This window comes from Gemmatimonadales bacterium, assembly GCA_036500345.1.
Lineage (GTDB): Bacteria > Gemmatimonadota > Gemmatimonadetes > Gemmatimonadales > GWC2-71-9 > Palsa-1233.
In genome coordinates, this window is the sequence record DASYCE010000004.1 from 57,333 (window position 1) to 115,003 (window position 57,671).

Consider the following 57,671-nt stretch of genomic DNA (forward strand, 5'->3'; position numbering starts at 1 on the left):
CGCCAATCGCCCGGGCGAACGGCTGCAGGAGCAACTCCGGCGCTGGGACTATGCCTTCGCGCACTTCCGCGACCTGACGCCGTGGCGACGCACCCAGTTCAAGAATCGCGTCGAATATCTCTTCGAAGGGATGGACCGGTGTGTCGCCGGGAACGGCGAGTTCTACGATCTGCTTCAGCGTGAACAACCGTCGCATCCAGGCGATCCGCGGCGTCACGAGGCGCTCCTCGATCATCGCGGCCTGATCTATCTCCGGCATGGAACACCATTCCGCCAAGCATACAGCCCCGGAATCGCGACGCTTGCGGATACGATCCAGGTGACCGGGATCACAGCGGGCGTTCCGACGCCCGGTTCCGGTCCGACGGGCACGCAAACGCCGCCGTCCAACCCCGATTACTGCATCAAGAACGGCGCCGACAGCGATTCCGGCTGGTCGATCGGCCCGAACGAAGGGTGGCTCTACTGGATCGACGGAGAATGGCGTCTCCTGAATTTTCGCGGCTCGTGCTATCTCGGCCGGTACGGCGCGACGACACTGACGAGTTATCTCCCGCCGTCGAAATTCACTCTTGGCGACTATATGGCTCGGGGCGCGCTCCTCGCGACATATGCAGCTGCGGCCCGCCGACTCGAACAACCCCCCGGAGCGACGCCGGTAACGTGCACCGATGAGTTGCAGGCGGTGATTGCCGAAGCGCGCGCCGACGCCGACAAGGGGATCCACACCGACAGTGACACGCCGCTGATCACGCGCCCATGGGATGCGGTGATTGCCGCGTATGCGCTGGGAAGCGGCGCCGACCAGAGCGGCGAAGCGCTGGTGAACTTTTCGATTCCGCTCGACTCGCTACATCTCACCACCGATTCGATCGGGCGGCGCTACCCGCTCACCGCGCGGATCACCGGCTACGATCGCGTGACGCACGCAACCTTCGCCATCGATACCGTACGCCGCTTCATCGCACCGCCCGCTGGTCCGCACGGGCGTTCGCTCGGCGGCTGGTTCGAACTCGCGCTCGATCCCGGCGACTGGGAGATCGGCGTGCGACTCAATCAGGGGGTCGATTCGATCGGAGCGTACGCGCTCGCCGGGCACCTGGTGATTCCAGGCCGGGACACGCTCTCGCTCAGCGACATCGTCGTCGGTGCCGACAACGGCGGCGACTGGACCGCTCCGGACGGCGCGCTCTTCCCTGTCAGCACGCTGCGAGCGTGGCCTGCCGGGAGCAAGGCTGAGCTCTACGTCGAACTTCGCGGAGTGCCGCCGGGAGCCGGCTACGCGATGACCATCGGCGTTCGGAGCGTCGATGCTCCTGGCAAGGACCTGGTGCAGCTCGCCGAGAGCGATCGCGGGGCGCCGAACGGGATCAATGTGGTGCGCCGCACCCTCGGGCTCGACCGGCTCAAACCGGGCGTGTATCAGCTCACGGTGTCGATCGACGCCGGTGCAAAGCATGTCGCGCGGGAACAGCGCATCGTGGTGGTCAAGGCTCCATCGCCGAAGTGACGCCGCATCGCGGCGGGAGTGTCTGGCGACGTGACGGTCGGATCGATAAGTTGCGTTGTCGCACCCACCATTCGAGCCGCACGCTCCGCCAATGAGGCGTTCCATGGTCCGCATCCCGCGCGCTCTCGCCGCCACCGCATTCCTTTCCCTCACCGGCGCCGCACTGCCGCGGCCGATCAACGGCCCCGGCGGCGATCCGGAGATGATCGCGCGGATCCGCGAAGAAGGACTGCAGCATTCACAGGTGATGGATGTCGAGAGCTACATGACCGATGTCCTCGGCGCCCGGCTCACCATGTCCGACGACATGCAGCGTGCACAGAAGTGGGCGCTCGGAAAGATGACGTCCCTCGGCCTCAGCAACGTCGTCGCCGAACCGTACGGCGACTGGGGCGTGACATGGGACAACGAGTACGTCTCGGTCCAGATGCTCGAGCCTGACTATTCACCGATGGTGGCGTACCCGATCGCGTACACGTCGAGCACCGACGGGAAGCAGGTCGCCCCGGTGATGATCGCCGAACTGCAGACAAAGGCCGATCTCGACAGGTATCGCGGCAAGCTCAAGGGGATGATCGTGCTGTCGACGCCGCCGGTGAAGATCGACCTCGCGCCGCTCACCAATGGCGTGCAGCGCTGGAGCGATTCCGCGCTGCAGCGGATCCAGGAGACGGTGGTGGTAACGCCGCGGGCGACGCCGGTCCGCGGGCCACGCAATCCCGATCTCCTGAGTGCCACCGAAAAACTCGCCTTCTACAAATCCGAAGGCGTGGTCGCGGTGCTGCAATGTGAAAGCGGGTGGCTCGGCGCAGTGCGCGGCTATGCGCGCCCAGGTGCCGCGCAGGACCATTGGTCGAAGGCGGGAACACTGGCGTCGCCGGTGCTCGTCGCGGTGACGCCGGAGCACTACAACCGGATGTACCGGATCCTGCAGCGCGGTATTCCGGTCAAGGTGGCGATTGAGGTGCGCAACAAGGTCGGCGATACGGTCCAGCCGGCGGTGAACATCACCGGCGAGATTCCCGGTTCGGATCTCAAGGACCAGATCGTGATGATCGGCGCGCACTTCGACACATGGCAGGCGAGCCCGAATGCCAGCGACAACACCTCGGGTACCGCCGTGGTGCTCGAGGCGGCGAGAATCCTCCGCGCTGTCGGCGCACATCCGCGGCGCACCATCCGCTTTGCCCTCTGGAGTGGCGAGGAGGAGGGCTTGATCGGCTCGAAGGCGTACGTCCTCAAGCATTTCGGCACCGCGTCCCACAAGGGCCCCGAATTCGACAAGCTCTCGGCGTACTTCAACCAGGATTATGGCGCCGGCCAGTATCGCGGGATCTACCTGCAGGGGAATGAAGCGGCGCGGACGATGCTGACCGCGTGGATGGCGCCGTTCAGGGATTTCGGCTTGACCGTCGTAGCGAACCAGTATCTGTACCAGACCGATCACGTTTCATTCGACGAGGCGGGGCTTCCCGGCTTCCAGTTCCTGCAGGATCACCTGCCGGCGGAAGGGGGCCATACCAATCTCGATTTCTTCGACACGATCCAGGGCGACGACCTGATCAAGAACGCCGTGGTGATGGCGTCGTTCGCCTACGATGCCGCGATGAGTGATTCGATGGTCCCGCGAAAGGCGCCGCACTAGGGCGGCGCCCGTCGCGGTCGACGCTACTTCCCCTGGACGAAATCCGAATAGGCGAAGTTGTAGCTGGACGTCGCGGGATCGAAGGTGGCGTGGAATGTCTTCGGATGCGTGCTGGTCAGCCCCGGGACATCGGGGATGGCGAGGTCGAACGACTTCTTCTCGTCAAGCATCGCGCGCGAGATCATCGGTTCGATGAAGATCGGCTTTCCCTGGTAGTACCCAACCAGCATGCTGCCGCGGAACGTGGATGTCGACGACATGTCGCCGTTCGGCATCGCATGCATCCCCATCATCGGCACGCAGGTCCCGATCAGCTTCGAGGTTCCCATCGCCTTGACCATCGGAGGCGGAATGTCCTCGTCGGGCAGCATGTAGCCGGTCGGCAGCGCCGCAGGTTTGGTCGAGTCGGCGCAGGTGATCGCCGTGATGTCGGCGACGGCATTGGTGTAGAAGTGGAAGTCGAAGTGCGGCGTCATGAAGGTCATCGGCGGGTGACCGGTCGGCTCCCAGTAGAAGGTGAGCTTGGTGAGGCCGGTCTTCGCGACGACCGACGCCGGCATGTCGAGCATCGCGTCGGGCTTCGGCGGCCAATCCATCGAGGCATTGGCAGCCGGCATCGGCGCACTGTCGATGGCGGAAAGCGGGATGGTCGCGCCGGCGTCGATCAGCGAATCACCCTTGGTGTGCGCCCAGGTGCAGATCTGGCCGGTGAACGCGGTGCCGCAGCTCCCGGCGACGTTGACAACCTGCGCCTCCTTGGCGCACGCGGCGGTGCCAGCAACAAGGAGAACTCCGAACAGACGTGTACGGGGCATTGAGGCTCCTGTGGAGGGTCGGTTCTGTCAGGGGAATGGCTGCGAGAATCTACGCTGAAAATCGGCGCCGTGGTTGGCCGGGTCGATCGGATCGCGGCCGAGCGGGGATCCGGTTACAGCTGAGGCTTTGCCCACCGCGCTGACGGCGTGCCGAACAACGACACGACCTCCTGCTCGACCGACTCCCGGACATACGTCCCACCCACTGCCGCCACGATCAGCCGCGGTCCATCCGGGCCGAGCCGTTCGGTCCGGATCGCCGCCGCACGCGCCACCGGCGGCGTCACGGCCTCGTCGATCGCGATCAACATCGATTCATATCGAATCCCGCTCAACAGCACCACCGCACCGGCAATCATCCGCTGGCCAATCGCGAGGAAGACGAGGCCGCCGATGATCGACCCCGCGTCGCGAATGATCGACGTCGCCATGTTCGGGAATCCGACGTACGAGAGGTTCCACCAGAAGAGCAACAGGCATTGCACGATCACGCCGATGATGCCGAGCGTCAGCCCGACCGCGGCAGGTTCGCGCGGCAGCAGTCTTGGTTCGCGTTCGATGATCGTTGGCGTTGAGGCGAGTCGCTCATCAGCGGCAATCGGCAATTCCACCGACTCGGCTCGAGGATGGATCGATGTGAGGAGGAGCAGTCCGATCGCGGCCCAGATCCCGGTCACCACCGGCAATGTGAAGACGAAGCCCCCGGGGAACGGGCCAAGCAGGTCGCCGGCGATTGCGAGGCGGACAGCGAGCGATACACCGGCGACCACGACGGCGACGATACACGCAGATGCAAAGGCGCGGAGAGCGCGGCTCATCACGTCGCGCCGCCACCAGGTCACATTGGCCAGCTCGTCCGCGACGAGGGCCGGCAGCGGCCACGGCGGCGTGACGCCTCCGTCGCCGAAGGCGGGCAGCTCGCGGCGGGTGAGCGCGGCAATCACTTCGTCCCGGTCGAGCGGCGGAGGTCCCTCGGCCGACATCGGGATGCGGCACACCCATGCGAACCCGCGTGCGATCAGCAACAGCCCGATCATGACGAGCAGCGGCGAGAGGATCAGCATCAGCAACGATCGGATCGGCGCATCGGTCGCACCGACGTCGGCGCCGAAGAGTCGTGCAGCCTGGGGGATCAGGTCGTTGTATTGGCGGAGCGTTGACGCCCCGTTGGCGACGAAGGCGATCCCGGCGAGGATCCTGGCGATGCCGAGTGCGCGGAGCGGATTGCGCCCAGCTATCAAGCGGATCTCCCGGCGATCGCGGTCACGGCAGCCACCTCGTGAGCTCCGCCGCCCCTTTCCGTGGCTTTGCCTCGGGGACGCTCGCGGCGTACCCCACCCAGATCATCACGACGACCCGCTCACCATCCGGAATGGCAAGCGCTGCTCGCGTCCGCGGATCGTCCATGACCGCACCGCTGCGCAGATGGGTGCCGAGTCCGAGATCGTGCGCTGCAAGGAGGATGTTCTGCACCGCCATCATCGTGGCGGCGTAATCCTCCTCGCGGACCTCGGGATTGGCGTCAACGACGACCGACACTGCGATCGTCACCGGAATCGCCGCTTCCGCGGCCGCAACCTTTTCGATCGTGGCCTGCGCCGCTGCAGGATCTTCGATCTTCTTCGCCTTCCGCGCGCCGAGCACTTCACCGAACGCGCGCCGCGCAGCCGGGCCAAGGACCAGGAATCGCCACGGCTGTGTCAGCCGATGGTTCGGCGCGTGGACGGCGGCGGCGAGGAGTTGTTCAATCGCCTCGCGGTCGACCGGTCGATCGGCGAAGGCCTTGATCGAGCGGCGGGCGGTGATGGCGCTCCAGATATCCATCAGGCGTTCCGCAGCGCGTCGATATCAAGCTTCTTCATTCGCAACAGCGCCTGCATCACCCGCTCCGACTTCCCCGGCTCGGGGTCCGACATCAGATGCCCCATCATCGACGGCACCACCTGCCAGGACAGGCCGAAGCGGTCCTTGAGCCAGCCGCATTGCTGCGCCGCCGGGTCGCCACCGGCGGTGAGCCGCTCCCAGTAGGTGTCGATCTCGTCCTGGGTATCGCAGGCAACCTGGAACGAAACCGCCTCGGTGAAGCGGAATCCCGGGCCGCCATTGAGGGCACGAAACCCCTGGCCGCAAAGCGAGAACTCCACCACCATCGCCATCCCCGCTGGCCGGCCGTGGACCTCCTTCCCCGCCTCGCTGTACCGCGTCACCTGCCCGACCCGGGAATCAGGGAAGATCCCCGCATAAAAAGTCGCCGCTTCCTCGGCCTGCGAGTCGAACCAGAGGAACGGGGTAATCCGCTGAATCGTGGCCATAATGCCTCGCCTGTTGATTGGTCCATGCTACACCGTCGCGGTGGCGCCACTCTTGGAGCGCCCGGGACCGCCCGATAACCTAGTCGTAGGGCGCGAAGGTCCTTGCGCAATCAGCGACCGGCGATGGATTCTTCAGCCGACTCCAGCACAACCGATCCATCTTACTCCAAGGGGCATCAGCATGTCACCAGGGCGTCGTGTAGTTGTATCGATTGCTGTACTCGTCGGAGCTGCTGCGTGCGCTCCCGATTCGTTACCAACGACCGCGACTGTCTCCGAAGCGAAGGGCGGCAACGGCGTCGGTGCGGAGATGCGCTTCAAGCACAAGCAGGTCTGCCCCTCGGCCGACATCGGCGGGGCGCGCTGCCACGCCTGGGTGCGTGTCGACGACAACAACGATCCGCTCGCAACCGCGGGCACCCCGTCCGGGTACGGTCCGACGGACCTCCGCACGGCGTACAATCTCGCGGCGGCGAGCGCGTCGAACGGCGTCGGCCAGACGATCGCGATCGTCGATGCGATGGATGATCCCAACGCGGCAAGCGACCTCGCCGCCTATCGCAGCAAGTTCGGCCTCACGGCGTGCACCACGGCGAACGGCTGCTTCCGGAAGGTGAGCCAGACCGGCGGCACGAACTATCCGCGCGCCGATGCCGGCTGGTCCGAAGAGATTTCGCTCGACCTCGACATGGCGAGCGCCATCTGCCCCAACTGCAAGATCCTCCTTGTCGAAGCGACGTCGGCGTCGTTCGCCAATCTCGCCGCCGCAGTCGATCGCGCAGCGCTGATGGGCGCCAATGTGATCTCCAATTCGTACGGCGGCTCCGAGTACTCCACCGAGACGACTGACGAGACCCATTTCAATCATCCCGGGATCGCCATCACGGTGAGTTCGGGCGACGCGGGCTACGGCGTCGAATTCCCGGCGTCGTCGCGGTACGTCACCGCAGTGGGCGGCACCTCTCTCAAGCGCTCCACCGGCGGCCGGGGCTTCACCGAGACCGCGTGGGTCGACGCCGGCAGCGGCTGCAGCAAGTACATCACCAAGCCGTCGTGGCAGCACGACGCGGGCTGCGCCAAGCGGACCGTCGCCGACGTCTCGGCCGACGCCGATCCCAACACCGGCGTCGCCGTGTATGACACGTACGGAATCCGCCGTGGCGGCGGATGGCTGGTCTTCGGCGGTACCAGCGTTGCCGCGCCGCTCGTCGGCGCGATCTACGCGCTTGCCGGCAATGAGGGATCGATCAACTACGGGTCGTTCTCGTACAGCAACCTCGGATCGATCTTCGACGTGACATCGGGGAGCAACGGCAAGTGCGGCGGGTCGTATCTCTGCACCGCCCTCTCCGGATACGACGGACCGACCGGCAACGGGACGCCGAACGGGATCGCGCCGTTCTGATCCACTGATCCTTCGGACCGCAAACGTCGAGCGCGGCAGCGATTGATTCGCTGCCGCGCTCTCGTTTTGTCGGGTACCCCCGCTCCGCTTCCTACGTCTTCGGGGCCGGGTCACGCTGCCGCGTCTTGGTGACGCCGTGCAGGATTGCGATGCCGACAAGACAGATGTCCATCACCACGATCCACTTCTGCTCAATGTGGATGTACGTCGCGCCGAGGGTCAGTCCGACGATCAGGATGATATAGCCGGCCAGGTAGATACCGAATGACATAGCTCCCTCCCGGGTTTTGACCGGAAGAGACGTCGGTACCTGCACGGACCCACACGCCGCCATCCACCGCCGTGATCCTGTCCCGCCCCGCCGTCAGTGCCGGATCACGGTGCCAGGATGGCAACGATCGTCTTCGCCGTCGCCCGCGAGGTGCCGTTGCTATAGAAGACGTAGACCTTGTGCGTCTTCTCATCGACGGTGCAGGTCCGCGCCGCGCCGCCGGTCGGCACCTTCGCCACCACCGTGAACTTGCTGGGCGAATCCTCGTGCACCACTGTGAGCGTGCTGTCGGCGCGATTGGGATTGAACGCCAGCTTGGTCGACGGGTCGAAGCAGTTCTGGTCGGCGCGGCTCGGCACCCGGATCCGCTGCACCACGTTTCCGTTGTCGGCGTTCACCACGACCATTTCAGTGTCGCACGCCATGAAGAGGCGGCGGCTGGCGTTGTCCATCGACAGCCCCTGCGCCCGGCCGCACGCGGGGATCCGATAGGTCGCCTCGGTCTTCATCGTCGCCGCGTCGTCGCGGACGACGTACCCGGAATCCTCGACGTTGAGGAACAGCTTTCCCTTCCCGTCTGCCGCGCCCGACTCGAGCCCGTCGCCCAGCGTCCCCTTGGTGATCAGCGTCCCCGTCTTCATGTCGACGGCCCATGCGTCCTTGTCGACCCAGGTGAAGGCGTGGTGGGTGAATGGATCGTAGCGGATGCCGTCACCCTTGGTGTCGACGTGGCCGGTGACCGCCAGCGTCTTGAGATCGAAGATGACGCCGTTGCGGACCAGGCCGCGGTTTTCGTCGGAGGCAATGGCGTAGCCGCCGCCGCCACCGGCGACGGTGCCGATCACGCTGTCGTGGTCGACGTCGATCACCTTGTCGCCCATGCCATAGAGCCTGCGGCCCACGGGGTCGACGATGATGTAATCGGCGCGGGCCGAGCCGAGGTCGAGCGTCTTGACGACGTGGTATTTCGAGCCCTGCGCGGCGAGCGACGCCGGCTGCATCGGCCCGAGGGCGGCCGCCGCGAGCGCGGCGACAACGAGAGGAGAAAGTCGAACCATGCGAACTCCTGGCAGAAGAGAAGCGAGACGACCGGCCCTGAAGCTATGTCGGGAAGCTGTCGGCAACGTGAATCCTCGCGGGGGGCGATCTGGTCCTCCGGTGCGGGCCACGCGTCCCCGGGTCGTCACCGGGTGAGACCGCGCCAATGAGAATGACCGCGCGCTCCACTGTAGCCCGGGGGACGGAATGCATCGAAGACTGTGCGGCCTTGTTGGAGCAGCGATCATCCTGGCGCCGGCGCCCGCGCTGGCGCAGCAGACTGTGTCGGTGGTCGTCAGCAATGACTTTGACATCTCGCACGGCTGGTATCCCTTCGTCGGCGGCAACTGGCGCGATGTCTGGAGCTCCAGGATTGTCGTACCGGTCCTGGATCCGGGCAGGTTTGCCGGCGGACTGACCCCGTTCAGGACCGGGGGTAACCAGACCCATACGCTCTGGTTTCATGGAGCCGATGGACGGACCTACATCTTCCGTTCGACCGCCAAGGCGCCCAGCAGCGGTCTCGATCCCGATCTTCGGCACGGCCTCGCCGGCGCCATCGTCCGCGATGAACTGAGCGGATACCATCCGGGCGCCTCGTTCATTGCCGAGCCGCTCGAGCGCGCCGTCGGTGTCCGCACCACGACCTCGTACCTTGGCATCCTGCCCAGCGAACTCGGCGCAGATTCGCTCAACAAGACGTACGGCGGCAAGGTCGGAGAGATCGAAGACCGCCCCGAAGCTGGTCACGACACCGTCCCGACACCGTTCGGCGCCGACGACATCAAGAGCACCGAAGCTGTCGCGAATGCTCTCGACGCGACCCTTCGCGATCGAATCGACACACGGGCGTATCTCGCCGCCAGGCTCGTCGACGCGCTGATCGGTGATCCCGATCGCGGCTGCGACCAGTGGCGGTGGGCCGAATTCAACCGCGATGGCGGCAAGCTCTTCGTCCCGATCGCGCGTGACCGCGACCACGCCTTCGCCCGCACTGGCGGGATGATCTATACGCTCCTTCGCGATCTCTATTCCAAGGAAACGAATTTCGACGCCAAGCCGCCGTCGCTCGGCGGGATGACGTTCATGACCACAGCCTTCGACCGGAGCGAGCTCGTCGATCTCGACTGGACGACGTGGGATTCTGTGGCCAAGGCGATCCAGCATGCGTGGACCGACGCCGCGATCGACTCGGCGGTCCACATGATGCCCCAGGGGTGGGTTGCCTCGAGCGGCGACTTCATCGCCGCGTCACTCAAGGCGCGTCGTGACAAACTCCCCGACTATGTGCGGAAGTACTTCGAGATGGTGAATGGCAGCGCCGTGGTCTTCGGCAGCGACGAATCCGATCGCGCAACCGTCGACCGCCTCGCCGATGGAAGCATCACCGTCACGATGGAGGCAGCGCCCGCGAAGGGGAGCGGTGACCGGCCGGTCGCAATGGTGAGGCACTTTAGCGCCGACCAGACGAGCGAGATCCGGCTCTATGTGGAAGACGGCGCGGATACCGTTCTCGTCCGCGGTGGCTCGAAGAACGGCAACATCGTCGTGCGGGTGATCGGCGGGAACGGCGACGACGTCCTGGCCGATTCGTCGACCTCAGGCCATACGATCTTCTATGACAGCAAGGGCCACAATCATTTTACCGTGACCGGCCATGCGGAGGTCGATCGCTCGTCGTTCACCCTCCCGCACCCGGATACGGCGACGACGGCGGATTCATCCGGCGATCATGATGCGCACGCCCCGGGTACCGTCCATCTCGACCAGCGCCGCGGCCGGTTCCTCGATCTCGTCGGCGGATCGTGCGTCGTCCTCAAGGATGAAACGGCGAAGCGCGACCGCGACTGGGGAACCAAGTCCGGCTACATGCCGCTGGTGAACTTCCCCAGTGGGTACGGGGTTGCGTTGGGACTGCAGTGGACGGCGACCAATTACTCGTTCCGCCGCTTTCCCTATCAGAGCCGCTTCACGCTCGCCGCCCTCGGCACGCCACTCGGTGGCGGCGCGGGCGCGGCAAAGATGACCCTGGACCTTCGTCCGGAAAATTCGGACATGGCATTCGTCGTGACCGCCGAAGCGACCCAGTTTCATACCTCGCGCTTCTTCGGTTTCGGCAATGAATCCCCGACAATCACTGTGACGGAAGCGTGGCTCAAGCGCAACGAGCTCACCTTCGAGCCGGCGGTTCGCTGGTACCTCGGTTCCAAGTCGTGGTTTTCCCTCGGCGGAGTCGCGGCGTATCGCTCGATCGCTGCGCAGCCGGGCAGTCCCGGCGACTCGCTCGGGCCGAGCATTCTCAATGGCTCGAGCGCCGGCGCACGCTTCCGGTTGGCAATCGACCGCCGGGACAACATCGTCGATCCGCGCTACGGCTTTACCCTCGGCGGTACCGCGACGTGGTATCCCAAGCTCTGGGACGTTCCGGAATACGGTCGCGCGGAAGGCTATGCCACCGCGTACGTGAGCCTCGGTCCGCCAACACTGGCGTTGCGGGTCACCGGTGCCAAGATCTACGGCGATCAATTTCCACTTTACGATGCCGCGATGATCGGCGGCCGGACCTCACTCCGCGGGTTGACCTGGGATCGATATGCCGGGGACGCCGACGTCGTGGGGAGTGCCGAACTCAGGATTCCGCTCTTCCACATGACGATCCTTGATCGAGGGAAGCTCGGGCTGATCGCGTTCGAGGATGCTGGGCGGGTCTGGTATCGCGGGGCGTCGGACGGCGGCTGGCATCGCGGCACCGGCGGCGGATTCTCGTTCACGACGGTCGGAATGGTCGGCACGCTGGTGTACGCGCATAGCGATGGATCGCACGTGTATGTCAGCGTCGGCTTTCCGTTCTGACCGTCAGATTCCGATCAGTGATGTCGAGTCGGCAGCGCCGGAAAAGGCGATCGGTCCGTCGGGAATTCCGGTAAACCACTGCTTGAGGGCGTCGACCGCGACGCCGCAGAGGCGGCCGGACGCGGCGCCGGCATCGAGTTCGTGCATCACCACGTCAATCGGGAGACCGGCGCGATAGGGGCGCGCTGCCGACAGCGCCTCGCAGACATCCGCCGCAGCCAGGACCCGCATCGACATCGTCAACGCATCGCCGGTGAGACCGACGTGGTAGCCACTGCCGTCGAGCCGCTCGTGATGCGAGGACGCGAGCATCGCGAACCGGGCAAACCGCGGAACGCCACGCAGAATTTCGAGCGTGTATCGCGTGTGATGCTGCATCGCCCGCGATTCCGCGTGGGTGAGCGTCGTCGCCTTGTCGAGGATCGTGTTGGCGACGCCGAGCTTGCCGATGTCGTGCAGCAGGCCGGCGCGGCGCACCGCGCGGATCTCGCGGCTCGTCATGCCGAGTTCCGTGGCAGTCCGGGTCGCGAGGAATGAGACGTTCTGCGAATGCCGCGCGGTGAACGGACTCTTGGCGTCAATCACCCGCGCGAACGCCTCGGCGATGGTATCGAGACGCAGTTCGTCGGCGTAGACCACTCGTTCCGGCAGCTCCGCCACCGGCAATGCATCGAACGAGTTGGCCGCGCGGAGCGCGCCCCAGAACGCCGCGTCATCGGCGAACGAATCGAGCGCGTCGACGACCGCCGGATCGAACCAGCGACCGCGGCGGCGATGCGCAACGTCGTACGCCGCGGCGACGCCGAACGCCTGCTCGAATACTTCCACCGTCTGCGCCAGGCCAACGATGCGTGACAGGAACGGAATCCGGTCGCCGGCCAGCCCGCGCGGCACACCGTTGCCATCCCAGTGTTCCTCGGTCGACGCGATCGCGTCGCAGGTCGCCTTCGGCATCGCCAGCATCGCCGCGGTGACCACCCCGCGCGTCGCACGCGTCTCGGCCATCTGCTGATGCACCGCGGGGGAATCGTGGAAGCGGGTGAAGGCGTGCCATCCCCGTGCGAGCCAGCCGTCGCCCGCACCATGGCGCAGGACATATCGGGCGACTTCGCGGCGGTCGGTCCAGTCGATGAGGCGTCGCGCCGCCTTGAGCGCGCGATCGTCGGCGCCGAAGAACGAGGCGAGGTGCGCGGAGTTGCTGGTGCTGCCGAGGTCCTTGAGCAGCAGCGCGTAGAAGAGGGCGTTCCGGTCACCGTCGCCGAGCTGGAGGACACGACCGAGCCGCATCCCGATGATGGCGGTGCGGATCGAATGCCCCACCGGCTGTCCTTCGGCCATGTCGAGCGCGTGCGACAGCGCCCCGATGACCTCAGTCAGGCGAATTCCGGCATAGTGCGACTCGACCGGCTGTGCCTGGGGCGGCGTCCAGTCGTTCCGCGTCGACATCAGGATGATCCGCGCTGGGGTGCTGCCGACGCGATCTCGCTTGGGATGCGGCCCGGCGGCGCGCCGCAATCCAGCAGCGGAGCGCTCAGTTCCCGGGAGAAGTCCGCGCGCTGTTGCAGTCAGCGCCATCAGGTGGTTCGGCACGACGTACCGGAGGGGCAAAATCGGTGCCCTGCGTGACGGTCCGCCGTATCTCAAAAGGGATACGCGGAACGGATTGCCGGGGACAGGCCTGTGAAGCGGCGTGACAGTTGGGTGTAAGGTGACCGGCGCGGGTCGCGAGTGGCGAGATTGGAAAAGCGCAGTGGTAATCAACAATACAGTGTGATGTGAGCAACGTCGTCCGGCAATCGTCATCACCACAGACATTCATTTTCGAGGTGATACCGATGCGCATCAGATTCCTTGCCGCCCTGCCGCTTCTCGGCGCGATCGCCCTCATGCCGAGCCCGAGCTCTGCGCAGGTGACCACGCCAACGACGACAACCCGGCGAACGACGACCACGACCACGACGCAGCTGGGGTCGCCGCTCACGATCACGACCTATTCGACCGGGACCCAGGGTGACTGGCACAGCAACTACATGAAGTGGCGCCCCACCACCGTGTACTGGTACAACAATCAGTACTACCCGCGGTCAGTACGGGGTGGCCGGGCAGTCGAGGTGTATCACTCGGGAACCAGCTACTTCCTCCCGCCGCAGGATCAGGCGTGGACCAACCACGGTGACACCCGATTCAACTACAAGCAGGTTCCGACCAGTGATGACTATACCCACATCACCACATGGGGACACCCGCCCGCAGGCGATGGGCATCCACCGATCTGATCTGTGAAGTATCGGTGGGTGGAATAGCCGCTCGTGTGCACGCGCCGGACGATCCTCCCCCGGGAGGTCGTCCGGCGTCGTCCTGGCCGGCGAAAGGCGCTACCTATCACAGGAACCTCGCCGTAGCTTGAGGAAGTCTCCTCTTCGGCGATGACGATGCCCTCGACACGACGTGATTTCCTGCAGCAGACGGCCGGCGCGATGGCGGCCTTCACCGTTCCGCGACCGGTCGGCGCGCACGCTGTACCTGCCGACCACGTGCGATCAACACCGTCGCGCGTCGTCGCGCAACCGGTGCCGCTCTCTCGCGTCCGACTGACCGGCGGCCCCCTGCGCGACGCGCAACAAGCGGATATGACGTATCTGCTCTCCCTCGAACCCGACCGGATGCTCGCCTTCTACCGCCTGCGCACCGGCCTCCCGGAAAAGGCGCAGCCGTACAGCGGCTGGGACGGCCCGGGGCACAACCTCACCGGTCACGTCGCCGGTCACTATCTCTCGGCGGTTTCCCTGATGTATGCGGCGACCGGCGACGGGCGGTTCAAGCAACGCGCCGACGACGTGGTGAATGGACTCAAGGAGGTGCAGGACAAGAACGGCGACGGCTATCTCTCCGCGCTGGAAAAGGGGCGCGATGCATTCGCGGCGTTGTCGCGGGGCGACATCAAGGCGGCGCCGTTCGACCTCAACGGACTCTGGTCGCCGTGGTACACGCTGCACAAGACCTTCGCCGGACTGCGCGACGCGTGGCGCTACACCGGCAACAAGACAGCACTCACTGTCGAAACGAAATTCGCAGTGTGGGCCGAACGGACGCTGGCGCCGCTCAACGACGCCCAGATTCAGCAGATGCTGAATACCGAGCACGGTGGAATGAACGAGGTCCTCGCGGATCTGTCGGCTGACACCGGCGACGCACGCTGGATGCGCCTGTCGCGCGTCTTCGAGCACCGCGTGGTGGTGGACCCGCTCAAGCGCGGCCACGACGATCTCGCCGGCCTTCACGCCAATTGCACCATCCCCAAGCTGATCGGTTCGGCGGCGCGATACGTCCACACCGGTTCCACCGCCGACATCCTCGCCGCAGGAACGTTCTGGTCCGCCGTTGCCGAGCACCACAGCTTCGTCACCGGCGGGATGGGGAACAACGAATACTTCTTTGCCGCCGATCAGGATGCGGCGCATCTCGCCGGCCGCAGCTGCGAATCGTGCAACGTCTACAACATGTCGAAGCTGAGTCGCACGATGTTCTCGCTCTCTCCTGATCCGGCGTACATCGACTTCCTCGAACGGTCGGTCTTCAATCATGCGCTGGCGTCGTTCAACCTCGACGACGGGCGGATGTCGTACATGGTGCCGGTCGGCCGCGGGGTCGAACAGGAGTACCAGGACATGCACCAGGACTTCACCTGTTGCGTCGGCACCGGCATGGAGAATCATGCGCTGCACGGCGACGGGATCTACTACGAATCGCCCGATGCGGTGTGGGTCAACCTCTTTGCGCCGTCGACAGCGGACTTCGCTCACGGACTCCGGCTCGCGATGGAGACGGACTTTCCCGAAGGCGAGCGCGCCACGATCCGGGTCACGCCGGGTGCGCAGCGCGAATTCACCCTGATGGTGCGCCGCCCGGTGTGGGCCGGTGACCAGTTCGCCATGCGGATCAACGGACAGGAGTTCGCAGTCCCGTCGATCGCGAAGCCGGCGAGCGGTGGCACCGGCCGGCAGGGTGCAGTCGATCCGCACCCGAGCGTGGTGAGCACCTTCGTCGAGTTGCGTCGCGTCTGGCGGAACGGTGATGTCGTGGAAGTGGCACTCCCCAAGTCGTTGCGGCTGGTGCCAACGCCCGATGATCCGAAGGTCGCGGCGATCATGTGGGGACCGCTCGTTCTTGCCGCCGATTGGGGCCCCAGGCTTGAGGGCCGCGCGGCGCGCACTGCCGCGCCACCGGTACCGAAGCTGATGACCAACGGCGCGCCGGTCGCCGAGTGGGTGGTGCCGGGTGCGCGTCCCGGAGACTTTCACGCCGTGCACGTCGCACGCGTGACCGGAGACTCGGCGCCGCCAGGCGACGTGCCGCTGGTGCCGTTCTATCGCAGTCGCGGACGGCGGTACAGCATCTACTTCGACGTCCTCACGCAGGCGGAGTTCGACGCGAAGACGGGGTGATTACTGTCGCTTTCCCTCAAACCGCGCCGGGTCGAGGTTGTATCGCCGCAGCACCGCCTCGACGCGCGGCAATTTCGGGAAGGTGCCGACCAGCCGCGCGGCATAGGTCGGGAAGTCGTCGCCGTCGCCGGCCGTGGCATGTTCCATCGCGTCGATCATCGCTGTCGTATCGTTCAGCCCGGAATACGCGACCACCAGTCCGGTCCATCGCGTCCACGCCCCTTCCGGCATCGCGACCAGACGCTTCACCAGCGCTTGCGCTTCGGCGACATTCCCCGACCGGGCCAGCGCAGATGCCGCGACGCCGATTCGCACCGGGCCCGAGGAGACTGCCAGGATCCGGCGTGAATAGAATGCGGCGGAATCGGGGAACCCTGCCTCCACGAAGGCGAACGCGAGGATCGAGAGTGCAGTCACGCTTGACGGCTCCATCTGCGTGCCGCGCCGCGCCTCTTCCAGTCCTTCGGCTGGGCGCCCCGACTCCGCTTCGGCCCAACCGAGATAGACGGCAGTCATGAAGTAGAGGGGATCGCACGAAACAGCGCGTTGGAGCACTGGAATCGCCTCTGCCGGCCGCCCCTGGTTCATCAGCGTGTAGCCGAGACGGTAGCGCGGCTCGGCGGCATTGGGGTCGAGCGCGATGGCGCGCTTGAGTTCGGCTTCCGCCTCTGGCCAGTCGAACGCCTCTGCATCGACATATCCCAGCGCGAGGTGAGCATCGGACAGCGTCGGATCGAGCCGGACCGCACGCTCCGCAGCTGCTCGCCCGCGTGGCAGCACGTCACCGGTACGCGTCGGCGTGTACGACGGTGAGACCATCAATGCGTTCGACAGCGCAGCCCACGCCCTCGCGAACATGCTGTCGCGAACCGTCGCCTGTTCAAAATCGGCGATCGCCGCAGTGATCCCCGGCCCGCGACGACGATAGAGATACATCCCCTTGAGGTAGAGATCGTATGCTTCGGGATCGCTCGTTCCGCGCGCGGCGCTTCCGGTATTCGCCAACGTGACCTGCAATTGCCCGGCGATGGCGCGCGCGAGCTCGTCCTGCACTGCGCGCACGTCATTGGCCGCGTGCTGATAGTTCTCGCGCCAGACGACCTGGCCATCGCTGGTGTTCGACAATTCAACCGACACGCGAACCTGGTCGCCGTCGCGGCGAACCGTTCCCTCGAGGACCTGACTGACCTGGAGCGCCCGGCCGATCTCCTGCGTCGTTGCTCCCTTTCCGGCGTAGCTCGCCGCCGAACGCTCGCCCGCGAGCCGCAACCCCGGAATCTGCGACAGCGTGTTGGTCACATCGTCGCCGATGCCCTCGGCGAGATAGGCGTTCGCCGTGTCATTTCCCGATGACGCGAATGGAATGATCGCCAGCGACTTCCCTGCACCGGTCGTTGCTTTCGCGCCGGCATGACCACGAAGGACCCACACGCCGGCTGCCACGATCGCGATCACTGCGATCGCGAGAATTCCGCCGACCCTTCGGGAATTGTTGCGCGAACCCTTCGGAACTGATGCAGCGCTCGATCCGGTGCTGACCGCCTGGTCGAGTGCAGCGAGAATCTCTCCCGCCGACGCCGGACGCCGTGCAGGATCCTTTTCCAGCGCGCGAGCGACCACGTCGCAGAGTGCCGCGGGCGCATCGGGGCGTGCTGATGCGAGCGGCGCTGGCTTCTCCGTCATTTGCGCCACCACCATCGCTTGCAGCGATCCCTTCCCCGCAAACGGATGCCGCCCCGCCAGCAACTCCCACGCGATCAATCCCCAGGCATAGATATCGGCGCGATGGTCAGCGTCGGGATCGCCCGCCGCCTGCTCCGGCGCCATATATGCCGGCGTGCCGAGGGTGCTCCCCGCCTGCGTCAGCGTGATGCTGGTGTCGCCGCGGGGATCACCGTCCTGCGTGCGCGAGAGGTCGATCGCCTTGGCGATGCCGAAATCGGCGACAACCGCGGCGCCACCCGAGATCAGCACATTCTCCGGCTTGATGTCGCGATGGACGATTCCTTCGCCATGCGCATATGCCAGGGCGCGGGCGATGTCGCGCAGGATGTGGATCGCATCGGCGATCGGCACCGGTTCGCCGGTTGCCATCCGTGCCCGCAGCGACTCGCCGCGCACAAACGGCATGGTGTAGTACGGCAGGCCGTCGGCGTCGCCCGCCGCCAGCACCGGGACGATGTTCGCCTGCTGCAGGCGCGCCGCGAGCTTCACCTCGCGCGCGAATCGCTCGACACTCATCCCCTCGGCCTGCCCCGGCGTGATCACCTTGATCACCACGCTGCGATTGAGCGCCGTTTCGGTGGCGACGAAGACGCGCGACATCCCGCCGCCGCCGAGTTCGCGCTCGATGAGATACGCACGGCCGAGCGCCGACTGGAGTCGGCCGCGAAGGTCGCCCGACGGCTGGCCCGTACTCACCGCCTCCGCGCCGGAATCGGCCACTTGAGCGTCCCGGGACAGATCGTCTGCCCCAGCTGCTTCACGATGGCGATCAGTCGCAGCTCCGTTCGCAACGAGGCGAAGGTCGGATCACAGCCGATGGTGCTGTTTGCAAGGATGAATTTGTTGAGCCGGACACTTCGCTCCAGCGCGTCAAGCGCCGCTGAGTTGTTGCCTAGTGCGACATTGGCGATCACCAGATCGTAGTCGCGCGACCCGCCCGCCTCGATCCGCTCGATGGCGGCGAGTTGCTGATCCGCCTCTGCCCATCGTCCGGCGAGCGCGAACCGCCAGACGTAATAGCCTCGCACACCAGGTGACATCGAGTCAGCCCGAAACAGCCGCTCGAAGACGGCTTCGGCGCTGTCCGGCTTCTGCGTGAATGCAAACGCCAGTCCGAGATACTCGTTGATGTTCTCGTATGCCGGATCGAGCTCGATCGCGCGATGGGCCGCAACGATCGCCTCGTCGAATCGACCAGCCGAGATGAGTTCGTAGGCGAGATCGTTGAGCGCAACGGGGGAAAGCGGATCGAGATCGACAGCCATGCGCCCTTCGCGGATCGCATCGTCCATGCGCCCCAGTTCCGCGAGATTGTCGGCGTGCCACTGACGTGCCGTGACGTTGCGTGGATCCCGCGCCAGTACACTGGTGAACTCGGGCTCGGCGTCGGCCGGGCGCGCCCCGCCGGTCAAGGCATAGGCGAGCGCGAGCTGTCCGTCGACCAGCGTGGAGTCGATCGCCAGCGCCCGGCGGGACAACCGCACCGCCTCACTGATCGCTGAGTCGGCGGAGACCTGCGTATACCCCGGAATCACCGTGAGGGTCATCGCCAGACCGGCATACGCCTTGGCGAAGTTGCCGTCGAGCGCGATGGCCCGCTGGTAATAGTCAATCGAGTGGCGGAGGTTCTCTCCGCCACGCTTGGCGAAGAAGTACTGCCCTTTGAGATAGAGATCGTACGCGTCCACGTTGTTCGTCCCGCGCTGGGTCTGCGCGGTCGAGGCCCCCGGCGTCGTTTGCAGATGCAGCGCCGCGCTGACCCCGGCGGTGATCGAATCCTGCGCCGCCGAAAAGTTGCCATCTGCCGGCAGCGTGTAGTTGTGCGACCACAACGCCGATTCGTCCGCCACATTCACCAGGTCGACCGTCACGGTGACGTGATCGGCGGTGCGGCGATATTCACCCTGAAGCACCACGGGTACCCGCAGTTGCGTCCCCACGTCATGAATCGGCTTCCCCTTCGCCGCCTCGGACGAAGTGCGCGCCTTGACGGTGAGCCCCGGAAGCGCCATCAGCGCGCTGCGCACATCGTTGGCGATCCCGTCGGCGAGATAATCGTACGCCGTATCGTGCCCGACGTTCTCGAACGGGAGGACAGCGATGGCCCGTGCAGCCGACGAACCACTGTGACCGGCGGCAAGGCGCCAGGCAGCAATTCCTGCGACGACAACAACGCCCGCGGCAATCGCCATCCACGGAATGCGCCGTGCAGCGGGGCGCACCGCCGGGGTCGGTCGCGTCTGCGTCGGCGTGATTCCGCTCGATGGCGTCCCGAACGGCTCGAGAGCGGCGTGCAGGTCGGCCGCGGTCTGCCACCGATCGGCGGGGCGCTTGGCGAGCGCTCGCATCACCACCGCTTCGAGCGGCGCCGGCACACCTGGCCGCCGCTTCCCAACTGGATCGGGCTCCTGCGTGACGTGCGCCGCCAGGACCTGCTGCGGCGTGGCGCCGACGAACGGTGGTTGGCCGGTGAGGAGCTCGTACGCCATCGCTCCAACGGCGTAGATGTCGCTGCGATGATCGATGTGCGGATCGGCCGCGGCCTGCTCCGGCGACATGTACGCCGGCGTTCCCACCGCGACGCCGAGGGTCGTGACGGTGTTCCGACCGGTTGCTTCGCTGATCGCCTTCGCCACGCCAAAATCGGCGACCAGCGCATGACGCCCGGAAAGCATCACGTTGTCCGGCTTGATGTCGCGATGCACCACACCGTGCTCGTGCGCGTGGCTCAGCGCGTCGACCACTTCGGTGATCAGCCGCACTGCTTCGTGCACCGGCAATTCGCCCTCGCGACCGATTCGCTCGCGCAGCGATTGGCCGGTGACGTAGGGCATGACGTAGTAGAGGAAGCCCTCGGCTTCGCCCGAATCGAGGAGCGGCAGGATGTTGGGGTGCTGCAGCTGGGCGGCGATCTCGATTTCGCGGAGGAAGCGCGCCGCGCCCATCGACGCCGCGAGATCCTCGCGGAGCACCTTGATCGCGACCTTGCGGCGGTGCTTGACGTCCTCGGCGAGGTACACGGTTGCCATCCCGCCCTGGCCGAGTTCCCGCTCGATCCGGTAGCGGTCGCCCAACGCGGCCTGGAGCCGGTCGAAGCTCACCCCGTCCACCCGATTGTCTCGCTAGCCGAAGCGGCCGTTTGGAGCGGGTCGAAACTCACAGATTTACACTGCTCACCACTGGGCGTCCTGACGGGCAAGTACGACACATCCGGCGCCCCCGGCGAGTGGGAGGAATGATCAGGCATTCGATGGAGTGCTGAGAGAGGCTTGAATCTGGTCCCGGCGGCGCCTCGGTGGAAGCCTGACGCTGGTCCTGATGCAAGACTTCCTCCGGTCGCCGGAGCGCTACTGTACCCGCCAGATGTCAAGGAAACCGGTGGTTTGGTGGCCGTTGGCGTTCCCTTCCGGGAGCGCGATCCGCCCGTCGACGATGATCGGCGAGTTCCAGTGACCGGGGCCACAGTCGAGCGTGGTCACCTCCCTCCCGGTGGCCGCGTCATAGACGCGGAGCCCGCCGTGCGGGTCGTAGATGAACGCCATTCCGTCAACGATCACGGGGCTCGTCCCGCCGTGCACGTTGTGCCATTCCGGGTGCAGTTGCGTTCCACGGACCGTCCACGCCGAGGTCGCGCCGTTGTCGGCGGCAAAGATCCACTCGGTGCCACCGCTCCTCCAGAGTGCCGGAGCGGTAAAAAGCCTGGTGTTGGACGGTGTCGCGACGCTGGATGCTTCGCCTCCCTTGTGCGGCACGGTGCCGCTCATCGTCGACCAGTCGAGGATCCGGATCAGCGCATCCTTTCCACCCTGCAGGACGAGACCGCCATCGAGGAGGAGCGGCGACGTCGAACCGAGATCGGCGTCGTCGTCGTTGAGCTGCGCCGTATTGATCGGGGTGTAGTTGCCGAGCATGCGGGTGGCGTCGGCGTTGAGCTCGACCACCGCGTCGCCCCAGCTGGTGCGGCCGTCCCACGTCGCGTTGCCGGTCGCGATGAAGATGTTGCCGGTGGCCGAGTCGATCACCGCGCCCGCCCGACCCCAGATCGCCGAATCGCTCTCCTTGCATGATGCCGGGTCGATCAACTCAGCGCGATCGCTGCAGAGCGTATTCCAGACGTGCAACAATCGCCCCGTCGCTGCGTCGAGCACGGCGACGTGTCCCTGATAAGGCGGCGCGTCGCCGATGTATCCGCCAGTCACGGCGATCACCTGCCCGCGAAAGATCGTCAGCGGGGACGCGATCTTCTCGCGCGTCGGAAGACGCGTGATCGATGTGGTCCAGCGCACGCTGCCATCGGCAACGGAGAGTCGTCGAATCGAGCCATCCGGCGCCGCCGCGTAAATCGACTGCCGATCGGGATCGGCGACCGGCGTCGACGTCGTGATCTGTCGCGACCCGGCAAGCGTCGAGTACGACGGCGGCGTGAACTCCCAGAGGACCGTACCGCGATCGGCGTCGATCGCGAGCGTCTTGCCGTACGTCGTAGTGACGAAGAAGACGTCGTGCGCCGATCCGTTCACCGCCACCCCGTGCAGATAGATCGCCGATGCATCGACCGTCCCGTCGATCGCCACCTGCTGTCGCTGCATCAATGCGACGTTGGCGGCGGTCACACCCATCGAAGCCGCGGGCGCACTGCTGCGTGCCACATTCGACCCGAACGTCGGCCAATCGTCGTGGGGCGGCGGGCGACGCCCGCTTGTATTCGAGCCGGGTGTCGGTTCCAAGGCGAGGAGTGTCAGAGCGAAGAGGACAACGGTGGAATGAGACCATGCATGGGTCAGCATCTGGACTCCAACCGTGGAGGTTCTGGCCTGATCGGCGAAGGCGACCGTGGAGTATACTCGCTAGTGTACTGGAGTTTGTAGCAACCATTGATTGATCGCTTCAAATGACGCGCCGGCGCTCAGGTGCAACGCGAGATCATGACCAGTATTGGGAACGATCACGACGGTGAGGCTCGCCGCGTGAGTGTAGAACGGCTGCTCGTTGGCCTTCACGGCGAGCGCATCGGTGCAGTCGAGTGCCAGACCGCACGATAGACGATCTTCCTCTCCCGACATCAGCAGCACGGGCCGCGTGATGCGGTTGCTGATGTTCGAGTCCGCCGGCACGCGGCCGATCGCAATCCCCTGCTGGAATTCCGTCGACGAAACGATCGACTTGTGGGCGTCGTCGTACGCGATCTCCCTCGGGTCGGCACCCGCGACGTCATAGAACGGCGCGCGTCCGGCAGGTGACGCGGTCGTTGTCCAACCGCTGTCCAGCGCGCTACCGGCGAATTGCGGATCGCGGCTCGCCTGACGCAGGACAAGTTCGCCCGTGGTCAGCGCGGGACCGACAGCATGGAGACTGCCGGTGAGCACCAGCCGCGCGGCATCATTGAATTCCGCACTTTCCAACTGGGCGATACGCGATCCGTAGGAGTGGCCTAGGAGATTGACTTCGTGGAACTGCGCGTGAAAGTGCTGCAGAATCTGGTGCAGGACATAAGCGTCAGCGTACATCGTGACGCTCGTGCTGGAAAGCGGGCTGCTCTTGCCGATACCGAGACGGTCGTAAGCGAATGTCGCTCGACCGGCGGCGAGCGCGCGCTGCACGTATGAATATCGCGAACCGTCAAAGCCGGAGTCCCAGTACGAACGGTCGTACGTCGCGCCGTGCACGAGGATATCGATGACGTCGTGCACGTCGGGTCGTGATGGCGAGCAGAACGTCCCGGAAATTGTCGCTGAGATTCCTTCGCCCGGCGCCAGCGCGACATCGAGGGTCGCGGGGATACAACGTCCCGCGGATGATCGCTGCTGTGCCGCAGCGGGGAACAGCGTCGCGGTGGCCGAGATGACCACACACCAGAGCGCAGCAATCCGAGTTGCAATCGGTTGTTTCATTCGAGCGGGCCTCCATCGGCGGCTTGACCGCCGGCGCGAATAGCGGCGGCGCTCCAGGTGAGCCGTCCCGCATCGATGTCGCTGATGACGCGGCGCACCCATGCGAGCTCGATGTCGACGATCGCCGTGAGATACTCCGATTCGAGCAGGAAAAGTCGCGGGACCGCGTCGGCGTGCTCGCGCAACAGGTCGGCCAGCGGCTGGCGTCGGGCATCGAGCGCGGCCGCCCGCTGCGCCAGGACCTCGCGCGCCTGGGGCGGCTCGAAGAGGTAGATGAAGGACAGCGCTGCCGGGAATTCGGGGAATTCGGACGCCGGCGTGGAGAGCATCGTCCGCAGCCAATCGTGAATTGCCTTCCGGCCCGGAGCGGTGAGTTGGTAGACCGTCCGCTCGGGACGATTCTCTGATCTATTGGTGCCCTGAACGGCAATCAGTCCATCCCGCTTCAACCGGGCGATCGTCTGATAGAGGCTGGTGCGGTGGCGGACGTTGACCACATGATGGGTCCCCCGATCGCGCATCAGTTGCTGCATTCGATAGGGATACATCGGTGCTTCGTCGAGAAGGGCGAGGATGACGAGAGCGAGGGGGGAAAGCGCATGCCTGCGCGGTCTTGTCATAGTCATAATATGACTAGTTGTTGAAATACCGTCAAGCAGGTGGGAGGGGATGGCCGGGACGGTCTGTCCGATCCCGTAAGGCAGGTCCCAGGAACCACACGCCGTCACGGCCCCGAAAGATCGAATCCGAATTGGAATCGTGGCGTCGTCTGATTCGAAAGCCGCCACGTGAACTGCGTTCCCAGCTTCAAGGGCGAAAGAAACGGCAACAGGTTCCCCAACCCGAACCCCGCCTCGACGTAACCGTTCGGCGCGGTATGAAATGCACTATCGGTCGGAAGTGGTATGTGATTGTGAAAATCGATCACGAATGCCGAGCTGTAGACCCGGAGGGTGAACGGAAGCAGCCGAATCAACGGTATCCCGCTGCGCTTGAAGATCAGTCCGTTGAAGTCGTGCCGGATCGACAATGACGCCACCTCCGTCCCGCCGAACGCCGTGTCGCCCAACGTCTTGAGGCCCGCTCCCTGAAACCCCAGCGCGTGGACAGAGAAGTCGAGCGTGAAGTACCGCTGCGGGGGCACGGTGCCAGTCGTGGTGCCGAGCAACGCCAGGATCGTCGTGACCCCGGAATTGTGAAGACGCTGATGGCGCTCCAGAAAGAGCGTGTAGCGGGCAAACCGGAAATCCGACGCAATCAGCGACGGGTCCGACACCTCCGCGCCCAAGGTGACCTGCGTCCACACGAGCCCCGGGAGCGGCGTCTCGACGCCGCGCTTTCGCACGAGTGATCGGGAATCATAGGTCAACGTCGCCGAGAGCGACCGCATCCGTCCGCCGGTGATGAACCCATTGGCTCGCTGAGGTTCGGTCGGCGTGAACAGCGAAAAGTCGGTCACCACCGGCAGCGGGCTCTGCAACTGGTCATCGTACTGCAGCCGCAATCGGGTAAAGGTGACCGGCCGGATTCCCACCCAGAACGTGGACCCCTGTTCGCGGTAATAGTCGAGCGGATCTCGCTGGTAGAGGAGTGCTTCAAGCGTGCGGTCGCTGTTGTGTGGCACGATGCTCGGTCGTGTGATCGTTTCATCGTGATAACCGGCACCGACCCACAATCGCTGCGGCTGGGACAGCTGCAACGCACCTCCTGCGCGGTATTGCCACCGCGAGCTTCCAAATGCGTAACCAATTTTTCCGTCCGCGATCACATTCTCCGACGCGCGCCAGAGCGCACCGGCGCCGGCATAGGCGCCATCCACGCGGTTGAAGTGGAAGAAGTCCCGGGAGACCACTTCGATCTGACTGGTCGAGACACTGCGCCGCACGCCCGAGACGCGTCCTGACAGTCGATGCGCACTCGAATCCCGATGCATCCAGACCCGTTGTTCTCCGGCCGTCTGGGCAATGACCGGAGGCTCCAGCCAGAGCGGGTTGTCGTAGCTGTCGGCGTCGGGAGCAACATCAATCCGGATTTCGTTATCCTCGACCGCCGGGGCGGCAGGTTCGACCTGATAGTGGTCGAGATGCGCTTCCTGGCTGACGTGCATGTATCGCGACAGCTTCGGGATCTTGATCGGCAGATGCGCATCGGCCGTGAGCGTCAGGTCGTGCGGCATCCAGTGCCCGTCCCCGACGTCGGCGTAATGCTGCCGATAGCGCACGTTGTGCCACATTCCGAAATCCGCTGCTTCGGTGACGCCAAGATCCATCCCCACGACGTCGTGCGTCGACTCGGAAATGTCGATCGTCCCGGTGAAGCCGAGGGTCGTCGGCGTCCGGGGCAGTATGGCGAGATGATACACTCGCACCCCATCGACCGTGCCCAAGCCGAGCAATTGATACCGGTAGAAGGTGATGGCGTCATCGGCGATCGGCGACACAAAGTCGTACGGTGGGATGTTGATCCGCTGACGCTGAAAGTCGGCAATGTCGACGACTGCAAGCGTCTTCCAGACAAAGGTGAACCTGCTCGCGCGGCGCCGCGCCAGGATCGTTTCGTGGTAGTGCTGCGGCGCACGCCAGTCGACCGCACTGCGGCTCTCACTCACCGTGGCAACCGCGGCGATGGAGTCGGCGGGGACCTCCGTATCGTAGACGGCGAGCTTGACGGCGGCCTGATAGCTCTGGCGCGTTCCATCGGGGAGTTGCGCGTGCCGGCGCGCAACCGCCGCCGCAATGATGGTCCGCCCCGCGTGGAGTGTCGTATCGCGCTGGGCGGCCAACGGTGTGACGCCGAACAGGATTGCTGCACAGCAGTAGTAGATGCGAATCGTGGTACCCTCAGCGGCAGATCGCGGCCCACTCGCCGCGGATGGTGTCAGGCCGGTGTCAGCATTGGTGACGGTACCTTCATTGAGGAGACGCCGCGCAGTTGGGTTCGGCGCACTCGCCCTACAAACTGATTCGGCACCAGCCGTAAATCGTAATCTGGCTGCAAGGTTGGGCGGCTATGCTGGGAAATGACAGTGCGTCGCGCGACGATGGAATCCGTCGAAGCATGGAGGAGTCGACCTGCCGAACCTCGCTGACTGGTATCAAACGTTCGTCCGGTGCTTCATCGCCTGCACACTGTTCGTCCCCGTCGCCGTGTCGGCACAGACAGCGGCCGCGCACTCCGCGGCGGCGATCGATTCGCTTCCCAATGCGGGCTGGCGCGACCTGGCGATCGGCGGCGGCATCATCACCGGGGCGTTCCTGTTCGACGCACCGATCGGTCACTACTTCGACGGACCTCATTCATCCACCGCAACCAGCGCGGCGCGCAACTTCCAGAAATTCGGCGAGATCACCGGCATCGGAGCCGTAATTGGTGGACTCGGCGTGGCAGCCATTGTCACCCGCAACCATCACCTCGCCCAAGCGACGTTGCGCACTGCCGCTGGACTGGCGCTCGCGTCGGGTGTCACACAAGGGTTGAAGTACGCGGTTGGGCGCCAACGTCCCTATCTCGACCCCGACCGGGATGCGACTGATTTTCATTGGTTCGCCGGCACGCCGTCCGGAAGCCCTTCGTTTCCCTCGGGCCACACCGAGACCGCGTTCGCTCTCGCCACCTCTCTCGGCGATGCGATCGATCGGACCTGGGCACGCGTTGCACTGTACGGCCTCGCTACCGGCACCGGCTGGGCGCGGATGCAACAGGAACAGCATTGGCTCTCCGACATCGTCGCGGGCGCTGGTGTGGGAATTCTCGCCGCCAAATTCGCCGACGGCCGGCTCCGGCTGTTCGGGATGCGCGCGCCGCGAGTGCTGCTCTCGGCCCACAGCGCTGGCGTGCGGTGGATGGTGCCGATTCGGTAGACCCTGGCTCGGTGATGAGACGATCGAGCTGTCCGCCTCATGCCAACAGCTATTGCTCCGCTCGCTCAGCAACGATTCCGTCCGTCAGTTCATTGATCTGAACGGCGACATGAAACGGCTCGTTGCGCAGGCTGAGCTCGACCGTCCAGATCCATTGCCCAGGTGAGCCGTCGAGCGACGCGAATCGCATCTCCGATGCGGACGACCGGAATACCTGATCGGAATCCTCTGGGAGAACACCAGCAGCGCGCAGATGGCCCAAGGCGATCTCATGTATCGCCAACCGCGTCAGCGAACACTTCCGAGCGGCAAGGTCAGGCTCGGCGGTGACCGGAATGGCCAGCGAATCAATGCACGGGAATGCTTGCTGAATTGAAGCGAAGCGTTTCGCGGAACGATCGACCGCCGATTTGTCGATCGACGTTTTGACACAGGCCACCGCAACAGCGACACATACAACTGCTATTGCCGAAGCTCTCATCCTCATGGGTCCTCAGTTGGGCGACGCGGCCGTTCGAGAAGTCTTCGGCTTCTGGTTTCGGCACGATGCCAGTCAAGAATCGCGAGCGGCACGATTAGGCTTCGAACGAGCAGCGATCTCGCGAGCTCGGTCAGCGAACCCGATATTCGCTCTGGCGACCAGGCGGCGACAAGCTATTGCCGGCGCTGCGCGGCGCGCCGACGCAAGTGCAGGTATTGGCTACTGGTGGTTGAGGTACCTGTCCGGGATGGGCACTCCGGGCTGCTCGGCCGCCCAGTACACCGTCACCAACCACCAGCGCCTGCCATCGTACAACATCTGGATGCTGTTGATGCCGCGCGCGAACGGCGCCGCGTCCCCTGCCGCTCGACGCGACTCGTATGTGCTGAAGCGATGCACGACGCCGTTGAACGACTCGCCGGTGTGCCACACTTCCTTCTCGAAGAAACCGAGGTGCTCCATGCTCGGTCCGGCGAGATCCGCGAACTCCTCCGGCGTCTCCGCGTGGATGCCGAACCTCGCGGGATCAAGCTCCTCCTTCGGAATGAGCTGCCCGCCCGGCGCGAACAGCCCGCGAAAGCGATCCCAGTCACGATCCTGGCACGCCGGACCTGAAATCACATCGTAGAGCGCGGCGACGATCGCGTCCTCGGACGCGACGTCCGCTGGGGACACGCCATGGGTGCTCGGCGCCGCGCGGGTGGCGCAGTTCGCGAACGTCGGGCCCGGCGACGTTGCCAGCAACGCGAAGCGCTTGATCCTCGACGGATCGCCATCTGCGAGCTGGATGTTCCCACGTACGCTGACAGCGGCCGAGCGCGAACGCGCCGCAAAGATGATTCCCGACGAATCCTCGCTGACGACACTCACCTGGCCGAGCGAGCCGAATTCCCGATGCCGTCCCAGCCACATCGGCGCCTTGCATGTGGGGCAGTGCGCCGCTGCGAATGCCTCGAGCCCGGCGCTATCCTCCGCGTTGAATCTATCGAGCCACTGCGTCAGAAGCCGGCCGGCAGGTGAGTCGAGCGTAGTGACCGCAATCTGCGCGCACATCGTCGTCGGGACGCCGAGTGCGGCGCAAGTGAAGAGCATGCGCGCGAAACGGATGGCGATCATCATTCCTCCCGCAACGCAGTCATCGGATCCATCCGCGCAGCGCGCCAGGCCGGGGCCGCAGCGGCCGGCATCGCAACGCCGAGCAGGACGCCGGCGCAACTGATCCAGGTCCCCGGATCGGATGCCGTTAGGCCGAAGAGAAATGGTGCGATGAGCCGCGTCGCGGCCACTGCGAGCAGCATGCCGATGCCGAGCCCGGCGACGACCACCACGCCCACCTCGCCGACGGCCATCCGGAGCACCCCCCCTCGCGCTGCGCCAAGGGCGATGCGAATGCCGATCTCGTTCTTTCGGCGGGCGATGGTGTACGACACCGTGCCGTACAGGCCGATCAGCGCGAGCAGGAGTGCCAGGCCGCCGAAGAAAGTCGCAAGTGTGGTGAGCAGGCGATCCAGGTTCAGCGATCGCGCCACCTGCTCGCTCAACGTCGTGAATTGCAGCGACGCCGTCGGCGAAAGCTCGGCCATGACACTCTTGACGCCGCTGACGAGGGAACCCGGCGCGACATCGCTGCGGAGTTCGACCGTGAAGCTGCCAAGCGGACGGTCGACCTGCGCGGCCGGGAGGTAGATCACCATGCCGGCAGTATCGCGGAGTGAGGCAAATCTCGAATCCTCGACGACGCCGATCACTTCGAACGGCGCGCTTTCGTGATCGCGAATCGCTCTTCGGAATTCCTTCCCGATCGGGTCGGCCGAGCCGAAGAGCTGGCGCGCCACGCTTCGGGTGACCAGCGCGACCTGCGGCGAGCCTGCGTGGTCGGCCGCGCCGATGTCTCGCCCACGAAGCAAGCGCGTGCCCAGCGTGCTGAAATAACCCGGACTGACGTAGTTGACCCACGAACGCGCGTCCTGCTTGCGCAGGGGATGATAGCCGTCGGCGACAAGGAACGTGTTCTCGCCGTGGTTAGCCAGCGGAGTCATCGACGAGAACGCGGCGGAACGAACCCCGGCCACCGCGCGCAACCGTTCGAGGACGGTGGTGCGAAACGCGGCATTCGTGTCAGTGAGCTCCACGTCTGCGAGGAGCACTCCCTCGCGGCGGAAACCGCCGCTGGTGCTCGTGAGGTTCCGGAACGAATTGAGGAGCAGACCGGCGGACGTCAACAACACAAACGACAGCGCGACCTGCCCTGCGACGAGCGCCCACGCAACATGGCGACGCCCGCGGCCAACCATACCGCGACCTTGTCCCTTGAGTGCCGACTGCGGGTTGGCGTGTGCCGAGCGCCACGCAGGTGCCAACCCGAGGAAGAGGCCGCTGATCAGTGCCGCCAGCGTCGTGAACGCGAGCACCCGTCGATCGATGGCCAGATCGAGCCACGCAGCGCGGCCACCGACGGAAAGGAAGTTCGTCAGCAACTGCGCGCCCCATCGCGCGAAGAGCACGCCAAGAGCTGCGCCAAGCATCGAAAGGAGCATCGCCTCGGTGAGCATTAGGCGAATGAGGCGTCCGCGACTTGCACCCAGCGCGAGCCGTGTCGCCAGTTCGTGCTGCCGCACGGTAGCGCGAGCCAGAAGGAGGTTCGCGACATTCGTGCAGGCGATGAGCAGCACCAGTGCCACGACGACCATCAGGAGGCGAAGCGCACCGGCGTATTGCAGGCGCAGCTCGGAGAAACCGTTGGCAGCGGGTTCGACTTCGAGCCGGCGCTTGAGATATCTCGCCTGGCCGTCGGGCTGCATGTGCTGCGGCACCGTCGCCTGGAAGACCCCGGTTGCGAATCCGGCGAGGAGCGCATCGGTCTGCGCGACTGTGGCACCTGCCCTCGGCCGGGCCATGATGTTCAGCCACCAGACGCTGCGATCGTCGAGGGCGTTCTGCGGTGCATCGACGGCCGGTTCACTGCAGATCGGCACGTAGAGTTCCGATTGCCGCCCGACGTCCAGGCCGAAAAAGGCGCGATTGACCACGCCGACGACGGTGAACGCGTGGGAGTTGATCATCAGGCGCTTCCCGATCGCGTCCTGTGCGCCTCCGAACTCGGTTTGCCAGAGTCCGTAGCCGAGCACGGCGATGGCGGGACAGCCGGGGACGTCGTCGGCGTGCACGATAGTGCGTCCCACTATCGCCGCCACGCCGAGCGAGGCGAAGTAGTCGCCGCTGATCCACTCACCCGCGACCGGGCGCGCTTCACCGCCCTGCGCAAGGTTGAACCGGTCCGGTCCGTACGCGAACGCGCTGGCGTAGAGTTCGGGATGACCGCGCAGCTGTTCCCAGACCGGGTTGGTGAAGACGTCGCCCCCGTCCTTCCCCATCGTCACCTTGAGCAGCGTCTCGGGATGGTTCACCGGTAACGACCTGAGAATCACCGCGTTGATCAGCGTGAAAATCGCGGTGTTGGCGCCGATGCCGAGCCCGAGGGAAAGGACCGCGACGATGGCGAAGCCGCGATTGGAGCGAAGCGCGCGCGCGGCCTGACGCAGGTCGGCGAGGAGCGCATCGAGCCAGATCAGGATGTCGGCGTCGCGTGTCCGATCCTTTATCACGCCGCGATTGCCGAAGCGCCGGCGAGCCTTTCGCCGCGCCTCTGCCTCCGGCATGCCGGAGGCGACCAGCTCGTCCACGCGTTCAGCAAGATGAAATCCGATTTCGCGATCGAGATCACGCGAGTGGCGATCGGACCGGAGCAGATTGGTGAGTCGTCGATACCACGCCATGCGCGCCTCCGGTTGTGCCAGTCGGTGTCAGGCGTAACGCAGGACGCGTTGCACGCCGTCGGTCAGCCGGGCCCAGCTTTCCTGCTCGCGAGCGAGCTGGCGCTTCCCGGCGGCGGTGAGCGTGTAGTAGCGCGCCTGGCGATTCTTTTCGGTGGTGCCCCATTCGGCTCGCACCCAGCCGTCCTGCTCCATCCGATGGAGTGCCGGATAGAGCGACCCTTCCTCGACGCGGAGGAGATCGGACGACGCGGCCTGTATGTGCGCGGTGATGGCGTACCCATGCATCTCGCCGCACGCAGCGAGTGTCTTGAGCACGAGCAGGGCGAGGGTGCCCTGGAGAATGTCGTTCTTCTGTCGTCGCGTCACCGGGCTCTCCTCTAACTAGCTATGGAAGAGAGTTATGGACGGCGGGGCGGGATGTCAAGTCGAAATCACGTCACCCGATGTTCACCTGATGTTCACCTCCGTGCACGGTAGGACACTCCAGGACACTCCACGCGCCCGCAGACCCGCACGATAGTACGCGCTAATCCCCCTACGCCCCATACGGCACCCAGATATTCTTCACTTGGGTCGCCTGCCGCAGGAACTCCGGCCCCTCTCCCTCCTCCGGATCCCGCCACTCCCGCACCGTCCACTCAGTCCATGTCCGCTTCATGTTTCCGGCACTGAGCTTCTCCGCTTCCGTCGCATCGGCGCGCGTCCCGAAGACCCAGATCGCGTCGACATCGTCGTGCCCGGCCAGCGGCGTCAGCAGTTCCTTCCGGAGCCCGGTGACAATGTTCACCACACCACCCGGCAGATCGCTCGTGTCGAATACCTGATAGAGATCGGTCGCCAGCAGCGGCCCCGTCTCCGACGGCACCACCACCACCCGATTCCCCATCGCAATCGCCGGGAGAATCATCGACAGCAGCGCCAGCAGCGGTCCCTCGTCCGGCGCCACGATCCCGATCACACCGATCGGCTCCGGCATCGCCAGCGTCACGTTGCGCATTGGCGTGTGGTGTACCGCCCCGTCGTACTTGTCGGCCCACGCCGCATACGAGAAGCACCGGCGCACCGCGAGGTCGACGATCTTCGCGCCCGCGATTCCCGTCATCGCCTTGGTCCGCGCCGCAAATTCGTCGCGGCGCGCGGCGAGGTTTTCTCCGATGTAGTAGAGCACTTGCGCGCGGAGATGCGCCGTCGCGCGCGACCACCCCGACGCCGCATGCGCCGCCTCGACCGCGTTCCGGACGTCCTTGCGATTCCCGCGCCCGACTTCCGCGATCACTTTCCCACTGGTGTCGTGCACCGGCAGCGAATATCCCGAGTCGGGGCGTACCTGCTTGCCGCCGATGTAGAGCTTCGGCGTGCGATCGATTTCTGTCATCCCGAGCGCAGCGAGGGACCGCTCCGTCGCGGGCCGATCCCTCCCCTTCGCGTCGCCCGGGGTCGGGATGACAGTACTGATACGTTCCGCACGATCCTTGTGCGCCATTCTCAGATACTCGTACATCCCCTCGCGCCCGCCTTCACGCCCGTACCCGCTCTCGCGGTACCCACCAAACCCGCTCGCGGCATCAAACATGTTGGTGCAGTTCACCCACACCGTCCCCGCCTTGAGTCTCGGCGCCACGTCGAGCGCAGTGTTGAGATTGTCACTCCAGACACTCGCGGCGAGCCCGTAGCGTGTGTTGTTGGCGATCTCCACCGCTTCATCAGGCGTGCGGAACGTCATCAGCACCACAACCGGCCCGAAGATCTCGATCTGCGCCACCGTCGCCGCCGGCGAGACGTTGGTGAAGAGCGTCGGCGGGTAGAACAATCCCTCCTTCGGCACGCTCCACGACGGCTGCCAGCACTTGGCGCCCTCCTCAACGCCCTGCTTCACCAGCGCATCGATCCGCTCCAGCTGCACTGGTGCCACGATCGCGCCGATGTCGACCGACTTGTCGAGCGGCGAACCGGCGCGCAGCGTCTCCATCCGCGCGCGCAATTTCGCCGTCAGTGCGTCCGCCACACTCTCGCTCGCCAGGATCCGTGAACCGGCGCAGCAGACCTGCCCCTGGTTGAACCAGATCGCGTCGACCACACCCTCGACCACCGAATCGAGATCGGCGTCGTCGAAGACGATGAACGGCGATTTCCCGCCGAGTTCGAGTGTGAGCTTCTTGCCGCTCCCAGCCGTCTGCGCCCGGATCGCGCGCCCCACATCGGTCGACCCGGTGAACGCCACCTTGTCGACATCGGCATGTCCCACCAGCGCGGCACCGGTCTTCCCGTCGCCGGTGATGATGTTGACGACGCCCGCAGGAAACCCGATTTCGTCGAGCAGGTCCGCGAAGCAGAGCGCGGTGAGCGGCGTGTATTCCGCGGGCTTGAGGACCACTGTATTCCCTGCTGCTATAGCCGGCGCGATTTTCCACGCCAGCATCAGCAGCGGGAAGTTCCACGGAATGACCTGCCCCACCACGCCGACCGCTTCCATCCCCGGGAATTCACGATCGAGGAGCTGCGCCCATCCCGCGTGGTGATAGAAGTGGCGGGCGACGAGCGGGATGTCGATGTCGCGCGATTCGCGAATCGGCTTGCCGTTGTCGAGCGATTCGACCACCGCAAAGAGTCGCGAATTCCGCTGCATCGCCCGCGCGATGGCATACATCCAGCGAGCACGGCCCGCGCCGCCGAGGGCCTGCCATCCGGGGAGCGCCGCACGCGCGGCGGCGACTGCGGCATCGACGTCGGCGCTGCTTCCCTCTGTGACCTGGGCGAGATCCTTCCCCGTCGCCGGATTGATCACGGTGAAGAGATCGGCGGGAGCAGTCCACACGCCGTTGATGTATTGCCCGAAACGGCGGTCGTGCCCGTCGAGCCACTCGTTGGCGAGCGCCGGCGATTCCGGTGCCGTCCCCCACGCCATCGAGTCGAATGCTTCGCGCACTGTCGTCATGGTCTCATCCCCTCATGCCATCGGGTGCCGGTGCGCCGCACTGTACCGCCCGGTGACATAGTGCTCGAGCTGACGCTCGATGTCGGTGAGGAGTGAACTCGCGCCAAAACGGAAGAGATCGGGCCGCAGCCAGCGATCGCCGAGTTCTTCCTTCATCATCGCAAGCCAGTCGAGCGACTGCTTCGCGGTGCGGATCCCGCCGGCGGGCTTGAATCCCACCAGGAAGCCGGTCCGCTCGCGGTACGCGCGAATCGCGCGGGCCATCACGATCCCCACCGGAAGGATCGCATTGACGCTCTCCTTCCCGGTGCTCGTCTTGATGAAGTCGGCGCCGGCCATCATCGCCACCATCGACGCACGCCCCACATCGCGCAACGTCGAAAGCTCACCGGTGCCAAGGATCGCCTTGAGATGCGCGGCACCGCACGCTTCGCGGAAGGCGCGGATCTCGTCGTAGAGCGCCTGCCAGTCGCCGGTGAGGACGTGCGCGCGGGTGATGACGATGTCGATCTCTTCCGCTCCGTCAGCCACCGATGCCTCGATCTCGGCGAGCCGTGTCTTCATCGGCGAGAGGCCGGCGGGAAATCCGGTGGAGACCGCCGCCACCGGGATTCCGCTTCCCTCAAGTGCCTGCACCGCCGTTTCGACAAAGGCGTGATAGACGCAGACCGCCGCGACGTGGATGCTGTCATCCCCCGACATCCCCATCGCCTCGAGCAGATCTGCACGCACCGGGTGTCTCGCCTTCGCGCACAGCCTGCGCACCCGCCCCGCTGTGTCGTCGCCCTGCAGCGTGGTGAGATCCATCAGCGTCACCGCGCGCAACAGCCACCCTGCCTGCCACGCCGTCTTGATCGACCGTCGCGTCGGAATCGTCGCCGCGCGGCGCTCGACCGCGCTGCGATTGACCCGGACATCGCGCACCCACGCGAGATCGAGCGGCATCCCCGGATTGCGCGGGAGATGGCCGACCGGTGGCGCGCCGTCTGGTTCGGGATAGGTCACCGTGTTGCGCGGCGAGCGCGCCGTGCGGGCTTCCACCGTGGTCATACCGGATGCGCCTCCCATTGGCGCGCGGCGAGAAGTTGTTCACGGCGCGCCTGCAGTTTCGGACTTCGGAAGATCCCGATCAGCGCAGCACCGGCGATGAACCCGCCGATATGCGCCCACACCGCGACGCCGCCGACCGGGTCGACCGCGGCGCTGGCGATCTGCAGCAGCAGCCAGTAGCCGAGCATCACCCACGCCGGAAAGGTCCACTGGAAGATCAGGACGAACCAGACAATGGTGTGCACCCGCACCCTGGGATAGAGGACCACATACGCGCCCATCACGCCGCTGATCGCGCCGCTGGCACCGACCATCGGCGCGGCACTCGACGGATCGGCGAAGATCTGCGCCGCCGCCGCGGCGACGCCGCAGACGAGATAGAAGATCAGGAAGCGGGTGTGCCCCATGATGTCCTCGATGTTGTTCCCGAAGAGCCAGAGGAACCACATGTTGCCGAGGACGTGAAACCAGCCGCCGTGCAGGAACATCGACGTGAAGATCGTGTACCACGACGTGCCGCCCATGACCCGGCAGGTGGCGCCGCCGCCAACGTCGAAGGAGTATCCGATCGGGAGATGATGGGTGATATCGCCGGGGATCAGGCCGAGCTCGCAGACCGTCTGCGCCAGACGCTGCTCGTTCCCCATCCCCTGAAAGACGATCCAGATCGCGAGGTTCGCCGCGATCAGCGCCACCGTGAGATACGGCGTCAGGATGGTGGGATTGTCATCGCGGTACGGAAACATGCTCGAATATACTGGCGGGGTGGGCAGGTCCCCCCGGCCGATCCGCCCCGCCGGACCGGCGTCAGCGGCGTGTCACGAGGCCGTCGCTGCCGATCGTCCAGGTCGTTCCGTCGGCGCCCCCGAGATCCGCGCTCCACCCCGTGCTGCTCCCGCGGAATCGGACCCCGGCGGGGAGGTGCCGCACCCCCAGCAACGCCAACTCCGCGGCGTAGCTCCCGTGCGCCTGATGGTACAGCCGCTCGGCATAGTAGATCCGCCGAAGCGCCCAGCGTGCCGCGTCATCCGCCGGATGCCACTGGAAGGCGCCGCCGCCGAACTGCACCACCCCCCAGAGCTCGGGGAGGTGCATGTTGACCGCACCCTGCGGCGACCAGACCCAGTTGTGCTCGGGGAGCGGCGCCCCGGCGCTGTCTTTTCGCTTGATATAGCCGCCGTGCGCCGTGTCGACGTCCCATTCGACGCGCGAGAAGTTGAGCTTCCACTGATCACCGGCGCGCGGCGGGACGTGATTCCGTCCGCTGTCGGCAAAGGCGGCCCAGGGGATCGCCAGCTCGACCGTCCAGTGGCGGTCGCGATCGCGCGGATCGTTGAGCGTCCCGTCGAGCGCCACCGCGATCTTCAACCCGTCGATGTTCCAGCTGTTGTCGGCCGATCCTTCGTCGCGATACGGCTTCGGCAGGAAGAGATCCCACACCGTGGCGAGCTGGTTCATCTCGATTTCGAAATAGCGGTGCGTCGTCTGCGATGGGTCGACGAAGATCTCGAAATCGTTGTCGCGGAAGATCACCGCGTCGCGTTCACGGATCGTCGCCCAGAGATCTGGCTCTTCGAGTTCCGCGGCGACGTACCAGTAGTGATCATCCCACAGCATCCTGGCGCGAGTCCGGAACCGCGGCGCCGGACGCACCGCACCCTCGATGTCGGTGAACGATTCCGTCCACGGCGCCGCTGTCCACGCGCGTTCATCGAGATGACCGTCGATGGTGATCGGCGACGTGGCGCGCGCGGCGACGTAGTGCCGCACCTCCGGCACCCGCTCGCGAACGTCCGGCCGCGGAACGGTCTGGTCTCCGGTCGCGCGCGGGAGGACCGCATTCGAGGCGCACGCCCAGAGGGCGGCGACGACCAGCCAGGCTGGAACGCGAACGGCGGCATGGAGGATGGTGCTCATCAGTGGTCCGGAAGGTAGCGCCGCGGAATCACGATCTCGATATACTACGGTGTCTCCGCCGCACTCCACCTTGCAAGGAACCTCGATGCCGGTCATTGATACCCACAACCACTATTACCCCGCCCAATTCATCGACGCGATCCGCCGCGGACCAAGCGTCCTTGAAGTCCGCGACGACAACGAGGGGAACCCGGTCTTCTATTCCCCGGGCGACTACAACATCGCCGTTCTCGGCCATCGCGACCTCGACTACCGCGAACAGGTGCTCGAGCAGGAGGGCGTCGACCGGCAGCTGATCTCGCTTACCTGCCCGGGCACCCTGATGGAGCCCGCCGACCGGTCTGCGGCGCTCGCCACAATCGTCAACGACGCGATGGCCGAGGTCGCCGCCACGCGCAGCAAGCGATTCACGCCATTCGCCACCTTGCCGCTCAACAATCCCGCCGCATCGGTCAAGGAGTTCGACCGGATCCACGCGATGGGGATCAAGGGATGCATGCTGATGAGCAACGCCAACGGCGTTGCTCTCGCCGACAAGCGATTCTGGCCTCTGTATGAGCGCGCCAGCGATGCGAAGACGATCTTCTATATCCATCCGACCTTCCCCGTCGGCGTCGAGGCGATGCAGGAATACTGGCTGATGCCGCTCACCGGCTTCCTCTTCGACACCACGTTGGCCGCGGCGCATCTCGTCTTTGCCGGGGTGCCGGAACGCTTCCCCGGCATTCGCTGGGTGCTCGGACATCTCGGCGGGACGATTCCCTACCTCGCCGAGCGACTCGATCGCGGATTCGAGGCGTTCTCCGATTGCCGGGTGAACATTCCGCGGCCGCCGAGTTCGTATCTCAGGCAGTTCTACTACGACACCGTCAACTTCGATCCGAAGGCGGTCAAGCTGGCGATCGATTTTGCCGGTGTGAGTCAGATTCTCGGCGCGAGTGACTATCCCCACCAGATCGGCAGTATTCCCAAGATGAAGGCGATGATCGCCGCACTTGATATCTCGCCGGCCGATCGCGCCGCGATCGCCGGCGGCAACGCTGCTCGGCTCCTGGGCATCTCGTGAGATAATGATTGATCGCCGGTTCGCGAAACCGGTGCCGAACCAGAGCCGTAGACTGGAATGCCCCCAACCTGCGATGGTGGTAACGTCTCGTGGGTTGGGGGTGTCTCATAGAGTGGCTGGCTACTAGCTTCCGTTTCACCTGACAACAACCTGACCGGGCGTGACGCAGAAGGCCTTTCGAGGCCCGGCGCAGCCCGTTTCGCGAGGGAATCCCATGAGGCGCTTTCTGCAATCGCGCTGGTCAAAGGTCCTCGCCGTCGTGGCCGTGCTCGGCCTCTCGGCGGCGTGGCTTGTCGCCAAGAGCGCCAAGCCCGCCGACAACACCGTCGTGGCAAGGGTAGCTCGCGGTGAATTCACCGTGACGGTGACCAGCACCGGTGAGTTGCAGGCTCCCAAGTTCGTGAAGATCCAGGGGCCGCAGAACGCGCAGCAGGCGGAGCAGTATCAGTTCAAGATCGCGTCGCTCAAGGACGAGGGAACGATGGTCAAGAAGGGCGACATCGTCGCCGAACTTGACCGCTCCACCATCGCGCAGAAGATGGCGGACGTCGACCTCGCCACGCAGAAGGCCGAGGCGGACTACGAATCGGCGTCGCTCGATTCGGCGCTGACGCTGTCGACTGCCCGCGAGGACATGCGGACTGCGGCGCTGTCGGTCGAGGAAAAGAAACTCGCAAAGGATCAGTCGCAGTTCGAGGCGCCGAGCGTCAAGCGCCAGGCCGAAATCGACCTTGAGAAGGCGCAGCGTGCACTGGTGCAGGACTCGCTCAATCTTCACACCAAGGTCGAGCAGGCGATCGCCAAGATGGCGTCGATGGGGAGCGACCTCGCCCGCCAGAAGAACAAGCTGCAGATCGTCAAGGACGTGATGGCACAGTACACCATCCCGGCCCCGGCCGACGGGATGCTGATCTACATGCGCGACTGGGACGGGAAGAAGCGCGGCGTCGGTTCGCAGATCAGCAGCTGGGACCCGGTGGTCGCCACCCTTCCCGATCTGAGCGTGATGGAATCGGTGACCTACGTCAACGAGATCGATGTCCGCAAGCTCGACAAGGGACAGCCGGTCACCGTCACGCTCGACGCCGATCCGACCAGGAAGCTCAGGGGGATCGTGACGTCGGTCGCGAATTCCGGTGAGCAGCGCCCCAACTCCGACGCGAAGGTCTTCGAGGTGCATGTCAATATCGTCAGCCCCGACACGACGCTTCGCCCCGGGATGACAACCGGCAATTCGATCCAGACCTATACCGCGAAGAGCGTCCTCCACATTCCCCTCGAGGCGCTCCTCACCGACCAGGGGATTCCCTATGTCTTCCGGCGCAACGGCGGCAAGGTGACCAGGCAGGAAGTCGAGCGCGGCGCGATGAACGACGACGAAGTGGTGATCGCGCGCGGCCTCGACCAGAACGACGAAGTCCTCCTCAATGCACCGACCGACGGCGCGAAGATGCAACTGATCCGCCTTCCGGGGTCGAAGGTCCTCAACGGTGATACCGCCGCTGGAGATAGACTCCCCGCGGGCAAGGATTCGGTGAAGAAGAGCGATTCGAGCCGCGCCACGCCGCCCAAATCCGTCGGGACAGAAGGATCGGCCGCCACCGCACGGAAAGGGTGATCGTGGCCGACAGCGACGAACAACTTGGTCCGGTGCGCGGCGAGCTTCTCGGACATTTCACCTTCTCTGGCCGCACTGCGCTCGAAGCGGTGGCGCACAACAAGCTGCGCGCCGGCCTTACCTCGCTCGGCATCCTCTTCGGCGTTGCCTCGGTGATCGCAATGCTGGCGATCGGCCGCGGCGCCGAGCAGGAGATCCTGGCACAGATGCGCCTCCTCGGCTCGAACAACGTGATCGTCACACCGGTCGTCGAGCAGAAGGAAGGCCAGATCAAGGACGACGCCAATCCCAAGAAGGACAACAAGAAGTTTTCGCCGGGGCTCACCTATGCCGACGCGCAGGCGCTGGCAAAGTTCATCCCCGACGTCGATGCCACGAGCGCCGAAGTGGTGCTCAACAGCACCATCACCCGTGAAGGAAGCCATCGATCGGGAAAGCTCGTCGGAGTGGACACCAGCTATTTCCGGCTGATGGCGCTCAACGTGGCACAGGGAAAGGCGTTCACCGCCGAGCAGGTGCGTGACGGACTCCCGGTCGCGATCATCGGTCACGGCGTGCGGACCCGCTTCTTCACCACCGAGCAGCCGCTCGGCGGGCACATCAAGGTGGGGAACAACTGGCTCACGGTGGTCGGTGTCCTCGAGGACCGGAAGGTCAGCTCGGAGACGGCGCAGCGGCTGGGAATTCGCGACGCCAACATGGACATCTACATCCCGGTGACGTCGCTGCTGCTGCGCTACCGCAACCGCGGCATGGTCACGCAGGCCGAGATCGAAGCGGCGTCGCGCACGGAGTTCGTGTCGCCGGCCGACCAGCAGCAGACCGATCCCGAGAAGGATGCCGAGAAGCGGAACATGAACCAGCTCGACCGGATCATCGTCCGCGTCGAGGATGCCAAGTATGTGCCAGCGGTCGCCGACATCACGCAGCGGATGCTGTCGCGGCGGCACAACGAAGTGGTCGACTTCGAGGTCGCCGTCCCCGAGCTGCTGCTCAAGCAGGAGCAGCGGACGCGGACGATCTTCAACGTCGTCCTCGGCGCGATCGCCTCGATTTCGCTGATCGTTGGCGGGATCGGGATCATGAACATCATGCTGGCGAGCATCCTCGAGCGGATCCGTGAAATCGGCGTCCGCCGGGCCGTGGGCGCCACGCAGCGCGACATCCTGGCGCAGTTCCTCTTCGAAGCGGTGCTGATCTCCGTTGCCGGAGGCGTCGCAGGAATCCTCCTCGGCGGGATCCTGAGCTACGGGATCGAGCACTTCGCCGGGATCAAGACGATCGTATCACTGGCCTCGGTGCTGGTGGCATTCGGTGTCTCCTTCGCCGTCGGCCTCGGATTCGGAATCGTGCCGGCGTATCGCGCCGCGCTCAAGGACCCTGTCGAGTGCCTCCGCTACGAGTGACCTCATGAGAACATCCCGCTGGATCCCGACCGCTGCGGCGGCGGCCGCTGCATTGCTCGCGATCGCATCACCCGCGGCTGCGCAGGACTCGCTCACGCTGCACCAGGCGATCGACATGGCGCAGCGCCAGAGCTACCAGGCGCGCGCCGCGCAGAGCACCCTGGAAAGCTCCCGCGATCGCGACCATCTCTTCAATACCAGCTATCTCCCGTCGCTCACGCTCGGCGGAACGACGCCGCGATATACCCGGCAGATCACGCCGGTGATCCAGCCCGACGGGACCACGCAGTACCTCCCGCTGCAGGAGACCGACGCCGACCTCAATGCGACAATCATCCAGCGCGTCCCGTGGACCAACACCACGCTCTCGTTCACCTCGGGGCTGAGCCAGACGAAGGTGAGCGGGCTCAGCGGATTCCAGAGCTGGTCGTCGACGCCGTTCTCGATTTCGGTGTCACAGCCGATCCTCCGCTCCAACTCGTTCAAGTGGGACATCAAGCAGCAGGACCTGCGGATGGAATCGTCGGAGCGGAAATACCTGGAGTCGCGCGAGGACGTCGCGATCCTCACGACCAACGCCTTCTTCGACCTCTTTGCCGCCGAGTCGAATCTCAAGAACGCCAAGGGCAATGCGGCGATCAACGACACCTTGTACACGCTCAACAAGGGCCGGCTCACCATCGGCAAGATCGGCGAGAACGACCTGCTGCAGAGCGAACTGGCGCTGTTGCGCGCCCAGCAGTCGGTCGAGGACGCGCAGCTCGGGTACGACCGGTCGCTGGCGCAGTTCCGTCTCACCATCAACGCGCCGCCGACGGCGCCGATTCACATCGCGATCACCGCCGATGTGCCATCGTTTGCGGTCGACACCGCCGATGCGGTGAAGTGGGCGCGGGCCAACTCGTCGACGATCGAGGATGCCGTGGCGTCGGAAGTCGCGGCCGACCGGGAAGTGAGCGAGGCGAAGTGGAATTCCGGCGCCGGCGGCACGGTGAACGCGAGCTACGGCTACAACGGCACCGCCACCAGCAGCGTGGTATCGGATGCCTACAAGAATCTTCTCAACGCCCAGCAATTGACGCTCTCGGTCCAGCTGCCGCTGTGGCAATGGGGGGCGCATGGCGCACAGGTCGACGCGGCGAAGGCCGATCGCGACGCGGCCAAGTCCAATGCGGCGATCACGCGGACCCAGGTCGACCTCAACGCCCACTTCGCCGCACTGCAGCTCACCGAGGCGCGGCGGGCGCTTATCATCGCGGCGAAGGCCGACACCGTCGCGGCGCAGCGATTCGACGTCGCCTACAACCGCTACGTGATCGGCCGGATCACGATCGACAATCTCTACATCGCGCAGAGCGAGAAGGACCAGGCGGTGGTGGCCTTTGCGCAGGCGCTGCGTGGATACTGGACTGCGTACTATCAACTGCGTCGTGACACGCTGTACGACTTCGAGGCTGCGCGCCAGATCCGCGAATTCACCGGCACCGCACCCGACCAGAGCGGCCCCCACTGAGCGCTGACGCCGCGATCACGCAGCACGACGCTGCCCCGCGGCCGCTGCTGCGTGTCCTCGGCGGCGTCTTCGGTCTCGCGCTCGCTGTTGGCGCGACGATCGGCGGCGGGATCCTCGGCACCCCCGGCAGCGTGGCCGCCGCACTCCCCAATACCACGATCTTCCTGCTGGCATGGGTCTTCGGCGGCGTCAACGCCTTTCTCGGCGCGACGGCATACGCCGAGCTCGGGACGATGATGCCGCGGTCGGGCGGAACGTATCTCTATGCCCATCGCGCCTTCGGCGACGGCCTCGGTTTCTTCGCCGGATACGCTGACTGGATCAACTGGTCAGTCTCCTCCTCGGCGCTGATCATCCTGGTGGGCGGCTACGTCGCGTCGGTGATCCCCCCACTCAACGGACATGCGCTCGTGGCGGGGTGCGGCGTCTTCGGCGTGCTGGTCGTGCTGCAATGGATCGGCGTGCGGTCGGGCGGGCGCGCCCAGGAAGTGACCACGGTGCTCAAGGCGGTGGCGCTGGTGGCGCTGATCATCGCCGTCTTCGTCTGGCCGCATCCGCCGATGGCCGCACCGATGATGATGCGCCCGGTGCCGCACGGCACGGCACTGATCTTCGCCATCGGCGTGGCGATGCAGGGCGTGGTCTTCTCGTACGACTCGTTCTACGCGCCGGTATACTGTGCGGAAGAGCTCCAGAATCCCGGCAAGTCGATCCCGGCGTCGATCTTCCGCGGGATCGCGCTGGTCATGACGATCTACCTCCTTCTCCTGATCGCGTTCCTCAGGATCGTGCCGCTGCAGCAGATGGCGGGCGACGACTTCGTCGGTGCCACGGTGGCGAAGATCCTCTTCGGCAACAGCGGCGACCTGATCATCCGGTTGATCATGATCATCGCCGTCCTCGGAACGGTCAACGCGCAGATCATGGCGGCGCCGCGCATCGTCCTCGCGATGGCGCGTGACGGCCTCTTCCCACCGCAGGCGACCCGGGTGAACGACGGCGGCACTCCGACGATCGCGCTGGCGCTGAGCCTGGTATGCACCGGGATCTTCCTCTTCAGCGGGTCGTTCAACGCCGTCCTGGCCGTTGCGGTCTTCCTTTCACTTTCGCTCTATCTGCTCACCTACGCCTCGCTCTTCGCGCTGCGCCGCAAGGATCCGGATGTGCCAAGGCCGTACCGCGCCTGGGGGTATCCGGTCGTTCCGGCGCTGGCGATCGTGTCGGTCGTGCTCCTGATCATCCTGATGGCGCTCGGCGATCCGAAGAGCGCGGCGATTGCCTTCGCGGTGCTCGTCGCGAGCTGGCCGTTGTCGCACCTCGCGCGTCGACTGATCCGGCAGGCGGGAGCGGGCTGAGGACGACTTACGGAGATCGCCATTCGGCGGCATATTGATCCTCCGATTTCGCGCGCCACATCGATACTGCACTACGGAACGACACCAGATGGCGAACGCTCCCCTCAAGATTGCCTTCATCGGATCCCATGGCGTCGGCAAGACGACGCTCTGCTACGATCTCGCGTCTCGGCTCAAGCGACAGGACCGCGCCGTCGACCTGGTGAAGGAAGTCGCCCGAAGCTGTCCGCTCCCGATCAATCGCGAGACGACGCTCGCCGCGCAGGCGTGGATCCTCCACACGCAGATCGCGCAGGAGATTGCGGCAGAGGCACAGAATGACGTGGTGATCTGCGATCGGTCGGTTCTCGACAACTACGCCTACCTGGTGCAGCAGTCGGGACGCCAACGCGTCTACGACGCGCTCGTCTCGACCTGGGTCGCCACGTACGACCATCTCTTCAAGGTGCCGATCATCGACCCGCCAACCTTCGACGGGATGCGTGACGTGAATGCGACCTTCCAGCAACAGGTCGATTCCACCATCGACGCGCTCGCCGCCGATCTTGGTGTCACCTGCCATCGGCTCGATCCGGCGGCACGGGACGGATGGGTCGACGCGGTCCTCATCAGCTGCGGACTCCCGCTCCATGCGCCGCAGATCGACCTCTTTCCGGTGCCGGCATGATCGAAACCACCAGCGCGCGCAAGCCGATGGACGAAGAAATCGACGTCTACGGCCTCACCCATCCCGGGAAGGTCCGGGCGGCGAACCAGGATCATTTCCTCCTCGCCACACTGAACCGGAAACTCGAAGTGCTGTCGACGTCGCTGCCATCGCTGGAGATGCCCAGCGTCGACGCGCGGATCGCCTTCCTGGCGATGATCGCCGACGGCGTGGGCGGTGCGGCCAGCGGTGAACAGGCGAGCCGGCTCGCCCTCGAGGAAGCGACGCAGTACCTGTCGCAGTGCACCGATTGCTACTACCAGTCGAAACCGAGTGACGAGACGTTCATCGAGACGCTGCAGGAAGCGGCGTCGCGAGCACACGAGCGGGTGGTCACCAAGGCGTCGGAAAATCCCGACGATCGCGGGATGGCGACGACGCTGACGCTCTGGATCGGTGTCTGGCCATGGGCGTATGTGCTGCAGGTTGGCGACTCGCGCTACTACCTGTACCGTGATGGGCATCTCACCCAGCTGACGCGCGACCAGACGATGGCGCAGGAACTGATCGATCAGGGTGTGATGGCGCGGTCGGCGGCGATGGCGTCGCGGTGGGCGAATACGCTCTCGAGCGCGATCGGCGGACGACAGACAGCGCCAGTGGTGACGCGCGTGCCGTCGGACTGGCGCTACATCCATCTCCTCTGCAGCGACGGCCTCACCAAGCACGTTCCCGACGAGCGGATCGCCGAGCGGCTGCGGGAGATGAAATCGGCGAAGGCGACATGCGAAGCGCTGCTGCAGGACGCGCTCGACGGCGGCGGGACCGACAATATCAGCATCATCGTGGGACGTGCGGTCGAGCGAAAAGGCGATCCGGCGTAGCGCGGGACGACGCCGCTACTTCGGTTCGCCGGAAAGTTCCGCAATGCGGCCCAGGGCCTCCTTGACTCGCGGTTGCAGGTCGGGATCGGCCTTGTTCCACAGCACCACGAAGCGCGTCAGATAGTCGATCGCCTTCGCCTTGTCGCCGCGAGCCTGGTAGTACTCGCCGAGGTGGAGCAGCGTCACGGCGTACCAGTTCTGATCGTAGTTCGAACCGACCGGACTCGTGAGCGGGTCGGCCACGACTCGCTCGTAGACATGCGCCGCAGAATCGGCGAGTCCCGCCTGATCGAGCGCGTACGCCCACTGGTAGGCTCCGCACGGCGAGCAGTGCGAACCCAGATAGGCACGTTGATACGCCGCCGCTGCGACCGCCGGTTGCCGGTTGGCGAGCGCAACGCCACCGTCCAGGAAGAACGCGGCGACGGAATCACGTGCGACCTCGGGCGCTGCGGTTTCAAACTCCTTGCGCAGCGCGCGTGCATCGTCGCCGCGGCCAAGCAGCGCTGCGATTTCCACCAGCTGCTCGTATGGCCGATCGGCGGCCGGGATCGAGTCGATCGGGTATTGCTTCAACGCCTGCTGGACCTCGGCCCAGGCCTGGTCGGGCTTTCCCCGTTCGATCAGTTCGAACCGCGCGTTGTAAATGGCGAGGGCGAGGTCGGTCCCCTTCGCTCCTCCGGCACTGAACAATCGCGCCGAGACACGACCATCATCCGCCGATTTCGAGAGCATGCCGCGGTATTCGTCGACCATCCCAATGATCTGCATCAACGTCGCTCGGCGCACGCCGGTCGGCGGCGCCGTCTTCAGCGCCGCTGGAAGCACGGAGTCGTAACGCGCAAAGTCACGCTTCACATACGCCGTTCCGACGCTTATGAAGTTCGCGCGCCCGGTATCGCCACCGTTCCTCAGCCATAGCGCGGGAAGGGAATCGAGCGCCGCCAGCTTCTTCTGGCCCGCGAGCGCGGCGCCGAAATTCTGATAGAGCGAGAACAAGTGCGGCTGTACCGCGATTGCGTGCCGGAGCGCCGTCTCTGCCCGATCGTAGTGACCGAGATCCTCAAGGACGATGGATGAATTGTTCAGCGCCGTTGGATCGTCCGGATTGACGTCGAGCGCCGCCTGATACGCAGCAACGGCGCCGTTCGGATCGTTCGCCACATTTTCGAGATAGGTCCCCTCGGTGAGGTGGCGTTCCAGCGGCGGGAGGTGATCGCGGAACCGATAGGCATTCTTCGCTGCGAGAAGCTGGTCGGTGACATCATTGAGAATCTGATAGGTGACGGACAGCTTCCGCCACGCCATCGCAAAGGTGCTATCGGTCGTCACCGCCTCCCGCAGCTGTGCCGCGGCGGTCACATAATCGTTGGCCTCGAAGGCGTGCTGCGCGGTGGAATAGAGGCGCAGCGCGGGAAGCGACGCCGTCGTCACCTGCGCGAGCGGTTCGCTGGCGCGGATCGCGCGCAGCGACTCGCCGATCTTCTCGCGGATCGCCTTGGAGAGACGATTCACCGCCGGGATCAGCTCCTGCTCGCTCGCCGCCGTCTCGCGGACCTGCGCCAGCGGCTGCCCGGTCGACGCGTCGACCACACTCGCCGTCAGCACAAAGCCGCCGCCGATCGCGTGCACCTCTCCGGTGACGACTGCCTTGGCATTGGCACGCTGCGCCACTTCACGAGCGATACTGTCGGTGAGCCGCGTCGATGGCGGCAGCGACATTCTCGTGAGCGCATCGGTGACCGCCGGCCCCTGCAGCAGATGCACCGCCTTCGACTGGCTCAGGTCGACCTGCAGCGCCTCCATGATCGCGCCGCTGAGCGTGGTGTCGGGCGACGTGTTGGTGAACTCGCCAAGGACGAGCCCTGCGTTGGTCCCGAGGCTCCCCTTGCTCATCAGCGTGGCGCCGGGGCCGATCCCGGCGACGCCCGCGCCAACGAAGCCCGCCGCCACCAGCAGCACCGCGCCAACCGCGATGATCCCGCCCTGCATCGCCTTGCGCCCGGTGAACTCGCCGGATCGCACCGCGGCATGCATCCCCGTCATCGTCGCGTGGGCTCGGCGCCGCTCGTTGCGGCTGGCGATCACGAACGCCGGCAGGCCGGCAAGCATCACCACGAACACCGCGATCCAGATCCAGTCGGGGAGACTCGCCACACGGGTGAGGCCGAAGGCGATCACCGTGATCACAGCGGTCGCGATCAGGTGGAGCACCACGACCCGTCCCGGATGCCATTGCCGGAACAAGTGGCGCGCCCGCTCCTTCGGATCGAACGGCACGCTGCCACCCGACGGCGTGCCGACCAGTTCGAGCGCGTCGACGAGTTCGCCAGCGGTGGCAAACCGATCGTCCGGCGCCTTGGCGAGGCAGCGCATGATGATCGCGGCAAGATCGCCGGGAATGTCGCCGCGCTTCGACGTGATCGGCTCGGCCGCCTGCGTCACGTGGGCGGCGAGCATCGCCTGCGGCGTGCTGGCGTGGTACGGCGAGCTCCCGGTGAGCATCTCGTAGGCGACGACGCCGAGCGAATAGATGTCGGCGCGATGATCGACGTTGGGATCGGCGACTGCCTGCTCCGGCGCCATGTACGCCGGCGTACCAAGCGCCATCCCGACCGATGTCAGCGCGGTGAGATCCGTCGCCGGCTCCTCCGCCGTCAGCCGGCCGGCGGCGATGGCTTTCGCCACGCCGAAATCGGTGACCAGGGCGTGGCGGCCGGAGAGCATGATGTTGGCCGGCTTGATGTCGCGGTGCACGATCCCGCGGGTGTGGGCGTAGGCGAGCGCATCGGCAACTTCGCGCAGCAACCGCACCGCTTCGAGGGTCGGCATCGGCCCGCGCTGCAGGCGCTCGGAGAGCGACTCCCCTTCCACGAACGGCATCGCGTACCAGACGACGCCATCCCCCTCGCCGGTGGCGAGGAGCTGCACGATATGTGGATGGTGGAGCGAGCCCGCGACCTGGATCTCGCGCTCGAAGCGGCCCGATTCGATCCCCGCCGAGGCGGCGGGCGGGAGGACCTTGATCACGACCTTGCGCGCCAGCCGGGTCTCTTCGGCCAGGAAGACGCGGCTCATCCCGCCGCCGCCAAGCTCGCGCTCAAGCCGGTAGCTGTCGCCGAGCACGCTCTGCAGGCGATCCTGGAATTCGGTCACGGCGCTCGTAGGAAGTGGGACCGGTCAAAGATGCGCCCGGCGGTAGATTCCTGCCAGTTCCTTCACCCCGCAGAGCGAGCGCGTCGCCCGATGACGATTCCCCACCCCGCCCATGCCGCGCCACCGAACGCGGAGCGCCCTCGCATGACGACCGCCCGGCTCGAGGCGTTCAGCGACGGCGTCATCGCCATCATCATCACCATCGCCGTGCTCGAACTCCGCGTGCCGCACGGCACGACCTTCGGCGACCTGCTCCCCCTCCTCCCCACCTTCCTCGGCTATGTGCTGAGCTTCATCTACCTCGGCATCTACTGGAACAATCATCACCACATGCTGCTCGTCACCGAGGGGGTGACCGGCGGAATTCTCTGGGCCAACCTCCACCTGCTTTTCTGGCTCTCACTGGTGCCGTTCGTGACGGCGTGGATGGGCGAGAATCACTTCGCGCCGCTGCCGACGGCACTGTATGGCTTCATCCTGCTCATGGCGGGGGTCGCGTACTGGGTGTTGCAGCGGCTGATCATGGCGAACGAAGGACCCGGCTCGGTGCTCGCCGATGCTGTGGGGCGCGACCTCAAGGGAAAACTCTCCCCGATCCTGTATGTCATCGCGATCGCCTGCGCCTTCGTGAAGCCGTGGATCTCCGACGCGATCTACATCGCGGTGGCGATGATCTGGCTGGTTCCCGATCGGCGGATCGAACGGCGGCTCGCCGGGGAGAGCTGAAGGACGATCATTGCAGCACGCTCCGCCACTTCGTCACCAGCCGTTGTGCTGTGGCCACCGCATCTCCCGCCGGCGCGCTCGCGAATCCGGTCGTGTCGTGCGACCACTGCAGCTCCCACTGACATGATGCCGACGCGAACGGTGCGCGGTCGAACGGCGTGCCTGCATCGAGCGACTGATTCAAGGCCGCAACGAAGTTCGTCCACCGCGGCAGGAAATACGACGAGAACATCCCGCTCCACTCCTTGAAGGCGTAGAGGTTGAGGTCGTCGTTCTCCCCTTCGGTACACTTGCTTCCCCACAGCGTGACGATGTTGCGTGCGTTCCAATCGTAGAGCCGCCGCTCGGCGTCAGTCGTTCCCCACGCATCGGCAGCGCCGACCCAGCGCCCGAGGAGAAATTCCGGCCGCGTCGCGAGGAGGGTGTCGATGTCGCCCAGCATGCTCTCGATGCGATGCTCGCCGGCGACGAGCTGCGGGCGATCCTTGCGGTCGAACGCCGCCTGGACCGAATCAACCAGCGGCAATCCCGATTCTCCCAGCACCTGCCGGGTGAGATTGACGACATCGTAGCGGTAGTGGTCGTTGGCGCCGAGTGCCGGCGCGGCCGCGAGCAGCGAATCGAGCGCACCGAGAAGCAGCCCGCGGTCGTACGCCGGGATCGGGCCGGTCCGGTACGCTTTCTTCCTGTCGTAGAACTGCGGCCGTTCGCCGAGAAAGTCACCAGTCTGGCGTGAGGAACGGAACGCGGTGCTGAGGAGGATCTGCCACGCACTCCATGCAGACGCGTTGGCGGCGCCGTAGCGACGGACGACGTAGTCGCGCGCCCAGGCGGTGAGATCGGGCACGCTGTCGCGCCATACCTGATCCACCACGAAATCTTCGACGATCGGATTGCTGCCGAATCCCTCCATCGTCATGCCGATTCCTTCGAACTTCCCCCGCGCCGGACTGACCAGGACGCTGTCGAGATTCGCCGCGATGTGCGGCAGGTCGGCGCCGACATTGACCTTGTCGCCGAAGTTGTAGAGGACGTTCCAGATCCACGGCTTGCCGTAGAAGGCGTGGCGCGTCTTCCAGATCGGCGATGCCTCGCCCCAGAGATCGAGCACGACCATCCGGTCATCGGGTACGGCGCCGAGGAGAGCCTCGGCCTGCGGATCGCGCCAGAAGGTCGGCGAATTGACGAGGAACCATCCCTGGAGCACCCACACCGCATCCGAGTCCGCGGACGCCATCCCGCCGTAGATCGCGCGCCCCATCGACGCGAGAAAGGTCGAGTCGTTCGACGGCGGATTGATCTCGTTGAACGGATCGGCGGCGTAGAGATGATCGGTGCCGAAGAGTTCGCGCTGGCGACGGATGTAGTCGGTGGCGAGCCGCTGGAAGAGTGAATCGAGCGGATCGACAAACCACGTCCCGCTGAATCCCGCCGACCAGTCACCGGTGCGGCGAATCACCGCCTTCGGATAGAGCGACGTGATCGACTCGGGAACGTGTCCGGTGAATCCCTGCAGGACCGGTGTCATGCCGAGGGAACGTTCGCGCGCGAGAATCTGGCGCTCCAGCGCGATGTGGCTGTCGATCCAGCTATCCGGGAGCGGCCCGCCGAGTCCGTCGATGTTCGCCATCCATCCCCAGGGGAGATAGGCGGGGCCGACCAGGAAGTCGTCGATCTGCGACCGGGAGAATCCCACGTCGGTCAGCACCTGCCGCCAGACTCCTTCCTCTCCGGTCACGGCAAGCGGCGCATTCACCCCCTTGAGCGCCAGCCAGTCGATCATCCGTTGCCAATCATCCCACTTCCACCACGCCATCGAATACGAGAAGGTGCAGTAGTTGAAGAAGTACCGGAGGTGATAGTGCGTAGCGACGTGCATCGGGTGAGCGACGGGCGGCAGCGGCGATGGCAGCGCCACCGGGGCGACGGGGAGGTCGACATCCACTCCGGCGACCTGCTGCAGGTACCAGTTGAGCGCCGACGCGATCGCGACGCCGGACGATCCCCGCAGCGCGACGCGCCGCCCGTCCTGCCGTACCTCGAAGACGTCAAGACCGGCGCTGTCGGGGATTGCCGCCACGGTGAAATCGCCAGCTCGCCCGGGGACGACTCGCGCAATCAGTGATCGAGCGGCGGCGAGGTCGACCGCAGGCCGAGCCTGGGCCCCGAGCGGTCCTGCGGCGGCGAGGAGGGCAAGGGCCGCTGCGATCGGTGAATGGCGACAGTGGGTGGGCATCGCAGTGAGAGTAGCAGGTGGCATGGCGGGAGGCCAGCATTGATCCAATGGCCGATCGAGCCCTCTGGCACCCCGCGTTATCCGGTACACTGGCACTGGTGCACGTGACACAATGTGATACTTTGTGACACATGAACGAACGCCACCTGACTGTCCGCCTCACTGCCGCCCTCGAGCGCGCGCTGAACCGCCGCGCACGGGCAGCCGGCGTCCCTCGCTCCCAGCTGGTGCGGGAGGCGATGACCGCCTACCTCGCCGATGCGGCCCCTTCGGCCGAACCTGAGCTGACCGCGGACGAGCTCGCCGCCAGGTGGTCGGCGATTCCACGTCTGTCACCGGCCGACGCCACCCGCTTCGCCGATGAACTCGCCGATGCGCGCAACCGGGTGCCACCGCCACGTTCGTGGGAGTGATTCTCGATTCTTCGGTGCTGATTGGTGCCGAACGCGGCACCCTCGATTTGGACGCGCTGCTGCGATCACTCGGCACCGAGCCGGTGGCGATCGCCGCAATCACCGCGGCGGAACTGCTGCACGGCTGCCATCGGGCGAGCGATGCCGCAATCCGGGCGCGGCGCTCCGCCTTCGTCGATGCCCTCCTCGATCTCCTCCCCGCCATCCCTTTCGGTCTTGCCGAGGCGCGCCGCCACGCGCAGCTCTGGGCGGAGACATCCCGCCGAGGCAAGCCGATCGGTGCCTACGACATGCTGATTGCGGCGACCGCGATGGCGCGTGGCTATGCCGTCGCGACCCTCAATCAGCGCGAGTTTGCGCGGGTGGCGGGGCTGCGGCTGCAACCGCTCGATCGGTACCTGCGATGAGGCTCGCCTAGCGATCCAATCGGCGCCGCCACAGCGGCGGCGCTCCGGCGCCCCAACTGGCCGGGAGTGGTTTCCGGCGCGATATTCCGGCATCCCCCCTCGCACCACCTTGTGGACACTCGCCGTACCGTCCTGCCCGCCCACTGGAGGTTCGCCATGTCGTCGCGCCGTTCATTCCTTTCGTCGATTGCCGCGGCCGGGGTCGCCGCGCCGCACACCTTCCGCCCGCACGCCATCACCTCGGTGCTCCGCGCCACCGCAATCGCCGGCAAGCGGTCGCCCGCCGAGATGGCCGGTGACGAAGACTACTGGTCGGAGATCCAGCGCGCCTTCGATTCCGACCGCACCATGATCAACCTCAACAACGGCGGCGTCTGCCCCACACCGACGCATGTTCTCGAGGCGATGATCCATGATCTCCGCTTCAGCAACGAATTGCCCGCCGAGCACATGTGGAGCGTGCTCGAACCGCGGATCGAAAGCGTGCGCCGAGATCTCGCGCGGCAGTTCGGCTGCGATCCCGAGGAGATGGCGATCACGCGCAATGCGTCGGAAGCGAACGAGAACATGATCCTGGGGCTCGACCTGCAGCGCGGCGACGAGGTCGTGGTCACCAACCAGAATTACGGACGGATGCTCACCACGTGGGACCAGCGCGTGCGCCGCGAGGGGATCGTCGTCAAGCCGATCTCCTTCAAGGTTCCGCCGCCGTCGGACCAGTACCTCGTCGACCAGTTCAGGGCGGCTATCACGCCGCGCACCAAGGTCATCGAGGTGACGCACATCACCAACCTGACCGGCCAGATCATGCCGATCCGCCAGATCATCGAGATGGCGCGTCCCCAGGGGATCCAGGTGCTGGTCGACGGCGCGCACGCCTTTGCGCACTTTCCGTTCACCCGCGACGAGCTCGGCGTCGACTACTACGGCACGTCGCTGCACAAGTGGCTCCTCGCGCCGGTCGGCACCGGATTTCTCTATGTGCGGAAGGAAAAGCAGAAGGCGCTCTGGCCGTTGATGGCCGCTTCGGCCGCGCAGATCGACAACATCCGGAAGTTCGAGGAGATTGGCACGCACCCCGCCGCGAATCACAACGCCATCTCGGCGGCGCTCGCCTTCTATCGCGGGATCGGCCCCGAGCGGAAGGTCGCGCGGCTGCGCTTCCTGCGCGATCGCTGGGCGAAGAGGCTCCTCGCCGAAAGCCCCCGCGTGAACGTCCTGACGCCGCTCGACGACAAGCAGTCGGGGGCGATTGCGCTGGTGCATATCGACGGCATCGACAGCAGCCAGCTGAGTGCGTGGCTCCTCAAGCAGCACCGGATCGTCAACACGCCGATCAATCACGCCGAGTTCAACGGCATTCGCATCACGCCGAACGTGTACACCACGCTCGACGAGATCGACACCTTCGGCGACAAGATGATCCAGGCGATCCGGAGCGGCATCGCGTAGATGCGCATCCGCACTTCCAGGCTTGCGACTGCGCTGATTGCTGTCGGGATCGGCGCAGCGGCCACCGCGCCGCTGGCGGCGCAGCGCGATTCCGTCCCCGCGGTGCGCATGGCCGCCCGCGACTCGTACCGCGACGACGGGTTCGGGATGTTCATTCACTGGGGGGTCTATTCGCTGCTCGGCCAGGGCGAGTGGGTGATGCAGAACAACAAGATCGATGTGCCGACGTATGAATGGCTCGCGTCAACGTTCGATCCGGTCAAGTTCGACGCGAAGGAATGGGTTGCCACGGCGAAGGCCGCGGGTGCGCGCTACATCACCATCACCTCGCGCCATCACGACGGCTTCTCGATGTTCGCCACGAAGGCCACGCCGTACAACATCGTCGACTGGACGCGGTTCAAGCGCGACCCGCTGAAGGAGCTCGCCGACGAGTGCCACCGGCAGGGGATCAAGCTCTTCTTCTATTACTCGCAGCTCGACTGGCACAACAGCGACTACTTCCCGCGCGGCAACACCGGCAAATCATCAGGGCGCCCGGAGAGCGGTGACTGGAACCGGTACATCGGCTTCATGAAGACGCAGCTCACCGACTTGCTGACCAACTATGGTCCGATCGGCGGGATCTGGTTCGACGGGATGTGGGACAAGCCCGATGCAGACTGGCATCTCCCCGAGGTCTACGGCCTCATTCACCAGCTGCAGCCCGCGGCGCTGATCGTTCCGAACCACCATCTCGCCCCGAAACCGGGCGAGGATGTCCAGACGTTCGAGCAGGACCTCCCCGGCTCGAACACGGCCGGCTTCAACACCGACGTGATCGGCGCGCTGCCGCTCGAGACATCGCTCACGATGAACGGCGCGTGGGGATTCAACATCACCGACCACAACTGGAAGTCGGTCGACGAGCTGATCGGGTATCTCGTGCGTGCGTCCGGGGCGAACGCGAACCTGCTGCTCAACATCGGGCCCCGCCCGGACGGGACGCTCCAGCCGGAGGCGGTCGTGCGGCTGCATGCAGTTGGTGCGTGGCTGGCGACCCACGGCACGTCGATCTATCACACCCGCGGCGGGCCGATTGCACCGCACGTGTGGGGCGTCACCACCCATCGCGGCGACACCGTCTTCGTTCATGTGCTGCACCTGCAGGACCGTGTCCTGGCGCTGCCGACCTTCGGCGCGAAGGTGTTGAGCGCGCGGATGCTCGACGGCGGCGCGGCGGTCGCGGTAACGCAGGTCCCCGGGGCGATCACCCTGACGATGCCGGATGCACCGTCGCCGATGCCGCCCGACCGGGTGGTCGTGCTGGTGACCGCGCGGGAATAGGCGCTGCGCCTATATTTGTCGCCGCAGCATCTTCGTGATCCCAGTCCAATCTCATCTTTCGCCGAGTTCCTGATGCGACGTGTATCCAGGGCGTTCCTGCTGGTATTCGGGTTCGCAGTCTTCGCCGCGCCAAGCACGCTCCTGGCGCAGTCATCAAAGGGCGCCGACGCCGATCTCGTCAACGCGCGACCGGGGCGCGATCCGCGCCAGCCGCTCGACACGGAGTACACGCGAAAGATCAAGGAATACACCACCGAGCCGTACTTCCTCTCGCCGATCGTCGACTACATGCCGGAGTCGAAGACGGTGCCGACGCCGGAGAAGACCCTCGGCAACATCGCGGGGGCGCCGGGGAAGCTGCCGTATTCGAAAGAGGTCTACGAATACATGCGGCTACTGGCCAAGTCGACGCCGCGAGTGCGGGTCTATTCGATCGGGACGACCGAAGAGGGCCGCGAGATGATCGCGGTGGCGATCGCGTCGGATCAGTTGATGGCAAAGCTCGACGCCAACAAGGCCGACCTAGGCAAGCTCGCTGATCCGCGCACCATCGGGATGAACGACTCACTCGCCGACCAGATCGCCAAGCGCGCGGCGCCGGTCTACTACATCACCGGGACGATCCATTCGACCGAAGCGGGCGCGCCGACGGCGATGATGGAGATGGCGTACCGCCTCGCGGTCGACGAGTCGCCGTACATCAAGAACATCCGCGATCACGTGATCACGCTGATCACGCCGATCGTCGAAGTCGACGGCCGCGACCGGATCGTCGACCTCTACGAGTATCGCAAGAAGCACCCGGGGGATGTGGTGCCGGGGGCGATCTACTGGGGGAAGTACGTCGAGCACGACAACAATCGCGACGCGATGGGGCTCACCCTCAAGCTGTCGCAGAACGTGCTCAACACCTATCTCGGCTGGAACGCGCAGGTGCTGCACGACCTGCACGAATCCGAAGCGCTGCTGTATGACAATACCATCGGCGACGGGCCGTACAACGCCTGGCTCGATCCGATCCTCACCAACGAATGGCAGCTCCTCGGCTGGAACAACGTCAATGAAATGACGCGCTGGGGGATGCCTGGCGTCTATGCGTTCGGCAACTTCGATACCTGGTCGCCCGGTTACCTGATGTTCATGGCGGCAACGCACAACGGGATCTCGCGGCTCTACGAGACGTACGGCAACGGCGGCACCGCGGAGACCGAAGACCACACGCTGAGCGCGAGCGAGACGTCACGCACCTGGTATCGCCAGAATCCGGCGCCGCCGAAGGTCCGCTGGTCGCTGCGCGACAACAACAATTACGAGATGACCGGGATTCTCCTCTCGGAGAATTACTTCGCAACCAATCGCGTCTACTTCCTCCGCAATTTCTACGACAAGAGCAAGCGCTCGATCTTCAAGGCGAAGACCGAGGGACCTGCGGCGTACGTCTTCCCCGCCGACGATCCACGCCTCGGCTCGCAGGCCGAATTGCTGCGAGTGCTGCAGAAGCAGCATGTCGAAATCTCGCGCGCGACGGCGCCGTTCAC

At 65.4% G+C, this 57,671-nt stretch carries 43 protein-coding genes (2 of these 43 cut by a window edge); 20 read left to right on the top strand and 23 right to left on the bottom strand.

What is annotated here, in order from left to right:
- Together VGM20_01980 and VGM20_01985 are read left to right on the top strand one after the other, a co-directional pair.
- On the top strand, positions 1 to 1,510 hold the 3' portion of the coding sequence (locus VGM20_01980; GenBank protein HEY4099624.1) for a hypothetical protein. It extends 899 nt beyond the left edge of the window; only the last 1,510 of its 2,409 coding nucleotides appear in the window; the start codon falls outside the window, past its left edge; its stop codon occupies positions 1,508 to 1,510.
- A 103-nt stretch (positions 1,511 to 1,613) separates the two neighbouring features.
- Positions 1,614 to 3,155, top strand: a complete 1,542-nt coding sequence (locus VGM20_01985; GenBank protein HEY4099625.1) for a M28 family peptidase — start codon at positions 1,614 to 1,616, stop codon at positions 3,153 to 3,155.
- A gap of 23 nt (positions 3,156 to 3,178) precedes the next feature.
- On the opposite strand, the gene VGM20_01990 is transcribed toward VGM20_01985, so the two are convergent.
- The 4 genes from VGM20_01990 to VGM20_02005 all read right to left on the bottom strand — a co-directional run bounded on the left by VGM20_01990 (position 3,179) and on the right by VGM20_02005 (position 6,282).
- Complete coding sequence (locus tag VGM20_01990) at positions 3,179 to 3,970, bottom strand: hypothetical protein (protein HEY4099626.1); 792 nt, start codon at positions 3,968 to 3,970, stop codon at positions 3,179 to 3,181.
- Positions 3,971 to 4,083: 113 nt separating this feature from the next.
- Positions 4,084 to 5,211 (bottom strand): hypothetical protein, encoded by a 1,128-nt coding sequence (locus tag VGM20_01995; GenBank protein HEY4099627.1) that lies wholly within the window; start codon positions 5,209 to 5,211, stop codon positions 4,084 to 4,086.
- A gap of 22 nt (positions 5,212 to 5,233) precedes the next feature.
- The gene (locus VGM20_02000; protein ID HEY4099628.1) at positions 5,234 to 5,794 is read right to left on the bottom strand and encodes a nitroreductase; all 561 of its coding nucleotides are present in this window, start codon (positions 5,792 to 5,794) and stop codon (positions 5,234 to 5,236) included.
- Positions 5,794 to 6,282 carry a VOC family protein gene (locus VGM20_02005; protein HEY4099629.1) on the bottom strand — a complete coding sequence of 163 codons (489 nt, stop codon included), beginning with the start codon at positions 6,280 to 6,282 and terminating at the stop codon, positions 5,794 to 5,796. The genes VGM20_02000 and VGM20_02005 overlap by 1 nt, the downstream gene beginning before the upstream one ends.
- Before the next feature lie 310 nt (positions 6,283 to 6,592).
- Between VGM20_02005 and VGM20_02010 the strand changes: the two genes are divergently transcribed.
- Positions 6,593 to 7,687: a S53 family peptidase gene (locus VGM20_02010; protein HEY4099630.1), complete on the top strand. Its 1,095-nt coding sequence runs from the start codon at positions 6,593 to 6,595 to the stop codon at positions 7,685 to 7,687.
- Positions 7,688 to 7,778: 91 nt separating this feature from the next.
- Here the strand turns inward: VGM20_02010 and VGM20_02015 are convergent, their stop codons facing one another.
- Together VGM20_02015 and VGM20_02020 are read right to left on the bottom strand one after the other, a co-directional pair.
- The gene (locus VGM20_02015; protein ID HEY4099631.1) at positions 7,779 to 7,958 is read right to left on the bottom strand and encodes a hypothetical protein; all 180 of its coding nucleotides are present in this window, start codon (positions 7,956 to 7,958) and stop codon (positions 7,779 to 7,781) included.
- Positions 7,959 to 8,062: 104 nt separating this feature from the next.
- On the bottom strand, positions 8,063 to 9,016 hold the full coding sequence (locus tag VGM20_02020; GenBank protein HEY4099632.1) for a hypothetical protein: 954 nt from the start codon (positions 9,014 to 9,016) through the stop codon (positions 8,063 to 8,065).
- Positions 9,017 to 9,203: 187 nt separating this feature from the next.
- Between VGM20_02020 and VGM20_02025 the strand changes: the two genes are divergently transcribed.
- Positions 9,204 to 11,849: a BamA/TamA family outer membrane protein gene (locus tag VGM20_02025; protein ID HEY4099633.1), complete on the top strand. Its 2,646-nt coding sequence runs from the start codon at positions 9,204 to 9,206 to the stop codon at positions 11,847 to 11,849.
- Between the two features lie 3 nt (positions 11,850 to 11,852).
- Here VGM20_02025 and VGM20_02030 read toward each other — a convergent pair whose 3' ends face one another.
- Positions 11,853 to 13,295, bottom strand: a complete 1,443-nt coding sequence (locus tag VGM20_02030; GenBank protein ID HEY4099634.1) for an HD domain-containing phosphohydrolase — start codon at positions 13,293 to 13,295, stop codon at positions 11,853 to 11,855.
- Between the two features lie 389 nt (positions 13,296 to 13,684).
- On the opposite strand from VGM20_02030, the gene VGM20_02035 reads away from it, so the two are divergent.
- Both VGM20_02035 and VGM20_02040 read left to right on the top strand, forming a co-directional pair.
- On the top strand, positions 13,685 to 14,125 hold the full coding sequence (locus VGM20_02035) for a hypothetical protein (GenBank protein ID HEY4099635.1): 441 nt from the start codon (positions 13,685 to 13,687) through the stop codon (positions 14,123 to 14,125).
- 150 nt (positions 14,126 to 14,275) lie between these two features.
- Positions 14,276 to 16,294: a beta-L-arabinofuranosidase domain-containing protein gene (locus tag VGM20_02040; protein ID HEY4099636.1), complete on the top strand. Its 2,019-nt coding sequence runs from the start codon at positions 14,276 to 14,278 to the stop codon at positions 16,292 to 16,294.
- On the opposite strand, the gene VGM20_02045 is transcribed toward VGM20_02040, so the two are convergent.
- The 6 genes from VGM20_02045 to VGM20_02070 all read right to left on the bottom strand — a co-directional run bounded on the left by VGM20_02045 (position 16,295) and on the right by VGM20_02070 (position 26,692).
- Positions 16,295 to 18,739 carry a protein kinase gene (locus VGM20_02045; protein HEY4099637.1) on the bottom strand — a complete coding sequence of 815 codons (2,445 nt, stop codon included), beginning with the start codon at positions 18,737 to 18,739 and terminating at the stop codon, positions 16,295 to 16,297.
- Positions 18,712 to 21,120: a protein kinase gene (locus tag VGM20_02050; GenBank protein HEY4099638.1), complete on the bottom strand. Its 2,409-nt coding sequence runs from the start codon at positions 21,118 to 21,120 to the stop codon at positions 18,712 to 18,714. The genes VGM20_02045 and VGM20_02050 overlap by 28 nt, the downstream gene beginning before the upstream one ends.
- A gap of 246 nt (positions 21,121 to 21,366) precedes the next feature.
- Complete coding sequence (locus VGM20_02055; GenBank protein ID HEY4099639.1) at positions 21,367 to 22,806, bottom strand: PQQ-binding-like beta-propeller repeat protein; 1,440 nt, start codon at positions 22,804 to 22,806, stop codon at positions 21,367 to 21,369.
- Between the two features lie 60 nt (positions 22,807 to 22,866).
- Positions 22,867 to 24,012, bottom strand: coding sequence for an alpha/beta fold hydrolase (locus tag VGM20_02060; GenBank protein HEY4099640.1), 1,146 nt, complete (start codon positions 24,010 to 24,012; stop codon positions 22,867 to 22,869).
- Positions 23,907 to 24,530 carry a PadR family transcriptional regulator gene (locus VGM20_02065; GenBank protein ID HEY4099641.1) on the bottom strand — a complete coding sequence of 208 codons (624 nt, stop codon included), beginning with the start codon at positions 24,528 to 24,530 and terminating at the stop codon, positions 23,907 to 23,909. Before VGM20_02065 ends, VGM20_02060 begins: the two co-directional genes overlap by 106 nt.
- A 104-nt stretch (positions 24,531 to 24,634) precedes the next feature.
- Positions 24,635 to 26,692 carry a DUF5686 family protein gene (locus VGM20_02070; protein HEY4099642.1) on the bottom strand — a complete coding sequence of 686 codons (2,058 nt, stop codon included), beginning with the start codon at positions 26,690 to 26,692 and terminating at the stop codon, positions 24,635 to 24,637.
- Between the two features lie 364 nt (positions 26,693 to 27,056).
- Between VGM20_02070 and VGM20_02075 the strand changes: the two genes are divergently transcribed.
- The gene (locus tag VGM20_02075; GenBank protein ID HEY4099643.1) at positions 27,057 to 27,770 is read left to right on the top strand and encodes a phosphatase PAP2 family protein; all 714 of its coding nucleotides are present in this window, start codon (positions 27,057 to 27,059) and stop codon (positions 27,768 to 27,770) included.
- Positions 27,771 to 27,819: 49 nt separating this feature from the next.
- On the opposite strand, the gene VGM20_02080 is transcribed toward VGM20_02075, so the two are convergent.
- The 8 genes from VGM20_02080 to VGM20_02115 form a co-directional block, all read right to left on the bottom strand.
- The gene (locus VGM20_02080; GenBank protein ID HEY4099644.1) at positions 27,820 to 28,209 is read right to left on the bottom strand and encodes a hypothetical protein; all 390 of its coding nucleotides are present in this window, start codon (positions 28,207 to 28,209) and stop codon (positions 27,820 to 27,822) included.
- Positions 28,210 to 28,470: 261 nt separating this feature from the next.
- Positions 28,471 to 29,367: a hypothetical protein gene (locus VGM20_02085; protein ID HEY4099645.1), complete on the bottom strand. Its 897-nt coding sequence runs from the start codon at positions 29,365 to 29,367 to the stop codon at positions 28,471 to 28,473.
- Entirely contained in the window at positions 29,367 to 32,027 is a 2,661-nt protein-coding gene (locus VGM20_02090) for an ABC transporter permease (GenBank protein HEY4099646.1), read from the bottom strand. The genes VGM20_02085 and VGM20_02090 overlap by 1 nt, the downstream gene beginning before the upstream one ends.
- Before the next feature lie 27 nt (positions 32,028 to 32,054).
- Entirely contained in the window at positions 32,055 to 32,393 is a 339-nt protein-coding gene (locus tag VGM20_02095; protein ID HEY4099647.1) for a PadR family transcriptional regulator, read from the bottom strand.
- A gap of 169 nt (positions 32,394 to 32,562) precedes the next feature.
- Positions 32,563 to 34,962, bottom strand: a complete 2,400-nt coding sequence (locus VGM20_02100; protein ID HEY4099648.1) for an aldehyde dehydrogenase family protein — start codon at positions 34,960 to 34,962, stop codon at positions 32,563 to 32,565.
- Positions 34,963 to 34,974: 12 nt separating this feature from the next.
- Positions 34,975 to 36,012, bottom strand: coding sequence for a deoxyribose-phosphate aldolase (deoC, locus tag VGM20_02105; GenBank protein HEY4099649.1), 1,038 nt, complete (start codon positions 36,010 to 36,012; stop codon positions 34,975 to 34,977).
- Complete coding sequence (locus tag VGM20_02110; GenBank protein HEY4099650.1) at positions 36,009 to 36,758, bottom strand: rhomboid family intramembrane serine protease; 750 nt, start codon at positions 36,756 to 36,758, stop codon at positions 36,009 to 36,011. Before VGM20_02110 ends, deoC begins: the two co-directional genes overlap by 4 nt.
- Before the next feature lie 61 nt (positions 36,759 to 36,819).
- Positions 36,820 to 37,929 carry a carbohydrate-binding family 9-like protein gene (locus VGM20_02115; protein ID HEY4099651.1) on the bottom strand — a complete coding sequence of 370 codons (1,110 nt, stop codon included), beginning with the start codon at positions 37,927 to 37,929 and terminating at the stop codon, positions 36,820 to 36,822.
- 85 nt (positions 37,930 to 38,014) lie between these two features.
- On the opposite strand from VGM20_02115, the gene VGM20_02120 reads away from it, so the two are divergent.
- From VGM20_02120 to VGM20_02150, 7 genes are all read left to right on the top strand, one after another.
- Positions 38,015 to 38,995 carry an amidohydrolase family protein gene (locus VGM20_02120; GenBank protein HEY4099652.1) on the top strand — a complete coding sequence of 327 codons (981 nt, stop codon included), beginning with the start codon at positions 38,015 to 38,017 and terminating at the stop codon, positions 38,993 to 38,995.
- Positions 38,996 to 39,209: 214 nt separating this feature from the next.
- Entirely contained in the window at positions 39,210 to 40,613 is a 1,404-nt protein-coding gene (locus VGM20_02125; GenBank protein ID HEY4099653.1) for an HlyD family efflux transporter periplasmic adaptor subunit, read from the top strand.
- A 2-nt stretch (positions 40,614 to 40,615) separates the two neighbouring features.
- Entirely contained in the window at positions 40,616 to 42,019 is a 1,404-nt protein-coding gene (locus VGM20_02130; protein HEY4099654.1) for an ABC transporter permease, read from the top strand.
- A 4-nt stretch (positions 42,020 to 42,023) separates the two neighbouring features.
- A complete protein-coding gene (locus VGM20_02135) occupies positions 42,024 to 43,532 on the top strand; it encodes a TolC family protein (protein ID HEY4099655.1) in 1,509 nt (502 codons plus the stop codon).
- Between the two features lie 47 nt (positions 43,533 to 43,579).
- Entirely contained in the window at positions 43,580 to 44,887 is a 1,308-nt protein-coding gene (locus VGM20_02140) for an APC family permease (GenBank protein HEY4099656.1), read from the top strand.
- 88 nt (positions 44,888 to 44,975) lie between these two features.
- Entirely contained in the window at positions 44,976 to 45,554 is a 579-nt protein-coding gene (locus tag VGM20_02145; protein ID HEY4099657.1) for an AAA family ATPase, read from the top strand.
- On the top strand, positions 45,551 to 46,417 hold the full coding sequence (locus VGM20_02150) for a protein phosphatase 2C domain-containing protein (protein ID HEY4099658.1): 867 nt from the start codon (positions 45,551 to 45,553) through the stop codon (positions 46,415 to 46,417). The genes VGM20_02145 and VGM20_02150 overlap by 4 nt, the downstream gene beginning before the upstream one ends.
- Positions 46,418 to 46,432: 15 nt before the next feature.
- Here VGM20_02150 and VGM20_02155 read toward each other — a convergent pair whose 3' ends face one another.
- Positions 46,433 to 49,573 (bottom strand): protein kinase, encoded by a 3,141-nt coding sequence (locus tag VGM20_02155; GenBank protein HEY4099659.1) that lies wholly within the window; start codon positions 49,571 to 49,573, stop codon positions 46,433 to 46,435.
- Positions 49,574 to 49,717: 144 nt separating this feature from the next.
- Here VGM20_02155 and VGM20_02160 point away from each other — a divergent pair, with 144 nt between their 5' ends.
- The gene (locus VGM20_02160; GenBank protein HEY4099660.1) at positions 49,718 to 50,299 is read left to right on the top strand and encodes a TMEM175 family protein; all 582 of its coding nucleotides are present in this window, start codon (positions 49,718 to 49,720) and stop codon (positions 50,297 to 50,299) included.
- A 7-nt stretch (positions 50,300 to 50,306) separates the two neighbouring features.
- On the opposite strand, the gene VGM20_02165 is transcribed toward VGM20_02160, so the two are convergent.
- Positions 50,307 to 52,535, bottom strand: coding sequence for an alpha-N-acetylglucosaminidase (locus VGM20_02165; GenBank protein ID HEY4099661.1), 2,229 nt, complete (start codon positions 52,533 to 52,535; stop codon positions 50,307 to 50,309).
- Between the two features lie 131 nt (positions 52,536 to 52,666).
- Between VGM20_02165 and VGM20_02170 the strand changes: the two genes are divergently transcribed.
- From VGM20_02170 to VGM20_02190, 5 genes are all read left to right on the top strand, one after another.
- Positions 52,667 to 52,948 (top strand): ribbon-helix-helix protein, CopG family, encoded by a 282-nt coding sequence (locus VGM20_02170; GenBank protein HEY4099662.1) that lies wholly within the window; start codon positions 52,667 to 52,669, stop codon positions 52,946 to 52,948.
- Positions 52,945 to 53,355, top strand: a complete 411-nt coding sequence (locus VGM20_02175; protein ID HEY4099663.1) for a type II toxin-antitoxin system VapC family toxin — start codon at positions 52,945 to 52,947, stop codon at positions 53,353 to 53,355. Before VGM20_02170 ends, VGM20_02175 begins: the two co-directional genes overlap by 4 nt.
- A 156-nt stretch (positions 53,356 to 53,511) precedes the next feature.
- Complete coding sequence (locus VGM20_02180) at positions 53,512 to 54,807, top strand: aminotransferase class V-fold PLP-dependent enzyme (GenBank protein HEY4099664.1); 1,296 nt, start codon at positions 53,512 to 53,514, stop codon at positions 54,805 to 54,807.
- A complete protein-coding gene (locus VGM20_02185) occupies positions 54,808 to 56,133 on the top strand; it encodes an alpha-L-fucosidase (protein HEY4099665.1) in 1,326 nt (441 codons plus the stop codon). It begins immediately after the preceding gene.
- 72 nt (positions 56,134 to 56,205) lie between these two features.
- Positions 56,206 to 57,671, top strand: the start of a protein-coding gene (locus tag VGM20_02190; protein HEY4099666.1) for a M14 family zinc carboxypeptidase. It continues 1,690 nt past the right edge of the window; 1,466 of the gene's 3,156 nt are visible here — the first part of the coding sequence; it begins with the start codon at positions 56,206 to 56,208; its stop codon lies beyond the right edge, outside the window.

Excerpts from the sequence above, each read along its gene's own strand:
- VGM20_02145 (HEY4099657.1), top strand. The coding sequence starts at position 44,976 with ATGGCGAACGCTCCCCTCAAGATTGCCTTCATCGGATCCCATGGCGTC.
- VGM20_01985 (HEY4099625.1), top strand. The coding sequence starts at position 1,614 with ATGGTCCGCATCCCGCGCGCTCTCGCCGCCACCGCATTCCTTTCCCTC.
- VGM20_02085 (HEY4099645.1), bottom strand. The coding sequence starts at position 29,367 with ATGATCGCCATCCGTTTCGCGCGCATGCTCTTCACTTGCGCCGCACTC.
- VGM20_02010 (HEY4099630.1), top strand. The coding sequence starts at position 6,593 with ATGCGCTTCAAGCACAAGCAGGTCTGCCCCTCGGCCGACATCGGCGGG.
- VGM20_02165 (HEY4099661.1), bottom strand. The coding sequence starts at position 52,535 with ATGCCCACCCACTGTCGCCATTCACCGATCGCAGCGGCCCTTGCCCTC.
- VGM20_02160 (HEY4099660.1), top strand. The coding sequence starts at position 49,718 with ATGACGACCGCCCGGCTCGAGGCGTTCAGCGACGGCGTCATCGCCATC.
- VGM20_02000 (HEY4099628.1), bottom strand. The coding sequence starts at position 5,794 with ATGGATATCTGGAGCGCCATCACCGCCCGCCGCTCGATCAAGGCCTTC.
- VGM20_02090 (HEY4099646.1), bottom strand. The coding sequence starts at position 32,027 with ATGGCGTGGTATCGACGACTCACCAATCTGCTCCGGTCCGATCGCCAC.
- VGM20_02030 (HEY4099634.1), bottom strand. The coding sequence starts at position 13,295 with ATGTCGACGCGGAACGACTGGACGCCGCCCCAGGCACAGCCGGTCGAG.
- VGM20_02040 (HEY4099636.1), top strand. The coding sequence starts at position 14,276 with ATGACGATGCCCTCGACACGACGTGATTTCCTGCAGCAGACGGCCGGC.
- deoC (HEY4099649.1), bottom strand. The coding sequence starts at position 36,012 with ATGACCACGGTGGAAGCCCGCACGGCGCGCTCGCCGCGCAACACGGTG.
- VGM20_02025 (HEY4099633.1), top strand. The coding sequence starts at position 9,204 with ATGCATCGAAGACTGTGCGGCCTTGTTGGAGCAGCGATCATCCTGGCG.
- VGM20_01990 (HEY4099626.1), bottom strand. The coding sequence starts at position 3,970 with ATGCCCCGTACACGTCTGTTCGGAGTTCTCCTTGTTGCTGGCACCGCC.
- VGM20_02110 (HEY4099650.1), bottom strand. The coding sequence starts at position 36,758 with ATGTTTCCGTACCGCGATGACAATCCCACCATCCTGACGCCGTATCTC.
- VGM20_02120 (HEY4099652.1), top strand. The coding sequence starts at position 38,015 with ATGCCGGTCATTGATACCCACAACCACTATTACCCCGCCCAATTCATC.
- VGM20_02180 (HEY4099664.1), top strand. The coding sequence starts at position 53,512 with ATGTCGTCGCGCCGTTCATTCCTTTCGTCGATTGCCGCGGCCGGGGTC.
- VGM20_02125 (HEY4099653.1), top strand. The coding sequence starts at position 39,210 with ATGAGGCGCTTTCTGCAATCGCGCTGGTCAAAGGTCCTCGCCGTCGTG.
- VGM20_02015 (HEY4099631.1), bottom strand. The coding sequence starts at position 7,958 with ATGTCATTCGGTATCTACCTGGCCGGCTATATCATCCTGATCGTCGGA.
- VGM20_02115 (HEY4099651.1), bottom strand. The coding sequence starts at position 37,929 with ATGAGCACCATCCTCCATGCCGCCGTTCGCGTTCCAGCCTGGCTGGTC.
- VGM20_02100 (HEY4099648.1), bottom strand. The coding sequence starts at position 34,962 with ATGACGACAGTGCGCGAAGCATTCGACTCGATGGCGTGGGGGACGGCA.
- VGM20_02150 (HEY4099658.1), top strand. The coding sequence starts at position 45,551 with ATGATCGAAACCACCAGCGCGCGCAAGCCGATGGACGAAGAAATCGAC.
- VGM20_02170 (HEY4099662.1), top strand. The coding sequence starts at position 52,667 with ATGAACGAACGCCACCTGACTGTCCGCCTCACTGCCGCCCTCGAGCGC.
- VGM20_02035 (HEY4099635.1), top strand. The coding sequence starts at position 13,685 with ATGCGCATCAGATTCCTTGCCGCCCTGCCGCTTCTCGGCGCGATCGCC.
- VGM20_02060 (HEY4099640.1), bottom strand. The coding sequence starts at position 24,012 with ATGGGTGCGCCGCGTCATCAGCGACATCGATGCGGGACGGCTCACCTG.
- VGM20_02005 (HEY4099629.1), bottom strand. The coding sequence starts at position 6,282 with ATGGCCACGATTCAGCGGATTACCCCGTTCCTCTGGTTCGACTCGCAG.
- VGM20_02055 (HEY4099639.1), bottom strand. The coding sequence starts at position 22,806 with ATGCTGACCCATGCATGGTCTCATTCCACCGTTGTCCTCTTCGCTCTG.
- VGM20_02020 (HEY4099632.1), bottom strand. The coding sequence starts at position 9,016 with ATGGTTCGACTTTCTCCTCTCGTTGTCGCCGCGCTCGCGGCGGCCGCC.
- VGM20_02135 (HEY4099655.1), top strand. The coding sequence starts at position 42,024 with ATGAGAACATCCCGCTGGATCCCGACCGCTGCGGCGGCGGCCGCTGCA.
- VGM20_02065 (HEY4099641.1), bottom strand. The coding sequence starts at position 24,530 with ATGACAAGACCGCGCAGGCATGCGCTTTCCCCCCTCGCTCTCGTCATC.
- VGM20_02185 (HEY4099665.1), top strand. The coding sequence starts at position 54,808 with ATGCGCATCCGCACTTCCAGGCTTGCGACTGCGCTGATTGCTGTCGGG.